At 73.4% G+C, this 57,210-nt stretch carries 46 protein-coding genes, 3 tRNA genes, 3 rRNA genes and 2 pseudogenes (1 of these 54 running past the window's edge); 29 read left to right on the top strand and 25 right to left on the bottom strand.

Going from position 1 to position 57,210, the window contains the following annotated elements:
* From KPL59_RS15385 to rrf, 3 genes are all read left to right on the top strand, one after another.
* A 16S ribosomal RNA gene (locus tag KPL59_RS15385) occupies positions 1–420 on the top strand; it begins 1,100 nt to the left of the window's first position.
* 316 nt (positions 421–736) lie between these two features.
* Positions 737–3,840 (top strand): 23S ribosomal RNA (locus KPL59_RS15380).
* Positions 3,841–3,945: 105 nt separating this feature from the next.
* Positions 3,946–4,062 (top strand): 5S ribosomal RNA (gene rrf / locus KPL59_RS15375).
* The 16S, 23S and 5S rRNA genes sit together here, the layout of an rRNA operon.
* A 629-nt stretch (positions 4,063–4,691) precedes the next feature.
* Here the strand turns inward: rrf and KPL59_RS15370 are convergent.
* The 3 genes from KPL59_RS15370 to KPL59_RS15360 form a co-directional block, all read right to left on the bottom strand.
* Positions 4,692–5,795 carry a quinone-dependent dihydroorotate dehydrogenase gene (locus KPL59_RS15370; RefSeq protein WP_226361201.1) on the bottom strand — a complete coding sequence of 368 codons (1,104 nt, stop codon included), beginning with the start codon at positions 5,793–5,795 and terminating at the stop codon, positions 4,692–4,694.
* A 20-nt stretch (positions 5,796–5,815) separates the two neighbouring features.
* Positions 5,816–6,190 carry an RNA-binding S4 domain-containing protein gene (locus tag KPL59_RS15365; protein ID WP_020625426.1) on the bottom strand — a complete coding sequence of 125 codons (375 nt, stop codon included), beginning with the start codon at positions 6,188–6,190 and terminating at the stop codon, positions 5,816–5,818.
* An 80-nt stretch (positions 6,191–6,270) separates the two neighbouring features.
* Positions 6,271–7,071 (bottom strand): SDR family NAD(P)-dependent oxidoreductase, encoded by an 801-nt coding sequence (locus KPL59_RS15360; protein WP_226359053.1) that lies wholly within the window; start codon positions 7,069–7,071, stop codon positions 6,271–6,273.
* Between the two features lie 53 nt (positions 7,072–7,124).
* Between KPL59_RS15360 and KPL59_RS15355 the strand changes: the two genes are divergently transcribed.
* Positions 7,125–8,003, top strand: coding sequence for a diacylglycerol kinase family protein (locus tag KPL59_RS15355; protein ID WP_226359052.1), 879 nt, complete (start codon positions 7,125–7,127; stop codon positions 8,001–8,003).
* A gap of 11 nt (positions 8,004–8,014) precedes the next feature.
* On the opposite strand, the gene KPL59_RS15350 is transcribed toward KPL59_RS15355, so the two are convergent.
* On the bottom strand, positions 8,015–8,830 hold the full coding sequence (locus KPL59_RS15350; RefSeq protein ID WP_226359051.1) for a 2-keto-4-pentenoate hydratase: 816 nt from the start codon (positions 8,828–8,830) through the stop codon (positions 8,015–8,017).
* A gap of 28 nt (positions 8,831–8,858) precedes the next feature.
* Positions 8,859–10,859 (bottom strand): 4-alpha-glucanotransferase, encoded by a 2,001-nt coding sequence (gene malQ / locus KPL59_RS15345; RefSeq protein ID WP_226361200.1) that lies wholly within the window; start codon positions 10,857–10,859, stop codon positions 8,859–8,861.
* Between the two features lie 253 nt (positions 10,860–11,112).
* On the opposite strand from malQ, the gene KPL59_RS15340 reads away from it, so the two are divergent.
* The 5 genes from KPL59_RS15340 (at position 11,113) to KPL59_RS15320 (ending at position 21,194) form a co-directional block, all read left to right on the top strand.
* The gene (locus KPL59_RS15340) at positions 11,113–13,422 is read left to right on the top strand and encodes a carboxypeptidase-like regulatory domain-containing protein (protein ID WP_226359049.1); all 2,310 of its coding nucleotides are present in this window, start codon (positions 11,113–11,115) and stop codon (positions 13,420–13,422) included.
* Positions 13,422–14,282, top strand: coding sequence for an alpha/beta hydrolase (locus tag KPL59_RS15335; RefSeq protein WP_075308716.1), 861 nt, complete (start codon positions 13,422–13,424; stop codon positions 14,280–14,282). Before KPL59_RS15340 ends, KPL59_RS15335 begins: the two co-directional genes overlap by 1 nt.
* Positions 14,283–14,369: 87 nt before the next feature.
* A complete protein-coding gene (locus tag KPL59_RS15330) occupies positions 14,370–19,949 on the top strand; it encodes a SpoIIE family protein phosphatase (protein WP_226361199.1) in 5,580 nt (1,859 codons plus the stop codon).
* 211 nt (positions 19,950–20,160) lie between these two features.
* Entirely contained in the window at positions 20,161–20,763 is a 603-nt protein-coding gene (locus KPL59_RS15325; protein ID WP_226361198.1) for a cysteine dioxygenase family protein, read from the top strand.
* Positions 20,760–21,194, top strand: a complete 435-nt coding sequence (locus KPL59_RS15320; RefSeq protein ID WP_226361197.1) for a rhodanese-like domain-containing protein — start codon at positions 20,760–20,762, stop codon at positions 21,192–21,194. Before KPL59_RS15325 ends, KPL59_RS15320 begins: the two co-directional genes overlap by 4 nt.
* Here KPL59_RS15320 and KPL59_RS15315 read toward each other — a convergent pair.
* Positions 21,140–21,742, bottom strand: a complete 603-nt coding sequence (locus KPL59_RS15315; protein ID WP_020626311.1) for a TetR/AcrR family transcriptional regulator — start codon at positions 21,740–21,742, stop codon at positions 21,140–21,142. The genes KPL59_RS15320 and KPL59_RS15315 overlap by 55 nt on opposite strands.
* Before the next feature lie 110 nt (positions 21,743–21,852).
* On the opposite strand from KPL59_RS15315, the gene KPL59_RS15310 reads away from it, so the two are divergent.
* Positions 21,853–23,073, top strand: a complete 1,221-nt coding sequence (locus KPL59_RS15310) for an oxygenase MpaB family protein (protein ID WP_226361196.1) — start codon at positions 21,853–21,855, stop codon at positions 23,071–23,073.
* Between the two features lie 16 nt (positions 23,074–23,089).
* Here the strand turns inward: KPL59_RS15310 and KPL59_RS15305 are convergent, their stop codons facing one another.
* Together KPL59_RS15305 and KPL59_RS15300 are read right to left on the bottom strand one after the other, a co-directional pair.
* The gene (locus tag KPL59_RS15305) at positions 23,090–24,292 is read right to left on the bottom strand and encodes an acyl-CoA dehydrogenase family protein (RefSeq protein ID WP_226361195.1); all 1,203 of its coding nucleotides are present in this window, start codon (positions 24,290–24,292) and stop codon (positions 23,090–23,092) included.
* A 117-nt stretch (positions 24,293–24,409) separates the two neighbouring features.
* On the bottom strand, positions 24,410–25,228 hold the full coding sequence (locus tag KPL59_RS15300) for an SDR family NAD(P)-dependent oxidoreductase (protein ID WP_226361194.1): 819 nt from the start codon (positions 25,226–25,228) through the stop codon (positions 24,410–24,412).
* Between the two features lie 83 nt (positions 25,229–25,311).
* Between KPL59_RS15300 and KPL59_RS15295 the strand changes: the two genes are divergently transcribed.
* Positions 25,312–26,229: a LysR family transcriptional regulator gene (locus KPL59_RS15295; protein ID WP_226361193.1), complete on the top strand. Its 918-nt coding sequence runs from the start codon at positions 25,312–25,314 to the stop codon at positions 26,227–26,229.
* On the opposite strand, the gene KPL59_RS15290 is transcribed toward KPL59_RS15295, so the two are convergent.
* The 3 genes from KPL59_RS15290 to KPL59_RS15280 form a co-directional block, all read right to left on the bottom strand.
* Positions 26,219–26,608: a VOC family protein gene (locus KPL59_RS15290; protein ID WP_226361192.1), complete on the bottom strand. Its 390-nt coding sequence runs from the start codon at positions 26,606–26,608 to the stop codon at positions 26,219–26,221. The genes KPL59_RS15295 and KPL59_RS15290 overlap by 11 nt on opposite strands.
* Before the next feature lie 29 nt (positions 26,609–26,637).
* Positions 26,638–31,047 carry an ATP-dependent RNA helicase HrpA gene (gene hrpA / locus KPL59_RS15285; protein ID WP_226361191.1) on the bottom strand — a complete coding sequence of 1,470 codons (4,410 nt, stop codon included), beginning with the start codon at positions 31,045–31,047 and terminating at the stop codon, positions 26,638–26,640.
* Between the two features lie 249 nt (positions 31,048–31,296).
* Complete coding sequence (locus KPL59_RS15280) at positions 31,297–31,770, bottom strand: MarR family winged helix-turn-helix transcriptional regulator (protein WP_226353181.1); 474 nt, start codon at positions 31,768–31,770, stop codon at positions 31,297–31,299.
* 59 nt (positions 31,771–31,829) lie between these two features.
* Between KPL59_RS15280 and KPL59_RS35750 the strand changes: the two are divergent.
* The 5 genes and pseudogenes from KPL59_RS35750 to KPL59_RS15260 all read left to right on the top strand — a co-directional run.
* Positions 31,830–32,153, top strand: a pseudogene (locus KPL59_RS35750) (UbiX family flavin prenyltransferase); the annotation flags it as partial.
* A 65-nt stretch (positions 32,154–32,218) separates the two neighbouring features.
* On the top strand, positions 32,219–32,404 hold the full coding sequence (locus tag KPL59_RS35745) for a hypothetical protein (RefSeq protein WP_255677769.1): 186 nt from the start codon (positions 32,219–32,221) through the stop codon (positions 32,402–32,404).
* Positions 32,404–33,837, top strand: a complete 1,434-nt coding sequence (locus KPL59_RS15270) for a non-oxidative hydroxyarylic acid decarboxylases subunit C (protein WP_226361190.1) — start codon at positions 32,404–32,406, stop codon at positions 33,835–33,837. Before KPL59_RS35745 ends, KPL59_RS15270 begins: the two co-directional genes overlap by 1 nt.
* Entirely contained in the window at positions 33,837–34,061 is a 225-nt protein-coding gene (locus tag KPL59_RS15265; protein ID WP_226353179.1) for a non-oxidative hydroxyarylic acid decarboxylases subunit D, read from the top strand. Before KPL59_RS15270 ends, KPL59_RS15265 begins: the two co-directional genes overlap by 1 nt.
* The gene (locus tag KPL59_RS15260) at positions 34,058–34,306 is read left to right on the top strand and encodes a hypothetical protein (protein WP_075308689.1); all 249 of its coding nucleotides are present in this window, start codon (positions 34,058–34,060) and stop codon (positions 34,304–34,306) included. The genes KPL59_RS15265 and KPL59_RS15260 overlap by 4 nt, the downstream gene beginning before the upstream one ends.
* Positions 34,307–34,313: 7 nt before the next feature.
* Here the strand turns inward: KPL59_RS15260 and KPL59_RS15255 are convergent, their stop codons facing one another.
* Positions 34,314–35,144, bottom strand: coding sequence for a serine hydrolase (locus KPL59_RS15255; RefSeq protein ID WP_226353178.1), 831 nt, complete (start codon positions 35,142–35,144; stop codon positions 34,314–34,316).
* A gap of 88 nt (positions 35,145–35,232) precedes the next feature.
* Between KPL59_RS15255 and KPL59_RS15250 the strand changes: the two genes are divergently transcribed.
* The 3 genes from KPL59_RS15250 to KPL59_RS15240 all read left to right on the top strand — a co-directional run bounded on the left by KPL59_RS15250 (position 35,233) and on the right by KPL59_RS15240 (position 37,949).
* Complete coding sequence (locus KPL59_RS15250; RefSeq protein ID WP_226361189.1) at positions 35,233–35,994, top strand: alpha/beta fold hydrolase; 762 nt, start codon at positions 35,233–35,235, stop codon at positions 35,992–35,994.
* Positions 35,991–36,821 (top strand): DUF72 domain-containing protein, encoded by an 831-nt coding sequence (locus KPL59_RS15245; RefSeq protein WP_020622627.1) that lies wholly within the window; start codon positions 35,991–35,993, stop codon positions 36,819–36,821. Before KPL59_RS15250 ends, KPL59_RS15245 begins: the two co-directional genes overlap by 4 nt.
* Before the next feature lie 105 nt (positions 36,822–36,926).
* Positions 36,927–37,949: an MmpS family transport accessory protein gene (locus tag KPL59_RS15240; RefSeq protein ID WP_226353175.1), complete on the top strand. Its 1,023-nt coding sequence runs from the start codon at positions 36,927–36,929 to the stop codon at positions 37,947–37,949.
* Between the two features lie 158 nt (positions 37,950–38,107).
* Here the strand turns inward: KPL59_RS15240 and KPL59_RS15235 are convergent, their stop codons facing one another.
* The 7 genes and pseudogenes from KPL59_RS15235 to KPL59_RS15205 all read right to left on the bottom strand — a co-directional run bounded on the left by KPL59_RS15235 (position 38,108) and on the right by KPL59_RS15205 (position 45,622).
* Complete coding sequence (locus tag KPL59_RS15235) at positions 38,108–38,926, bottom strand: ABC transporter permease (protein ID WP_369804802.1); 819 nt, start codon at positions 38,924–38,926, stop codon at positions 38,108–38,110.
* A complete protein-coding gene (locus KPL59_RS15230) occupies positions 38,923–39,894 on the bottom strand; it encodes a daunorubicin resistance protein DrrA family ABC transporter ATP-binding protein (protein WP_020622752.1) in 972 nt (323 codons plus the stop codon). The genes KPL59_RS15235 and KPL59_RS15230 overlap by 4 nt, the downstream gene beginning before the upstream one ends.
* Positions 39,895–39,970: 76 nt before the next feature.
* Positions 39,971–41,155: an MFS transporter gene (locus tag KPL59_RS15225; RefSeq protein ID WP_226361188.1), complete on the bottom strand. Its 1,185-nt coding sequence runs from the start codon at positions 41,153–41,155 to the stop codon at positions 39,971–39,973.
* A 25-nt stretch (positions 41,156–41,180) separates the two neighbouring features.
* A pseudogene (locus KPL59_RS15220) lies at positions 41,181–42,805 on the bottom strand (acyl--CoA ligase family protein).
* Positions 42,806–43,039: 234 nt separating this feature from the next.
* A complete protein-coding gene (locus tag KPL59_RS15215) occupies positions 43,040–43,231 on the bottom strand; it encodes a ferredoxin (protein WP_043276655.1) in 192 nt (63 codons plus the stop codon).
* 95 nt (positions 43,232–43,326) lie between these two features.
* Positions 43,327–43,584, bottom strand: coding sequence for a hypothetical protein (locus tag KPL59_RS15210; protein ID WP_172717491.1), 258 nt, complete (start codon positions 43,582–43,584; stop codon positions 43,327–43,329).
* 148 nt (positions 43,585–43,732) lie between these two features.
* Complete coding sequence (locus KPL59_RS15205) at positions 43,733–45,622, bottom strand: propionyl-CoA synthetase (RefSeq protein ID WP_226361187.1); 1,890 nt, start codon at positions 45,620–45,622, stop codon at positions 43,733–43,735.
* Positions 45,623–45,879: 257 nt separating this feature from the next.
* On the opposite strand from KPL59_RS15205, the gene KPL59_RS36935 reads away from it, so the two are divergent.
* From KPL59_RS36935 to KPL59_RS15180, 5 genes are all read left to right on the top strand, one after another.
* Complete coding sequence (locus KPL59_RS36935; RefSeq protein ID WP_226361186.1) at positions 45,880–47,175, top strand: GDSL-type esterase/lipase family protein; 1,296 nt, start codon at positions 45,880–45,882, stop codon at positions 47,173–47,175.
* Between the two features lie 186 nt (positions 47,176–47,361).
* Positions 47,362–47,580: a hypothetical protein gene (locus KPL59_RS15195; RefSeq protein WP_020622469.1), complete on the top strand. Its 219-nt coding sequence runs from the start codon at positions 47,362–47,364 to the stop codon at positions 47,578–47,580.
* Between the two features lie 120 nt (positions 47,581–47,700).
* A tRNA-Glu gene (locus KPL59_RS15190) sits at positions 47,701–47,773 on the top strand.
* Between the two features lie 40 nt (positions 47,774–47,813).
* Positions 47,814–47,887 (top strand) — tRNA-Asp (locus KPL59_RS15185).
* A 36-nt stretch (positions 47,888–47,923) separates the two neighbouring features.
* Positions 47,924–47,997: transfer RNA gene (locus KPL59_RS15180), tRNA-Phe, on the top strand.
* Positions 47,998–48,005: 8 nt separating this feature from the next.
* Here the strand turns inward: KPL59_RS15180 and KPL59_RS15175 are convergent.
* The gene (locus KPL59_RS15175; RefSeq protein WP_264198444.1) at positions 48,006–48,263 is read right to left on the bottom strand and encodes a helix-turn-helix domain-containing protein; all 258 of its coding nucleotides are present in this window, start codon (positions 48,261–48,263) and stop codon (positions 48,006–48,008) included.
* 168 nt (positions 48,264–48,431) lie between these two features.
* Here KPL59_RS15175 and KPL59_RS15170 point away from each other — a divergent pair, with 168 nt between their 5' ends.
* The 3 genes from KPL59_RS15170 to KPL59_RS36930 are packed head-to-tail and all read left to right on the top strand — an operon-like array spanning position 48,432 to position 51,224.
* Positions 48,432–49,193, top strand: coding sequence for an NAD(P)H-dependent oxidoreductase (locus KPL59_RS15170; RefSeq protein ID WP_226353171.1), 762 nt, complete (start codon positions 48,432–48,434; stop codon positions 49,191–49,193).
* A gap of 28 nt (positions 49,194–49,221) precedes the next feature.
* Positions 49,222–50,166, top strand: coding sequence for an MBL fold metallo-hydrolase (locus KPL59_RS15165; RefSeq protein ID WP_226353170.1), 945 nt, complete (start codon positions 49,222–49,224; stop codon positions 50,164–50,166).
* Positions 50,163–51,224 (top strand): endonuclease/exonuclease/phosphatase family protein, encoded by a 1,062-nt coding sequence (locus KPL59_RS36930; protein WP_226361185.1) that lies wholly within the window; start codon positions 50,163–50,165, stop codon positions 51,222–51,224. Before KPL59_RS15165 ends, KPL59_RS36930 begins: the two co-directional genes overlap by 4 nt.
* On the opposite strand, the gene KPL59_RS15155 is transcribed toward KPL59_RS36930, so the two are convergent.
* From KPL59_RS15155 to KPL59_RS15145, 3 genes are all read right to left on the bottom strand, one after another.
* Complete coding sequence (locus tag KPL59_RS15155; protein WP_020626629.1) at positions 51,206–51,832, bottom strand: MerR family transcriptional regulator; 627 nt, start codon at positions 51,830–51,832, stop codon at positions 51,206–51,208. The two genes, KPL59_RS36930 and KPL59_RS15155, sit on opposite strands and share 19 nt — an antisense overlap.
* 14 nt (positions 51,833–51,846) lie before the next feature.
* A complete protein-coding gene (locus KPL59_RS15150) occupies positions 51,847–52,398 on the bottom strand; it encodes an ATP-dependent Clp protease proteolytic subunit (protein WP_020626628.1) in 552 nt (183 codons plus the stop codon).
* 63 nt (positions 52,399–52,461) lie between these two features.
* Positions 52,462–52,944 carry a MarR family winged helix-turn-helix transcriptional regulator gene (locus KPL59_RS15145; protein WP_075312454.1) on the bottom strand — a complete coding sequence of 161 codons (483 nt, stop codon included), beginning with the start codon at positions 52,942–52,944 and terminating at the stop codon, positions 52,462–52,464.
* A gap of 13 nt (positions 52,945–52,957) precedes the next feature.
* On the opposite strand from KPL59_RS15145, the gene KPL59_RS15140 reads away from it, so the two are divergent.
* Entirely contained in the window at positions 52,958–53,683 is a 726-nt protein-coding gene (locus tag KPL59_RS15140; protein WP_226361184.1) for an FMN-dependent NADH-azoreductase, read from the top strand.
* Positions 53,684–53,744: 61 nt separating this feature from the next.
* Here KPL59_RS15140 and KPL59_RS15135 read toward each other — a convergent pair whose 3' ends face one another.
* Entirely contained in the window at positions 53,745–54,785 is a 1,041-nt protein-coding gene (locus KPL59_RS15135) for a sigma-70 family RNA polymerase sigma factor (RefSeq protein WP_226361183.1), read from the bottom strand.
* Positions 54,786–55,020: 235 nt separating this feature from the next.
* Here KPL59_RS15135 and mftR point away from each other — a divergent pair, with 235 nt between their 5' ends.
* Positions 55,021–55,659, top strand: coding sequence for a mycofactocin system transcriptional regulator (mftR, locus tag KPL59_RS15130; RefSeq protein ID WP_060713485.1), 639 nt, complete (start codon positions 55,021–55,023; stop codon positions 55,657–55,659).
* Positions 55,660–55,721: 62 nt separating this feature from the next.
* On the opposite strand, the gene KPL59_RS15125 is transcribed toward mftR, so the two are convergent.
* Positions 55,722–56,810, bottom strand: a complete 1,089-nt coding sequence (locus tag KPL59_RS15125) for a hypothetical protein (RefSeq protein WP_226361181.1) — start codon at positions 56,808–56,810, stop codon at positions 55,722–55,724.
* Positions 56,811–57,210 lie beyond the last annotated feature (400 nt).

Raw genomic sequence — 57,210 nt, 5'->3', positions numbered from 1 at the left:
TGCCAGCACGTTATGGTGGGGACTCATGGGAGACTGCCGGGGTCAACTCGGAGGAGGGTGGGGATGACGTCAAGTCATCATGCCCCTTATGTCCAGGGCTTCACACATGCTACAATGGCTCATACAGAGGGCTGCGAGACCGTGAGGTGGAGCGAATCCCTTAAAGTGAGTCTCAGTTCGGATCGGGGTCTGCAACTCGACCCCGTGAAGTTGGAGTCGCTAGTAATCGCAGATCAGCAACGCTGCGGTGAATACGTTCCCGGGCCTTGTACACACCGCCCGTCACGTCACGAAAGTTGGTAACACCCGAAGCCGGCGGCCCAACCCTTGTGGAGGGAGCTGTCGAAGGTGGGACTGGCGATTGGGACGAAGTCGTAACAAGGTAGCCGTACCGGAAGGTGCGGCTGGATCACCTCCTTTCTAAGGAGTCCCATCATGTGATGGGGCACCACATGGCTTCACAGGGTTTTGCTCTGTGGGTTTCTGTGGTTCCTTCATTGAATCGCGCCATCAACTCCGTCTGTGGGTTGGGTGCGTTGGGTGGAACGCAGTTCGTTGGACCGGTTTGGCTTGGCACACTGTTGGGTCCTGAGGAGACACCTGGTGAACGGGTTGTTTTCTTTGGCCGCTCTGGTCGGGGGCTTCCTAACGCCTGCTTGTGGTGGGTGGTGGTTGTTTCTTGGTTGGGTGTGGTTGTGGGTTGAGTGTTGCATAGTGGATGCGAGCATCTTGTTGTGGTCAAGTTGTTAAGAGCACATGGTGGATGCCTGGGCATCAGGAGCCGATGAAGGACGTGGGAGGCCGCGATAGGCCTCGGGGAGCTGTCAACCGAGCTGTGATCCGAGGGTGTCCGAATGGGGAAACCCAGCGCCCGTCATGGGGCGTTACCCGTACCTGAATTCATAGGGTGCGTGGAGGGAACGTGGGGAAGTGAAACATCTCAGTACCCACAGGAAGAGAAAACAATAGTGATTCCGTGAGTAGTGGCGAGCGAAAGCGGATGAGGCTAAACCGTGTCCGTGTCAAGCCGGCAGGCGTTGCGGGTGCGGGGTTGTGAGGCGTGTCGTTCATCTTCTGCCGAGGATGGGACAACGAGAACCAGTGTTAGCGGAACGATTCTGGGATGGTCGGCCGTAGTGGGTGATAGCCCCGTACGCGAAAATGTTTGGTTCTGTTGTGGGCATTGTTCTCGAGTAGCAGCGAGCCCGTGAAATTCGCTGTGAATCTGGCGGGACCACCCGTCAAGCCTAAATACTACCTGGTGACCGATAGCGGACAAGTACCGTGAGGGAAAGGTGAAAAGTACCCCGGGAGGGGAGTGAAATAGTACCTGAAACCGTGTGCTTACAAGCCGTCAGAGCCTTGAGTCCTTCGGGGCGGGGTGATGGCGTGCCTTTTGAAGAATGAGCCTGCGAGTTATGCTTCGTGGCGAGGTTAACCTGTGTGGGGTAGCCGTAGCGAAAGCGAGTCCGAATAGGGCGGTTGAGTCGCGGGGTGTAGACCCGAAGCGGAGTGATCTACCCATGGCCAGGGTGAAGCGTCGGTAAGACGTCGTGGAGGCCCGAACCCACCAGGGTTGAAAACCTGGGGGATGAGCTGTGGGTAGGGGTGAAAGGCCAATCAAACTTCGTGATAGCTGGTTCTCCCCGAAATGCATTTAGGTGCAGCGTCGTGTGTTTCTCACCGGAGGTAGAGCACTGGATGGCCTAGGGGGCCGACAAGCTTACCGAAGTCAGCCAAACTCCGAATGCCGGTGAGTGAGAGCGCGGCAGTGAGACTGCGGGGGATAAGCTTCGTGGTCGAGAGGGAAACAGCCCAGATCACCGGCTAAGGCCCCTAAGCGTGCGCTAAGTGGGAAAGGATGTGGGATCGCCCGGACAACCAGGAGGTTGGCTTAGAAGCAGCCACCCTTGAAAGAGTGCGTAATAGCTCACTGGTCAAGTGGTCCTGCGCCGACAATGTAGCGGGGCTCAAGCGCACCGCCGAAGCCGTGGCAATGACATCTTTGTGGTGTTGTTGGGTAGGGGAGCGTCCTGCGTCTGGTGAAGCCCGGGAGTGATTTACGGGTGGAGGGTGTGGGAGTGAGAATGCAGGCATGAGTAGCGAATGCAGAGTGAGAATCTCTGCCGCCGGATGACCAAGGGTTCCTGGGCCAGGTTGTTCCGCCCAGGGTGAGCCGGGACCTAAGGCGAGGCCGTCAGGCGTAGTCGATGGACAACGGGTTGATATTCCCGTGCTCGTGATAGTGCGTCCATGCCGAGGCTGGTGATGCTAACCATCCGAACCCACCTTCGCTCCTTCGGGAGTGTTGTTTGTGGGGGAGCGTGGGATCCGATCTGGTAGTAGGCAAGTGATGGGGTGACGCAGGAGGGTAGCTCCGCCACGCGGTGGTTGTCGTGGTGTAAGCCTGTAGCCTGATCTCCTAGGTAAATCCGGGGGGTCGTGAGGGGTGAGAGGTGATGCGTAGCCGATTGAGGCGAAGAGGGTGATCCCATGCTGTCGAGAAAAGCCTCTAGCGAGTGTTGTTGCGGCCCGTACCCCAAACCGACACAGGTGGTCAGGTAGAGAATACCGAGGCGATCGAGCGAACTGTGGTTAAGGAATTCGGCAAAATACCTCCGTAACTTCGGGAGAAGGAGGGCCGGTTGTCTTGATGCCCCGTGCGGGCTAGGGATGGCCGGTCGCAGAGACCAGGCCCAAGCGACTGTTTACTAAAAACACAGGTCCGTGCGAAGTCGCAAGACGATGTATACGGACTGACGCCTGCCCGGTGCTGGAACGTTAAGAGGACCTGTTAGTCCCTTTCGGGGGGCGAAGCGGAGAATTTAAGCGCCAGTAAACGGCGGTGGTAACTATAACCATCCTAAGGTAGCGAAATTCCTTGTCGGGTAAGTTCCGACCTGCACGAATGGCGTAACGACTTGGGCGCTGTCTCGACCACAGACTCGGCGAAATTGCACTACGAGTAAAGATGCTCGTTACGCGCGGCAGGACGGAAAGACCCCGGGACCTTTACTATAGCTTGGTATTGGTGCTCGGTTCGGCTTGTGTAGGATAGGTGGGAGACTGTGAAGCTATCACGCCAGTGGTGGTGGAGTCGTTGTTGAAATACCACTCTGGTCGAATTGGGTGTCTTAACCTCGGGCCATGATCTGGTTCAGGGACAGTGCCTGGTGGGTAGTTTAACTGGGGCGGTTGCCTCCCAAAGAGTAACGGAGGCGCCCAAAGGTTCCCTCAGCCTGGTTGGCAATCAGGTGTTGAGTGTAAGTGCACAAGGGAGCTTGACTGTGAGACTGACGGGTCGAGCAGGGACGAAAGTCGGGACTAGTGATCCGGCACCACCTTGTGGAAGGGGTGTCGCTCAACGGATAAAAGGTACCCCGGGGATAACAGGCTGATCTTGCCCAAGAGTCCATATCGACGGCATGGTTTGGCACCTCGATGTCGGCTCGTCGCATCCTGGGGCTGGAGTAGGTCCCAAGGGTTGGGCTGTTCGCCCATTAAAGCGGTACGCGAGCTGGGTTTAGAACGTCGTGAGACAGTTCGGTCCCTATCCGCCGCGCGCGTTGGAGACTTGAGGAAGGCTGTCCCTAGTACGAGAGGACCGGGACGGACGAACCTCTGGTGTGCCAGTTGTCCCGCCAGGGGCACGGCTGGTTGGCTATGTTCGGGAGGGATAACCGCTGAAGGCATCTAAGCGGGAAGCCTGTTCCAAGATGAGGTCTCCCACCACCTTTGAGTGGGTAAGGCTCCCAGGAGATGACTGGGTTGATAGGCCGGAGATGGAAGCCCTGTGAGGGGTGGAGTTGACCGGTACTAATAGGCCGAGGGCTTGCCACAACGAGTTGTTCGCATCCACTGTGTGACCCTGAGCCCACAACCCCTGTGCGGGTTGTGTGTTCGTAGGTCCCCCCATGTTTGTGTGGGGGTTTGTTGAATAGTGTTGTCGGTGGTCATTGCGGTAGGGAAACGCCCGGTCCCATTCCGAACCCGGTAGCTAAGCCTTCCAGCGCCGATGGTACTGCACTCGCCAGGGTGTGGGAGAGTAGGTCGCCGCCGACATTCAACATGAACTGGAAACGCCCCGGACTTCATTGTCCGGGGCGTTTCCTGTTTTCTGGGCTCTGTTCCGGTCGGCTCTTCGTAGGCTGCCAGGGCACGACAGCGCTGCCCACAGTGCGGCCGGCGGGGTGCGGGGCGTTGTGTGCCTGTGCTCTGGGCGCCTTCTGTCGTGGAGTCGCACCCGTCCCGTCCCGTTCTGTTCTGTTCTGCGCTGGCTGTGAGCCGGGCGGGGCACGTTGCACAGGTTTCTGTGACCTCGCATCTGCTGCAAGGGCTGCGAGGTCGCAGGACGGTGTGCGAGGTCGAACACGCACCCGCGGCGATAGATGAGGCGCGGTAAGGCAGGGCGGGTGAGAGTAGGCGGGGACTCGGCCCGGAGCCGGGGCCCCGGCGACCCCCGGCCCACCGACAACGCTGCACCACCGACGCTGCTCCACCCCGACTCTGGACCGTCGATAAGCCGTGACCCTGCACCACCGGTGAGCCGTGACCCGGCACTACCGGCGAGCCGCGACACTGCACCACCGGCGAGAGAGGACAAGAACGCCGAGAGGGGACACAACGGCGGAATCCAGGTTGGGGACCCAGTGGCCGAGAACAGCCGCCGGCGGCACACCAGCCACAAGGCCTCAGAGATCGGCACCCACGGCGTCGTCGACACACGAGAACCCGTCGGCGCGCAGCAGCGCCGCGAGCTCCCGGTGGACCCGCGCGGGCCAGAGCAGACCGCCGTAGATGAACCCGGTGTAGGCCTGCACCAGCGCCGCACCGGAGCGGATCCGCCGGTAGGCCTCCTCCGCGTCGGCGATCCCACCGACGGAGATGACGACCTGGCCGTCGTCGAGCCGGGTGCGCAGCTGGCGGACGACCGACCGGGCACGCTCGGTCAACGGGCGTCCGGACAAGCCGCCGGCACCGGCCGCGGCGACGACGTCGGGAGCGGTGCGGAGACCGTCGCGAGACACGGTCGTGTTCGTGGCGACGACCCCGTCGAGGCGCAGGCGCCGGGCCAGGTCGGCCACGGCGTCGAGGTCCTCCGGGGCCAGGTCCACGGTGATCTTCACGAGCAGCGGCACACGACGTCCGCCGGAGACCCGGTCCAGCTCCTCGCGCACCGCGACGAGCAGCGGCTCCAGTACGTCGACCTGCTGCAGGTCCCGCAGACCTGGGGTGTTCGGTGAGCTGACGTTGACCACGACGTAGTCGGCGTAGGCGCCCAGCGCTGCGGCGCTCGCGCGGTAGTCCGACGCCGCGTCCTCGGCGGGCACCGCCTTGCTCTTGCCGATGTTGACCCCCAGCACCGGCATCCCCGGTCCGGGGCGGGTGCGCAGCGCGGCGAGGCGCGGCCCGACGGTCCCGGCACCGGAGTTGTTGAAGCCCATCCGGTTGACCAGGGCGGCGTCGTCGACCAGCCGGAACAGGCGGGGCCGTGGGTTCCCGGGCTGCGCCCGCCCGGTCACCGTCCCGATCTCGACCGCGCCGAACCCGAGCCTGCCGAGTGCGAGAACACCCTCGGCGTCCTTGTCGAAACCGGCGGCCAGACCGAGCGGGCCGGCGAACTCCAGACCCAGCGCCCGGGTGCGCAGCACCGGGTCCGACGGGGCGAGCCGCTCCGCGACCCGCTCACCCACGACGGGCGCGGTCCCGAGTGCGCGGACCACACCGAACCCCATCCGGTGCGCGGGCTCGGACGGGAGGCGCCGGAGCACGTGGCGCATGAGGGCGTCGTACATGCCCCCATCCTCACACCGGCCTAGGAGGTGCGGCGGGACAGCCCCAGCTGATCGAGCATCCGGCGGTCGCGTTTCGTCGGACGCCCCGCCCCGCGGTCGCGGTGGGCGAACAGCGGCTGTCCCGCGGCGGTCGGCTCCGGCGGGGTGTGGTCGATGTAGCACTCCTGCGCGATCGGCGCGCCGACCCGCTTCTCGATCACCCGGGTGACCTCGACGATCCGGTTCCGGTCGTACACCCGCACTCGCACCCGGTCACCGACCTGCACCGTCGCGGCCGGCTTCGCAGGCCGGTCGTTGATCCGCACGTGCCCGCCGCGGCAGGCCGTCGCGGCGTCGGCGCGGGTCTTGGCCAGCCGCACCGACCACAGCCACCGGTCCACGCGGGTCCCCTCCATTCGACCATCGTGCCATCCGGGAGGGCCGTCCGGGCCGATCCGGCCTTGCGGTCGGGCGGCGGCGGTCCGCTCGCCGGGCCTCAGTAGTGCACGACCCCCGGTGTCCCTCCGCCCGCGGCGACGGCGTCCCCGGTGACGGCGACCGAACGGGGCGAGCACAGGAAGGTGATGACGTCGGCGACCTCTGCGGCGGTCGTGATGCGGCCGATCGTCGTCGTCGCTTCGAGCTCCGCGCGCGCCTGCGCCTCGGTGATCCCCGCCGACTCCGCCCGCGCGGCGAGGGCGGCGGGCGTCCGCTCGGTCTCGGTGGCACCGGGGTGCACGACCGTCACGTTGATGCCGTGCGGACCCAGCTCCTGGGCGAGCGCCGCCGTCATCGAGGCCACCGCGACGTTGCGCACCGACCCCACCAGCGACGACGACTTCCGCGCGTTCAGACCGCTGACGTTCACGATCCGGCCCCACCCCTGCGCGCGCATCAGCGGCGCGACGGCCCGCGCACACCGCAGGTAGCCGAGCACCTTCGTCTCCAGCTCGACCCGCACCGCGTCGTCGGTGATGGAGGCCAGGTCGGTCGGCGGGCCCGCGCTCGCCGGTCGCGCGGCGGCGTTCACCAGCACGTCGACCCCGCCGAGCCGGTCCGCGACCACGGCGACGCCGCGGCGGACCGCGTCGTCGTCGGTGGTGTCGACGGCGACGGCGAGCACCTCCGGTGCCCCCTCGGCGCGCAGCGCGGCCGCGGCGGACTCCAGGGCCCCGGCGTCACGCGCGAACAACGCGACCCGGGCGCCTTCGGCGGCGAGCGCCCTGGCCGTCGCCAACCCGATGCCGCGGCTCCCGCCCGTCACGATCGCCCGACGCCCGTTCAGTTGCAGATCCATGACTCCCACCGTGCCGCAACGGTGGCGGGGCCGCAGGCGTCTACGGTGTGCGCGTGGCTGAGCCGATCGACTCCGTGCTGGTGGTCTTCAACCCGGGCAGTACCGGGGATGCCGACGTGCTCGCCGAACAGCTGCGCGACGAGCTCCACGCCGCCCGGCCCGAGCTGAGCGTGCGGCTGGTACCCACCGAGTACGCCGGGCACGCCCGGGTCATCGCCCGGGACGCCGCGTCCGCCGGTGGGCGCCCGCTCATCGTCTCGGCGTCCGGCGACGGCGGCTACAACGAGGTCGTCAACGGGATCATGGACGTGCCGGGCACCTCCGCCGCGGCCGCCGTCCTGGCCGCCGGGAACGCGAACGACCACGACCGCGTCACCGCACGGCGTCCGCTGGCCGAGGCGATCCTCGACGGCCGCCCCGAGCCGATGGACCTGCTCGAGATGCACCGCGACGAGGACCCGCCGCGCTACGCGCACTCCTACATCGGGTTCGGGCTGACCCCGGTCGTCGCGCTGCAGATCGAGAAGGGCGGCAAGGGCAGCATCCGGGAGGTCATCACCACGGTGCGGGCGTTCTGGGCGTTCACCCCGTTCGAGGTGGAGTTCTCCCGCGGCGACCGGCGCCGGATCGACAACCTGGTCTTCGCCAACATCGGCGAGATGGCCAAGGTCGCCGAGCTGTCGGCCACCAGCCGTCCCGACGACGGCCGGTTCGAGGTCGTGCTGCTGGAGCACCGTCCGAAGTGGAAGCAGCTGTGGGTGGCCGCCCGGGCTGCGTTCTCCGGACTCGGTCGGCAGCCGTCCACATCGGACTTCCGGTTCACCGCGTGCGGGCCGATGCCGGTGCAGATCGACGGCGAGGTCGACGAGGTCGCGGCCGGGACCGCGATCCGCATCCGCTGCGCGGCGGGGGCGTTGAACGTCGTGCGCTGACGCCCGGCCGGTCACGGGGCGAGGCTGAACTCCACCGAGCCGAGGTCGTCGCCGAAGCTCGCCCGGACCCGGGCGCCGCGGTGCACGGGCACGGGGGTGGTCGTCGTCCCCGTGGTGACGACCGTGCCCGCCTCCAGCCGGAGCCCGTAGCCGGGCAGGACGTCGGCGAGCCAGGCCAGTGCCGCCCACGGGTCGCCGAGAACGGCCGCGCCGGAGCCGGTCGCCGTGGCGTCGTCGACCCGGAGGGTGGTCGGGGTCGACGCGAGGTCCAGGTCGAGGGCACCGGGCAGCTCCGGGCCCAGCACGAACCGTCCGGCGCACGCGGCGTCGGCCAGCATCGACGGTGCCCCGGCCGCGACGAAGTCGGTGAACCGCGACTCGGGCAGCTCCACCGCGCCGTGCACAGCGGCGACCGCGGCCCGGACCTCCTCGCGGGTCGCGTCGGCGCCGACCGCCGCGCCCATGACGAACGCGAACTCCGCCTCGGCGACGGCCATGTGCAGGTCGTCGGAGGGCACCACGTCGCCGGGGGAGTGCCGGAACCGCTCGAACAGCGCCCCCGGCAGCGGGGCGTCCACGCCGATGTGGGCCTGCCCGGCGGGCGCGGTCGCCGCGAGCTTCCAGCCGTAGGACGGCCCGGCCCGCTCCGACAGCCTGCGCTGCGCGCTGAAGCCCTCGGCGAGACTGCGCGGGCGCAGCAGCTCCGGCAGCGCGGCGATCCGTTCGCCGGTGGTCCAGGCCTGCCACAGCGCACCGGCGGTGCCGTCGGCCCGCACGAGGTCGACGGCGGTCGGGTCCATTCCCGCGGAGGTGTTCTCGACGCTCATCGGGGCGGCATCCTGCCAGGGCCGCGGGTCAGTCGTCGTCGCCGGTCCGGGCGCGCAGCACCTCGGCGACGCGGCGGACCCGGTCGTCGGCGAGCGCGTCCTCCAACGACACCGGCAGCGGGATCCGCCAGTTCGGGTACTCGTCGACGGTGCCCGGCAGGTTGGGCTGCCGGGTCTCGCCCAGCACGTCGTAGAGGGAGGCCAGGACCAGCCGCGACGGCGCCGACGCCAGCAGCGCGTGCAGCGCGACGACGATCGTGTCCTCGTCGGTCTCGTCCGGGGAGTCGAGCAGCCCCTCCGCGGTCAGCAGCGCCAGCAGCTCGTCCCGCTCGGCGCCCGCCTTCGCCTCCTCGGTCGTCGGGTCGTCGAGCAGCCCCAGCTCGGCGCGCACCCGCACCTGCTCGCCGGCCAGGAACCCGGGCGCGGTCGGCAGGTCGTGGGTGGAGATCGTCGCGACCGACCGCTCGGGCCAGCGGCGCGGCGGGCGCAGCGGACCGTCGTCGCCGCCGGTCACCGGGTCGGGGTCGCGGGAGAACCACAGCACCGTCGAGCCCAGCAGGTTCCGCTCGGCCATGTCCTCGCGGATCCGCGGGATCACCGTGCCCAGGTCCTCACCGACGACCAGCGCGCCCGCGCGGTGGGCCTCCAGCAGCAGGACGGCGAGCATCGCGTCGGCGTCGTAGTGGACGTAGGTGCCGCGGTCGGCGGTCTGCCCGGACGGCACCCACCACAGCCGCCACAGCCCCATGACGTGGTCGATCCGCAGGCCGTCGGCGTGCGCGAGCAGCGCGCGGGTCATGTCGCCGAACGCGGCGTAGCCGGTGTCGGCGAGCCGGTCCGGGCGCCACGGCGGCAGGCCCCACGTCTGACCGCGCTGGTTGAACGCGTCCGGCGGCGCACCGACCGTCGCGTCGAGCGCGAGCACGTCCTGCAGCATCCACGCGTCGGCACCCTCGGGATCGCAGCCGACGGCGAGGTCGTGGATGACCCCGACCGGCATGCCCGCGTCCTTCGCGGCGGTGCGGACCGCGGCCAGCTGGGCCTCGGCCTGGCGCTGCACCCACGCGTGGAACGCGACCCGCGGGGCCAGTTCCTCGCGGGCCGCGGCGACCCCGGGACCGTCCGGCCGGCGCAGCTCCGCAGGCCACAGCGACCAGCGGCCGCCGTAGCGCTCGGCGAGGGCGCAGTAGGTCGCGAAGTCGCGCAGGTCGTCGTCGGGATGGCCGTCGGGGTGGCCGGCGCTGCGCCACAGCGCCTCCAGCGCGGACCGCTTCGCCGCCCACACGCGGTCGTGGGCGATCCGGTCACCGGTCGTCTCCGGACGCAGCGCGTCGACCTCGGCGCGGGTGACGGCGGCGGCGGCCGCGTAGGCGGGCAGGTCGGTGATCCGCAGTGCCAACGGGGTGGCGTAGCGGCGCGACGACGGCGTGTACGGCGACGGCTGCACCGGCGGCACCGGGGTGATCGCGTGCAGCGGGTTGAGCAGCACCGCGCCCGCCCCGTGCCCGCCGCGGATCAGCGCGGTGAGGTCGCCCAGGTCGCCGATGCCCCACGACCCGCGCGAGTGCAGGGCGTAGAGCTGCAGCATCCAGCCCCAGGTCCGGGGCGGGTCGGGCAGCGTCGGCGGTGCGACGACGACGTGGGCCCGCCCGGCCGTCGTCTCCAGCGCGTAGCGGCCCGGCTCCAGCCCGGCGGGGAGCTCGCCGTCGACGTCACGGGCCCAGCCCTGCTCGCCCCGCGCGCCGTCGACGGCGGTCAGCCGCCCGCGGCCCGGCACGGCGCGGGAACGGTCGCTGCGCAGCCCGATCGTCGGCGGCAGTGCCCCGGCGCCGGCGCGCTCGCGGGCCCCGGCGAGTGCCACGCGTTCCGCGTCGGGGGAAGCGACGTCGACCTCCAGCAACCCGAGGACGGTGCGGACCACCTCCGCGTCGATCCGCTGCTCGGTCCTGCTGCCGTCGAGGTACGAGGTCGCGACGCCGTGGGCGTCGGCGATCTCGGCGAGCTCGGGGGTCACCGGGTCGCTGGTCATGGGTCGATCCTGGCGGATGAGCAGCGGTCCGGCCCGGCCGCACGGGGTGAGACGGGCAACGTCGGTGACCGACACGCGGGACGCCTCCGCTCACCCCCGGTCAGGGGGTCCGCGGTGCTACGGTGCGTCGCCGGATGCGCCGAGCGGGTCACCGTGACCGGCCGGGCGGCGGGGCCCGGCGACGGGCACCTCCTCCTGGGCCGCACCGTGTCGTGGACGACGGTTCGCGCAGCTCCGGCAGGAGGACTTCCAGATGTCGACGTGGGCCCTGCTCGGGCTGGTTGTGGTGGTGGTGCTGGTGGCCGTCGGGATCGCCGGGTTCCTGCGGTGGGGACGGGGCCGGGAGGACGACGTCGCGTCGTCCGAAGAGGACCGTCCGCGCACCGTCGCCGATCTCGTCGACCGCCGCGCCCGCGGCCTCGACGACGGGTCGCGCAGGCCCGCGCCCGACCCGTCGCCGGCACCTCCCGCGTCCCCTTCCCCGGCGTCCCCGGTGGACGAGGACCTGCCGGAGCCCGAGGCCGACGAGGAGCAGTCCACGGACCGTGCGGGCACCGGGACCGCCGCCGCGGTGGACGACGATCCCGCTGACGCGGCCTCCGCGACCACGCCCGTCGCCGTGGTCGGCCCGCGGGAGGAGCGTCCGCGGACCCCCGCCGTCGCGGACACCGTGGAGGAGTTCGGCCCCTCGTCGTCGGCGCCCGACATCACCGAGGCGGTCGGCGCGGCCGACCCCACCGATGAGCTGCCGGCGGTCCCGCGGGTCACCCCCGACGTGAGCGCCGGGCCGGTCGGCCCGCCCTGGTCGCGCGGGTTCAAGGACGGCAAGCCGCTCGAGCCCGTCGAGCCGGCACCGGTCCGGCGGACCCCGGCCCCGACTCCGTTCGTGCGGCGACGGGCCGTCGCGGACCCGGCCGCCCGCGCCGCCGACGAGGTGACCGTGGCCGGCGGCCCGGGCCCGGACAGCTCGGCGCCGGACATCAGCACGCCCACCTCCGGGACCGCGGTCGTCGGGGACACGTCGACGACCGCCACCGGGGAGCCCGCCGCCGCGTCCTCGGAGGACACCGAGGGTGCCGCGTCCGCCGGGACCCCCTCCGCTGGTGCCACCGCCGGGGCCACCGCCGCGGGGATTGCTGCGGCCGGCGCCGCCGCCGGGGCCGCCGCCGACGAGAAGGCCGGCGACGAGCAGGCCGCCGACGAGCAGGCCGGCGAGGAGGGCGACGCCGAGGTCGACGAGGCCCAGCCCGCCACCACGGCCCAGCCCCGCGCACCGTTCGACCCGGACCTGGTCCGGCGGGTCACGGCACTGCCGTCGGAGCGCACGTCGGTGCGCGCCCCGGCCGACCCGGACACCGAGCGGGAGTTCCGCGAGGCCCGGGACCGCATCTCGACCCCGCACGCCTGGGCGGGCCGCGTCCCCGAGCAGGCCGGCGCGCCCGAGACCGCCACCGACACCTCCCCGGTGAGCCGGATCCCGTCGATCGGGCTCGCGGCCGCCGGCGGCCGCGCCGCGCGCGAGACCGGCGACAACCCCGAGCCGCCGCCCCGGCCCGCCCCGCGGGTCCTGCGGTCCGCGCGTCCGGGGAGCGGACCGCGGCATCTCGCTCCGTCGCTGCGCGGGACGCCCGCGGCCGACAGCGGCCCCACAGAGGACACCGCAGACGACCCCACGGCTCCCGACGACACCGCGGCTCTCGACGACACCGCGGCCCCCGAGGTCGCCCCTGTTCGAGGACCGATGGGAGACGGCTCGACGGAGGACGGCCCGACGGAGGACGGCCCGACCGCCGACGACACCCCCGTCGCCGCCACCGCGCCCGACACGACCGCCCCGGCCCCGCTCCACCGGGAGCCGCACGAGCAGGGACCACAGGAGCAGGAGCCGCAGGAGCAGGGACTGCAGGAGCAGGACCCGCAGGCCGAGGCCCCGACCCCGGACCCCACCATCCCGGAGCGGTCCACGACCGCACCGGAGGCCGAGGAGGCCCCCGTGCACGCCGGCCCGACCACCGCCGTCCGCCCCGACCGCGCCGAGGACGTGGCCCTGTCCGTTCCCCGGACCGGCCCCGCGCCGTCGACGGTCGTACCGGGCACCGCGCCGCAGGACGTCGAGGTCCGCGTCGTCGACGCCACCGACGCCCCGCTGCGCGGCGCCGAGGTCGCGCTGCGCGACCGCTCCGGCGGGCCCCTCGGCTCCGCGACCACCGACGCCGACGGGACGGCGCAGGTCACGGCGCCGGGCGCCGGGGCCTTCGTCGTCGTCGCCCGTGCCGACGGGTACCTGCCCGGCGTCGCCACCTGCACCGTCGGCGACGACCAGGCCGGCACCACCCTGCGCCTGGTCGCTGCCGCCGCCGTTCACGGCTCGGCGCCCGCGGGCAGCGTCGTCGTGCTCTCCCAGGACGGCGACCCGGTCGCCTCGTCGTCTGCCGCGGCGGACGGGACCTACCGCCTCACCGACCTCGATCCCGGCCGCTACCTGCTCGCCGCGGGCGACGGCCCCGGCGTGGAGGTCGAGCTCGTCGCCGGCGACGACGTGCGGCACGACCTGGCGGGCTGATGACCGGCACCACGGAGGTCCACGGCCGGCTCCCAGGCGTCGGTGGCATCGAGCTGTTCTGGCAGGGCCGCCTCCCCGCCGAGGAGCCGACCGGCGTCCTGCTCGTCAGCCACGGCATCGGCGAGCACTCCGGCCGCTACGCCACCGTCGTCGACACCCTGGTCCCCGACGGCTGGGCCGTGTACGGCCTCGACCACCGCGGCCACGGCCGCTCCGGCGGCACCCGGGTGCACGTCCGCCGCTACGACGACCTGCTCACCGACTTCGAGACGTTCCGTCGCGAGACAATCGCCCGCCACCCCGGCATCCCGGTGTTCCTGCTCGGGCACAGCCTCGGCGGCCAGATCGCGCTCGCCTACGCGCTGCGCCACCAGAACCGCCTCGACGGACTCGTGCTGTCCGCTCCCGCGCTGGCCTCCGACGCCGTCCCGGCCGCGCTCGTCCCGCTGCTGTCGGTCGTCGCGAAGGTGCTGCCCACGGTCCGCCCGGTCGGGATCGACACGTCCGCGATCAGCTCGGACCCGGCCGTCGTCGCCGACTACGACGCCGACCCGCTCGTGCACCACGGCCGCCCCACACTGGCCCTCGGCGCGGAGATCTACCGGCAGATGGCCGAGCTGCCCGTCCGGGCCGCCGAGCTGCGGATCCCGCTGCTCGTGCAGCACGGCACCGCGGACCGGCTCACCGACCCGGCGGGCACCCGGCTGCTCGACGAGCGCTCCGGGTCCGCCGACACCACCGTGCTCTGGTACGACGACTTCTGGCACGAGATCTACCACGAACCGGGCCGGGCGGCCCCGCTCGCGGACCTGCGGGACTGGCTCGACCGGCACCGCGACGCGGCCCGTCGGGTGACCTGACCCGAGCGATCTCCCGCCTCACCGCGCCGGATCCGCACCGGTGGTGCGATCCTGGGGCCGGAACGGCAGAACGGGGTGGCGCGCACGGTGGATCGGTTCGACCGGCGGACGGAGGACGAGTACGTCCCCGTCCGCGACCTGCTGGCGACGATCGACTGGTCGGCGACCCCGCTCGGCGCGCGCGACACCTGGGACCGCGAGCTCGAGGACACCATCCGGTTCATCCTGGAGAGCCGCCAGCCGCTCGTCGCGTGGTGGGGACCCGAGCTCGTGGTGTTCTACAACGACGAGTTCGTCCCGCACGCGGGCCTGCGTCATCCCGGGGGCTTCGGCACACCGCTGCGCGACGCCTGGCCCGAGGCCTTCGCTCATCTCTCCGGAGTTCTGGAGGAGATGCTCGGCGGCCGGCGTGACGGCATCTACCGGCGCGACGACCGCCTGGTGCTGCGGCGGTGGGACGTGCCGGAGGCGACGTGGTGGACCTACTCCGCCACCCCCGTCCGTGGCCCCGACGGCGACGTCCGGGGTCTGATCGTCTTCACCGCCGAGTCCACGGCCCAGGTGGTCGGTGGCCGGCGGATGACGATCCTGGCCGCGCTCGGCGAGGTGTCCCGTGACGCCCCGACCCTCGACATCGCCGTCGAACGGCTCTGCACGGTCCTGACCGACCTGCCCGACGACGTCGGCTGCGCCGTCGTGACGGCGATCGGCGCCGACTCCGGCCCACTGGCGACCGTCCGCATCGACGCGCCGCCCGCGGACTGGCTCCCGGACGGCCTCGACTCCGACCGCGCCACCGACGTCGAGTTCCTCGCCGTCGACCCGGTGGAGGTCCACGGCAACGACGGCGTCCCGGTCACCGACGTCGTGCGGTCCACGGTGTACACCCCCGACGGGTCGACCGGCGTCGCCGTCGTCATCGGGGCGCCGCCACTGCTCCCGCTCGACGACGACCACCGCTCGTTCCTGCGGCTGATCGCGGGCACCATCGGCGGCCTGCTGACCGCCGCGCTCGCCCGCGACCGCGAGCGCGACCGGCGCGACGACGCCGGCCTGGTCGAGCAGGCCTGTGCCGAGTACTACGCCGGTCTCGGCGACGAGTTCCGTGACCCGCTGGCCCTCGTCCTCGGACCGCTGGAGCGGCTGCGCGACCACGACGACGCCGCCGTCCGCACCCAGGTGGAGCTCGCGCAGCGCAACGCGCAGCGGATGCTCAAGCTCGTCGACGGTCTGCTGGACGTCTCCGCCCTGCAGACCGGCAGGTACGACGGCATGTTCGCGCCGACCGAGATCGGGAAGACCACCGCGGCGCTCGTCGACGCGTTCGCGCCCGTCGTCGAACGGGCCGGGCTGGAGCTGTCGGTGTCCTGCCCGCCGCAGGCCCGGCCGGTCTGGGTGGACCGCGATGCCTGGGAGAAGATCGTCCTCAACCTGCTCAGCAACGCGGTCAAGTACACCCGCGAGGGCGGGATCACCGTCGACCTCGCCCAGGACGGCGAGCAGGTCGTGCTGCGGGTCTCCGACACCGGCGCCGGCATCGAGGACGGCGAGCTGGAGGCGGTGTTCGACCGTTTCCACCGGCCCACCCGGCGGCACGGCCGCAGCGGCGACGGCAGCGGCCTCGGCCTGCCGCTGATCCGCCAGCTGGTCCGCCTGCACGGCGGCACCATCGGCGCGACCAGCGACCCCGGCGCGGGCAGCACGTTCACCGTGCGGCTGCCGCTGGGCTTCGCCCATCTGCCCCCCGAACGCCTCGTCCGGGCCCGGGTCGGGTCCCGATCCGCTCCGCAGCTCGCCGCGCCCTACGTCGCGGAGGCGCTGCGCTGGCTCCCCGACGAGCCCGCCGACGTCCCGCCGGTCCTCGCCCGCGGCCGCTCGGTGGACGGGTCGGTCGTCGACGGGCTGGAGGTCGACCACCGAGACCGGGTGCTCGTCGTCGACGACGACCGCGAGATGCGTGGCTACCTGCGCGACCTGCTCACCGAACGCTGGACCGTGCGGGTCGTCGCCGACGGCTCGGCCGCGCTGGAGTCCGCCCGCACCGACCCGCCGGACCTGGTCGTCGCGGACGCGGCGCTGCCCGGCAACGGTGGCATCGAGCTCCTGCGGGCGTTGCGGTCGGACCCCCGCACGGTCGGGGTGCCGGTCGTGCTGCTGTCGTCGCGGGCCGGGGAGGAGGCCGCCGTCGAGGGCTTCGCCGCCGGCGCCGACGACTACCTGGTCCGCCCGTTCTCCGCCCGCGAGCTGCTCGCGCGGGTCGCGAACCACCTGCATCTCGGCCGGGTCCGGCGGGCCGCCGAGCTGCAGTTCCGCGCCATGGCCGACTCCACCCCGGCGCTGATCTGGGTCGACGACCCCGGCGGGCACCGGCTGTTCGTCAACCGCGGCTGGCTGGACTTCACCGGCGTCGAGGACGCCGTGCAGGAGCTGGGCCACGACTGGCGCCGCCGCATCCACCCCGACGACCGCGAGCGCTACCGCTCGGTGACCTCCGCCGCCGCCCGCGCGCACGCGCCGTTCGAGGTCGAGTACCGGCTCCTGGACCGGGCGGGCCGCTACCGCTGGGTGCTCGACCGGGGCGCTCCGGTCCGCGACGGCGAACGCTCCGCGGGCTACGTCGGCGGTTGTCTCGACATCGACGTCCAGCACCGTGAGCAGCGCCGGCACCGCATCTACTCCGAGGTCGCCGAGTCCCTGGAACGGGAGATCACCCGCACCGGACGCACGGACCAGCTCGTCCGGGCCGTCGTCGAGGACCGGCTCGCCGACATCGCGGTCGTCCACGACGGCGACGCGGTCACCGGAACCGGCACGCTCGCCGTGGCCGCGGAGCGCTCGGCGCTGGAACCCTCGCTGTGGCGGCTCGCCCCGCTGGTCCCCGCCGCCGACGACGGCCGCCCCGAGATCCTCGACGCCGCCCACCTCGACGAGGTCCTGAGCCGGCTCGCACCCACCCAGCGCCGGGCCTGGACCCGGCTGCGCATGACCTCGGTGATGGTCGTGCCGCTGCCCGCTCGCGGCCGCACCAGCGCCGTGCTGACCGTCGTCCGCACCGAGACCGGCGACCCCTACACCGACGACGACCTGGACCTGCTGTCCGAGATCGGCCGCCGGGCCGGGCTGGCCGTCGACAACGCCCGCCTGCTGGAGCAGGAACGTGCCTCGGCCCAGCGCCTGGGTCTGCTGCACCGGGCCACCGCCAAGATGTCGGCCGCCGCGACCCCCGGTGAGGTCGCCGCCATCGCCGCCGACCACATCGTCGACCTGCTCGCCGCCGACCACGCCGGGCTCTGGGAGGTCCGGGGCGAGTGGCTGCAGGCGCTCACCGGGCACGGCTGGGACCGCGACATGTGGCAGCGGGCCGCCCGGATCCGGACCGACGCGCCGCTGGCGTTCACCGAGGTCCTGTCCGGGCACGAGCCGTTGTGGTTCACCACCGCGCACGAGTGGGCGACGCGCTACCCCGCGGCCATCGGCATCGCACCGGACCACGCCCAGACCATCGGCTACCTGCCGCTCGTCGCCGGTGGGCGCTCGCTCGGGGTCCTCGCGGTCGCCATGCTGACCGAACGACGGCTGTCCGACGCGGACAAGGAGGCGGCCGTCGCCGTCGCCGAGCTCGCCGCGCAGGCGCTGGACCGGGCCTCGATGCTGGAGGCCGAGACCGAGGCCCGCCGGCTCGCCGAGCGCCTCGGCGCGGTCGCGACCGGGCTGGCCAGGGCCACCGACCTGGAGTCGGTCGCCGAGGTCGTCGTCGAGCACGGCCGGATCTCGATCGGGGCCGAGGCGGTCGCGGTGCTCGTGGTCGACGAGGGCGGCACGCTCTCGCTGCTGCGCGAGTCCGGCTGGCCGGCCGACGGCCCGCCGATGCGCACCCCCGGCCGCGCGCACCCGCTGAGCCGCGCCGTCAGCAGCGGCGAGCCGATCTGGAACGCCGGGGAGCCCGCCGAGGGCGAGGTACGGCGCTACCCGGTGCAGACCGCGGTGCCGCTGATGGTCGCGGCCCGCCCGATCGGCGTCATCGGGCTGCGGTTCCCGGTCGAGCCGGTGTTCACCCCCGAGCAGCGCAGCTTCGTGCTCACACTCGCCAACCAGTGCGCGCAGGCGATCGTCCGCGCCCAGCTGCACCAGGCGGAGCACGAGGTCGCGGTCACCCTGCAACGCAGCCTGCTGCCCCAGCGCCTGCCCGACATCGAACGGCTGTCGCTGGCCACCCGCTACCGCCCCGGCACCCAGGGCACCGAGGCCGGTGGCGACTGGTTCGACGTCCTGGACCTCGGCGACGACCTGGTGGCGCTCGTCGTCGGCGACGTCGTCGGCCGCGGCCCGGCGGCGGCCGCGGTGATGGGGCAGTTGCGGTCCGCGGTCGCGTCGAACCTGGTCAACGGCCAGCCCCCGGCGCGGGCCCTCGAGCAGCTCGACCAGTACGCGCTGCGGGTGCGCGGCGCGATGGCCAGCACCGTGGCCATCGCGACGATCGACACCGGGTCCGGCGAGATGCGCTACGCCAGCGCCGGGCACCCCCCGCCGCTGGTCGCCGGCCCGGACGGGGTGCGGACCCTGTCCGAGGGCCGCGGCGTGCCGCTGGGGATCTCGGGTCGGCCCCCGTTCCCCGAGGCCGTGGACCGGATGGAACCCGGCGAGACGATCCTGCTCTGCTCGGACGGTCTGTTCGAACGCCGTGACGAGGTCATCGACGACGGCCTGGCCCGGCTGTCCGCCGCGTTCGACGAGCTGTCCGCCGCGCAGCCCCGCGACATGGCGGACACGCTGCTGCACCGGATGTCCGAGGGGATGGTCATCCCGGACGACACGGTCGTCGTCGTCGCCCGGCTGATGCCGCCGCCGCTGCGGATCGCGATCGAGGCCGACCCGAAACGGCTCGCCCCGCTGCGTCGCGCGGTGGCGGCCTGGGCCGCGCGGTGCGGGATGGGCCCGGACGCGGTCAGCGACCTGCAGCTGACCGTCGGCGAGGCCGTCACCAACTCCATCGAGCACGCCTACCTGCCCGAGGACACCGACGGGCGCGCCGGCGGCGACGTCGACCTGGCGTTGACCGCGGACGGCTCGGTCGCGGTGCGCGTCACCGACGGCGGACGCTGGCGGCCCCCGCCGGCCGACCCCGGCTACCGCGGCCGCGGCATCGCGCTCATCCGCGAGCTCGCCGGGGACGTGCACATCGACGCGTCGGACTCCGGCACCACCGTGCGGTTCCTGCTGCCCGCGATCCCGGTCGAGGTGGGCACCCCGGGCGCGGGCCCGCCGGTGGAGTTCGTCGCCGGGGAGCCCGAACCGGACCGCGACCGGGACGACACCTCGTCCGGCGAGGGTGACGACGGCACCGTCCGGGCCCGGCTGCGGGCCGTCCCGGACGCGCACGGTGTGCGGATCGGGATCGTCGGTGACCTCGACCTCGGTGGGGTCTCGGCGATCCGGGCCCCGCTGATGGAGCACGTCGACCGCGGGCTGCCGATCACCCTGAACCTGCCAGGTGAGGCGTTCGTCAGCAGCGCCGGGATGGCCCTGTTGTCGGAGGTCGCGCGCCGGATGCGGGCAGGAGGGGCCGCGCTGACCCTCGTCGCGCCTGCCGGCAGCCAGGCCCGTCGTTCGCTGGTCCTGTCGGGTCTCGACACCGTCATCGGCATGTCCGACGACGACGGCGCCTGACCCGACCTGTCCGGACACCCGCGGGGTCCTCCCGCGGGTCGGACGGCGGGTTGAAACGGTGCCCGTCGCTGTGATGGCATGCGGGGCATGAGTCAGGCAGCGACCCTCGGACCCCTGTGGGGGACCCGTCGCGCCGACCACTTCGACCAGGGCTGTCGCCCGAGCTGAGTCCCTCGACCACGCTCGCCCGACCTCTTCCTGGAGTACTCCCGTGTCCGCGCCTGCCTCCGTGCCCACCGGTCTGCCCGTTCCCCGCTCGACCCGTCCCGGGCACGGTCCCGCCCGCCCCCGGCCGCGTGTCCCGCACGCGCGGCCCGTCACCGCGCCCACCCCGTACGGCCTCGAGGACCTGCAGGAGCTGACCCGCGAGATCGCCGCCGAGGTGCGCGCCGGGCAGCACGAGGTCGTCGTCGACCCGGACCGCCGCTGGTACCGGCTGCTGCGCAGCGACGGCTTCGTCGACGTCTGGCTGATCAGCTGGGCCACCGAGCAGATCGCGGAGCTGCACGACCACGCCGGCTCGCTCGGCGCGCTGACCGTGGTGTCGGGCTCGCTGACCGAGCGCCGCTGGAGCGGCCCGTCCGGGCTGCGCACCCGCACCCTGCGCCACGGCCGCGGCGCCGGGTTCCCGCTGGGCCACGTGCACGACGTCGCGAACACCGCCGAGGCCCCCGCGGTGAGCGTGCACGCCTACTCGCCGCCGCTGTCGGCGATGTCGTACTACGACGTCGAGGAGGTCGCGGGCACCACCGGGCACCACCGCCTGCGCCGCACCCGCACGGAGCTCGTCGAACCCGGGCAGGGTGTCGGATGAGCCGCACCGTCGCCGACCTGCTCGTCGCTGCCCGCGCCCGGCTCGACCGGCCCACCCCGCAGCGCGCCGCGGAGCTCGCCGCCGGCGGGGCGCACCTGGTCGACACCCGGCCGGGCTGGCAGCGCCGCGAGGAGGGGCAGATCCCGGGCGCGCTGGTGATCGAGCGCAACCACCTGGAGTGGCGGCTCGACCCGACCTCCGACGCCCGGGTCCCCGAGGCCGTCGACCACGACGTCACCTGGGTGCTGTTCTGCTCGGAGGGCTACAGCTCCAGTCTGGCCGCCGCGTCGCTGCAGGACATCGGATTGCACCGGGCGACCGACGTCGACGGCGGGTTCCGCGCCTGGGCTGCGGCCGGACTCCCGGTCGAGCCCGGTCAGGACGGCCCGTCGGACGCCACCCGCCCACCGGACAGGCGCGCGTCCAGGTAGCCCGCCACCAGCGCGGTCAGCTCGTCGACGACGACCTCCCGCGCGAACCCCGGCCGCTCCAGCACGTAGCCGGTGGTCAGGTGCTCGACGGTCCGCACGACCGTCCACGCCGCGGCCCGCGCCGCGTCGGTGTCCCCGGCCCCGCGGGTCAGCAGCACCGTCGTGACCAGGTCGTCGATCCGGCCGGCGAACGCGGCGCGGCGCCCGCCGGGGGAGCGCGGCAGCTGCTCGACGATCACCCGCAGCAGGTCCGGCTCCTCGCCGAACGTGTCGAGCAGCGCGTCCAGCGTCGCGCGCACCGCCGTGGCGGTCCCGGCGCCCGGCCCGGCCGTGGCGACCGAGTCGAGGAACGCGCGCGAGACGCGAGCCTCCATCGCGTCGAGGTAGCGGTCCAGCACCTCGGTGAGCACCGCGTCCTTGTCCGGGAAGTACTGGTAGAGCGACCCGGGCGACACCCCGGCGACGGCCGCGATCCGGTTCGTCGACGCGCCGTCGTACCCGCGGGTGACCAGCACCTCCCGGCCCGCAGCGACGATCCGCTCCACCATCGCCCGGGACCGCTCCTGTCGCGGCTCGCGTCGCCGGGCCCGGCGGGCGGTCACCGGGGGCCCCGGAACGCGCGTTGAAGGCGAGCATTTGCTCGTGTCAGCATTCGTCCATGCTGGCAGAGCCGCCCGTCGCCCCGCGACGCTTCCACAGTGCGCCCGAACGCGCGGCGCGCATCGCCCGTCCGCTCGGCCTGGTCGCCGGGGTCCGCGACCCCGACCCGGCACTGCTGGCCGAGATCGGCCGCCGGATGCTCACCCGCGACGAGACCGGCGCCGCCCTGGCCCGCGCGATGGGTCGCGACCGCGACGACCCGCAGCGGGTGACCATGCGCGCCCTGCACACCGCGCTCGCCGCGGGTGCCGCACCGGCCGACGCGCCGCCCGCGCTGCGGGACTTCCTCGCCGCCGTCACCCCGGACCCGGACTGGCTCGACCGGGACCTGCTCGAACGCGGCGCCCGCGCCTACCGCAGGCTCGGCCGCAGCCGCGACGACGTGCTGCTCGGCCTGTCGCTGATCGGCGGCTACCGCTACGGCGGCCCCACCGAGCTGCTCGTCCGCACCGGCGGGCTCACCGGCGCAGGCGCCATGCGACGCCTCGGCGAGACCCAGGCGTGGGCGTTCGCCGTCAGCCGCCCCGGCGGCATGGAACCCGGCGGGGAGGGCTGGGCGGCCACGCTGCACGTGCGTGCGATGCACGCGCTCGTCGCGGAGCGGTTCGAACGCGGCGACCGCTACGACGTCGACACCCACGGTCTGCCGATCAACCAGTCCGACGCCGCGGCCACGCTCGGGCTGTTCAACAGCACCGCGATCCTCGGCTGCCGCCTGCTCGGACGGCACGTCCCGCGTGCCGACGGCGCCGCGATCATGCACCTCTGGCGCTACGTCGGGTGGCTCATCGGCGTCGACGACGACTGGCTGTTCGACAGCGAGCGCGAGCAGAACGCGTTCAACCACCACATCGTGCTGGCCCAGGGCGAGGTCACCCCGGCAGGCCCGCAGCTCGCGGGCGCCCTGGTCGAGGGGCTGCGCAGCGAGCGGACCGGCGGCCGGCTCGACCGGCTCCGCGGCGCCTGGGAGCGGCGACGGCTGCTGTCGCTGCTGCGGGTGTTCCTGCGCGCCGAGGGCCTGCGCGACCTGGACCTGCCGGTGACCGCGCCGTGGATGTGGCCGTCGCAGGTGCTGCGCAACCTGGTCGAGTCGCTGCTCGTCGCGCGGACGGCCCGGGGGCGGCGGTGGCTGGAGCGGCGCTCGGACCGCCGTGTCGAGGCCGACCTGGCCCGCCGGTTCGGCCGCGAGAAGCCCGGCCCGCGCGACCTGCCCGCCTGACCTGCGCCGGCCGGGATCAGGTGAACGCGCTGATCCCGGTCACGTCGCGGCCCACGATGAGGGTCTGGATCGTCTCGGTGCCCTCGAAGGTGTGGATGGCCTCGATGTCGGCCCAGTGCCGCACGACATGGTGCTCCAGCAGGATGCCGTTGCCACCCAGCAGGTCCCGTGCCTCAGAGAGGATCTTGCGGGCGGTCCGGGTGTTGTGCATCTTTGCCAGCCCCGCGACGGTCGGGGACAGCTTCCCCGCCTCGGCCAGGCGCGCGGACTGCATGCAGTAGAGCTGCATGCCGGTCAGGTCGGCGAGCATCGCGACGAGCCGCTGCTGCACGATCTGGAAGCTCGCCAGCGGCTTGCCGAACTGCTCGCGTTCCAGGGCGTAGCGCAGGGCGGCGTCGTAGCCGGCGGTCGCGTGGCCCAGTGCCATCCAGGCGCAGGTGCCCCGGGTGGTCGCCAGCACCGCGGCGCAGTCGGCGAACGTCCGCGCCTCGGCCAGCCGGTTCTCCTCCGGCACCCGGACCCCGTCCAGCTCGATGTCGGCCTGCCAGAGCGCCCGCAGCGACACCTTCCCCGGGATGACGGTGGCCCGGTATCCCTCCGCCGGGGTCTCGACGACGAATCCGAGCACCTCCCCGGAGTCGGTGTCGCGCGCCCACACGACCACCAGGTCCGCGACGCTGCCGTTGCCGATCCAGCGCTTGGACCCGCGCAGCACCCAGTGGTCGCCGTCGCGGGTCGCGGTGGTCTCCAGCGCGACCGAGTCCGAGCCGTGCATCGGCTCGGTCAGCGCGAACGCGCCGAGGGAGTCCATGGTCGACATCGCCGGCAGCCAGCGCTGCTTCTGCTCCTCCGAGCCGCACATCGCGATCGCCTTCATCGCCAGGCCCGCGTGCACCCCGAGGAACGTGCCGAGCGAGCCGTCGCCACGGTGCAGCTCCATGTGCACGAGGCCCAGCGCGAGCGGGCTCATCCCGGCCGCCCCGTAGCCCTGGATGTCCTCGCCGACGACCCCGAGCTCCGGCAGCCGCCGGAACAGGTGCCAGGGCAGCTCGGCGCGCTCCCAGTAGTCGTTGATGTCGGGGAGGACCTCGGAGTCGACGAACGTGCGGGTGTCGGCGAAGCGCTGCCACTGCTCGTCGGTGAACTGGTCGCGCACCGAGAAGAAGTCGGTGCCCAGGGCCTCGCCCAGCTCGGTGTACGGGGTGGTCGGTGCGGTCATGATCGCGGGCCCCTCGCCGTCGACGGAGACCTGATCCTCACACCGATCCGCCGACCCCGCCGGATTCGTGCGGTGGCGAACGAATCCGGTTCCGGTGCGGGCGCCGGCCCGCACCGGTCATCCGGCCCGGACCGGCCCGAACGCTTCCAGGGCCACGTCCTGCCAGCGCTCCCATTCCGCGATCTGTGCCAGGTACTGCGCTCGGACGGCCTCGAACGACCGGCCGAAGAACACCCGCAGCGGCGGGTCCTCGGCGTCGACGACGGCGAGCAGCGCGGGGACCGTCGCCTCCGGGTCCCCGACGTCGAAGGTTCCCGCGGAGTCCCGGACGTGGTCGTAGTCCGGCCGCGGCGCGCTGTGCCGGGTGGCGTCGAGCCACCCCGTCGCGTACGGGCCGGGCTCGACGTTCGTGACGCGGATCCCGAGCTCGCGGACCTCGCCTGCGAGGGACTGCGTAAGCCCCTCCACCGCCCACTTCGACGCGTGGTACGCGCCGATCCCGGGGAACGCGCGGACGCCACCCTCGCTCGTCACGGTGACGAGATGTCCGCTGCGCTGGCGGCGGAGGACGGGCAGGGCGGCTTGCAGCACCCACAGTGCGCCGAAGAAGTTGGTCTCCATCTGCGCACGGATCTCGTCCTCGCTCAGCTCCTCGACGGCACCGAAGTGCCCGTACCCCGCGTTGTTCACGACGACGTCGAGCCGGCCGAAGTGCTCGACGGTCCGGCGGACGGCGTCGATCACCGCCGGGCGGTCGGTGACGTCGAGCGAGATCGGGAGCACGGCGTCGCCGTGGGCGGCGACGAGGCCGTCGAGCGTGCGCACGTCCCGCGCCGTCGCTGCGACCCGGTCACCGCGCCGCAGCGCGGCCTCGGCCCACAGGCGCCCGAAGCCCCGCGACGCGCCGGTCAGGAACCACACCTTGTCGTTCGTCATGGGTCCAGCGTGCGTCGCTCCAGCACATGCGACAAGCGAGACCTGTGCACAACAGACATGAGCAGACCGCATACCATCGACTCATGGCCGAGCTGACCGTCGCCGGGTTGCGGACCGTGTTCGAGGTGGCCCGGCAGGGCTCGTTCAGCGGCGCGGCGACCGTGCTCGGGTACACGCAGTCAGCGGTGTCCCGGCAGGTCGCGGCCACGGAGGCGGCCGCGGGCTCGGAGCTGTTCGAGCGGTTGCCGCGCGGGGTGCGGCCGACGGCCGCCGGTGAGGTCGTCGTCCGGCGGGCGGGCCGGGTGCTCGCCGAGCTCGACGGGGCGCTCGAAGAGGTCGCCGGGGTGCGCGACCGCTTCGCCGGGAGTCTCGTGGCATCGGGGTTCCCGACGGCGACGGCGGTGCTGCTGCCGAGGGCCGTCGCCAGGACGCGTGCCCGGCACCCGGGCCTGCGGGTCGCCCTGCAGGAGGCGGCGAGCCCGGTCCAGGTGCGACGGTTGCGTGCCGGACAGGTGGAGGTGGCGGTGGTCGCGGTGGGCGACGGGCTCCCCGCGCCGGACCTCGACGGCCTGCGTGCCGAGACGCTGCACGTCCCCCGTGGCTCGAGAGTCGCCGTCGGCCGGACGCACCGGCTCGCCGACCGGGACGTGCTCGACGTGGAGGACCTGGTCGGCGAGACCTGGGTGGCCGGAGCGGGCCCGGCCGGCGAGCCGCAGTTCGGCGCGTGGCCGGGCCTGTCCGAGCCGCACATCGGCTACGAGGCGCGCCACTGGGCGACCCGGTACGGGCTGGTCGCCGCCGGGCTGGCCGTCACCGTGGTGCCCGGCCTCGCCGCGGACTCGGTGCCGCGCGACGTGCGCTGGATCCCGGTGCGCAACCCGGTCGTACCGGACCGTGCGCTGCTCGCGGTCACCGCCGGCGCGCCGTCGGGCGCCGCCTCGGCTCTCGTGCGGGCGATCCGGGAGGAGGCGGCGGCATTGGGTGCGCCCGCTACTCCTTGACCAGGCAGAACGGGTGCCCGATCGGGTCGAGGAACACCCGGAAGCTCGCCGGCGTGGGCTGGACGTCGTGCTTGCGCGCCCCGATCGCCAGCACCGCGGCCTCCCCGGCGTCGAGGTCGGGCACGACGAAGTCGACGTGCCCGCGCTGCGGGCGCACCTGCCCGGGCCACTCGGGCGGGGTGAACTCACCCTCGGAGATCTGCTGGAACGCCAGCGTGGCGCCCGCCCCACCCGGGTCGAGCTCGACCCAGTCCGGGTCGGCGTCGGTGGGACCGATCACCGGCCAGCCGGTGATCGCCGAGTAGAACCGGGCGAGCTCCATCGGGTCCGGGCAGTCGAGTGCGAAGAGACGGAACATGGCGATCGGTGCATCGGTCATGGTCGCAGTGTGCCCGCGACCCCCGACAGTCACAGCTCGTCGATCGCCCGCTCGATCCGCCGCACCGACACCGGGTGCCGGGTCTTCATCGGGTGGGCGTAGAGCGAGATGCGCAGCTCCTCGACCATCCAGCCGATCTCCCGCAGCGCCGGCGACGGCTCGGTGCCCTCGGGCAGCGCGGCGAGCAGCCCGCGGTACTCGGCCTCGACCGGGGCGATCTCGGCGGTCCACCTGGCGTCGCGGGCGGGGTCGGCGCGCAGCTTCTCCAGCCGCAGCTCGCAGCCCTGCAGGTAGCGCTTCACGTCGCCGAGCCGGGTCGCCCCGGCGGCGGTGACGAAGCCCGGCGCGGTCAGCCGGCCCACGACCGCCGTCACGTCGGCGACGCCGTCGCGGGTGGCCGGGCCGCGCAGGTCCGCCAGCGCCGCACCCACCCGGTGCCACACCTCCAGTACGCCGCGGACGGCGTCGAGGACCTGCAGCGTCGTCGACGGCAGCCGCATCCGCAGCAGCTCCGCGAGCCGCGCGTACTGCGCCTCGTCGAACGGGTCGCCACCGCCACGGACCATCAGGTGGTCGGCGGCGGCGGTGGTGCAGTCGTCGAGCAGGGCGTCGAGCGAGCCGTGCGGGTTGCGCGACAGGGCCAGCCGTGCCCGGTTGTCCAGACCGCGCTGCACCTGCTTGCCCGGGTGGGTGGTGTTCAGCAGCAGGAGCCGCCGGGCGCCGCGGTGGTGGGCGGGGTCGCGTTCGGACGCCGTCGCGTACACCCGGACGTCGGCGCTCGTGCCGCGGTCGCGCAGGCCCGGGTAGCCGGTGACCGTGTGCGCGCCGCGCCGGATCGGCAGCTCGCGGGGGAGCTCACCGATCGTCCACGACGTCAGCCCGGTCGCCTCGACGTCGCTGCCCGCGGCGGCCAGCTCCTCCCGCACCTTCGGGGCGAGGGCGCGGCGCAGCCGGTCCAGGTCGGTGTCGCGGGCCAGCTCGGCACCGGACTCGTCGAGCACCCGGAACGTCACCGTGAGGTGTTCGGGCAGCCGCTCCAGCTCCCAGTCCTCACGCCGGATGTGCACGTCGCGCATCCGGCCGAGCTCGTCCTCCAGGACGTCCAGCAGCGGGCGTCGGCCGGTCTCGCCGCGCAGCCGGGCCAGCACCGCCTTCGCGTGGTCGGGGGCGGGGGAGAAGTTGCGGCGCAGGTTCCGCGGCAGCGTCCGGATCAACGCGGTGACGAGCTCCTCGCGCAGCCCCGGCACCTGCCAGGTGAACGGCGTCGGGTCGACCTGGTTCAGCGCCGCCACCGGCACGTCGACGGTCACGCCGTCAGAGTGGTGGCCCGGCTCGAACGCGTAGGACAGCGGCAGCGTCAGCCCGCCCGCCTCGACGTGGTCGGGGTAGTGGTCGCGGTCGACCTGCTTCGCGGCCTCGGTCGCGAGCATCTCCTCGGTGTAGGTCAGCCGGTCCGGGGACCGCTTCGACTCCCGCTTCCACCAGCGGTCGAAGTGCGCCCCGGAGACGACGTCGGCGGGGACCCGCTCGTCGTAGAAGGCGAACAAGGTGTCCTCGTCGACGACGAGGTCGCGCCGCCGGGCCCGGTGCTCGAGCTCCTCGACGCTGTCGAGCAGCTCCCGGTTGGCGTGGAAGAACGGGTGCCGGGTGTCCCAGTCGCCCTCGACGAGAGCGTGGCGCAGGAACAGGTCGCGGCTCACCTCGGCGTCGATCCGGCCGTAGGCGACGGTGCGGTCGGCGACCAGCGGCAGCCCGTGCAGGGTGACCCGCTCGGTCGCGACGGCGCTCCCGCGCTTGCGTGACCAGCGCGGTTCCGAATACGTCTTCTTGACGAGATGTTCGGCGAGCGGCTCGATCCAGTCCGGCTGCACCGGTGCGACGGTCCGCGCCCACACTCTCGTCGTCTCGACGAGTTCGGCGGCCATCACCCAGCGCGGAGGCTTGCGCGCCAGACCCGAGCCGGGCCAGATCGCGAACTTCGCGCCGCGGGCTCCGAGGTAGTCCTTCGGACCCTTCCGCTCCTTCTTCCCGTCTCTGCCGTTCCCCGTGCCCTTCCCTGTGCTCTTCTCGGAGAGCGGGTCCTGCATGCCGACCTGCGACAGCAGACCGGCGAGGACGGACTGGTGGATCCGGTCGGCGTGCCGCGGCCACTCGGGGTCGTGGTCGTTGACCTCCATGCCGGAGCTGCGGGCGGCCTGCCGGAGCTGGCCGTGCAGGTCCCACCATTCGCGCACGCGCAGGTAGTGCAGGAAGTCCTCGCGCAGCTCGCGCCGGAACCGGCTGCCCGACAGCTCGTCGCGGCGCTGCTGCAGGTGGTCCCACAGCCGCAGGAACGCGAGGAAGTCCGAGCCGTCCTCGGCGAAGCGGCGGTGCCGCTCGTCGGCGGCCTGGCGCTGCTCGGTCGGCCGCTCGCGCGGGTCCTGCACGCTCAGCGCGGCCGCGATGACCAGCACCTCGCGCAGGCAGCCGTTGCGGTGCGCCTCGACGAGCATCCGGCCCAGCCGGGGGTCCACCGGCAGCCGCGCCAGCGAGTGCCCGACGGCGGTCAGCGAGCGCCGGTCCGGCCGCAGCGCACCGAGCTCGTGCAGCAGGTCCAGACCGTCGGCGACGGCGCGCCGGTCCGGCGGCTCGACGAACGGGAACTCCGAGATCTCGCCCAGGTCCAGGGCGATCATCTGCAGCACGACCGACGCCAGGTTGGTCCGCAGGATCTCCGGGTCGGTGAACTCGGGTCGGGCGTCGAAGTCGTCCTCGGCGTACAGCCGGATCGCGATGCCGTCCGAGGTGCGGCCGCAGCGACCGGAGCGCTGGTTCGCCGAGGCCTGGGAGATCTTCTCGATCGGCAGCCGCTGCACCTTGAGACGGCGCGAGTAGCGCGAGATGCGCGCGGTCCCGGTGTCGACGACGTAGCGGACGCCGGGGACGGTCAGCGAGGTCTCGGCGACGTTGGTGGCCAGCACGACCCGGTTGCCTGCGTGCGGCGCCCACACGCGCTGCTGCTCGGCCGTCGACAGGCGGGCGTAGAGCGGCAGGATCTCGGTGTTCCGCAGGTTGCGCCGCTCCAGTGCCTCGGTGGCCTCCAGGATCTCGCGCTCACCGGGCAGGAACACCAGCACGTCGCCGGGGCCCTCGCGCTGCAACTCGACGACGGCGTCGCCGATCGCGTCGTCCAGCTGCCGGTCGGGGTCGGCGTCCGGGTCGTCAGGGTCGACGACGGGCCGGTACCGCACCTCCACCGGGAACGTGCGCCCGGAGACCTCGACGATCGGCGCGGGGCTCGGCTCGCCGCTCTCCGATGCCGTGCCGAAGTGCCGGGCGAAGCGCTCCGGGTCGATCGTCGCGGAGGTGATGACGACCTTCAGGTCGGGACGGCGGGGGAGCAGCCGGGTCAGGTACCCGAGGATGAAGTCGATGTTGAGGCTGCGCTCGTGCGCCTCGTCGATGATCAGCGTGTCGTAGGCCAGCAGGTCCTTGTCCCCGGCCAGCTCGGCCAGCAGGATGCCGTCGGTCATCAGCTTGACCATGGTCGAGTCGCCGACGGCGTCGGTGAACCGGACCTTCCAGCCGACCGCCCCGCCGAGCTCGACGCCCAGCTCCTCGGCGATCCGGGTGGCGACGGTGCGCGCGGCGAGCCGCCGCGGCTGGGTGTGTCCGATCATCCCGTGCACACCGCGGCCCAGCTCGAGGCAGATCTTCGGCAGCTGCGTCGTCTTCCCGGAGCCGGTCTCCCCGGCGACGATGACGACCTGGTTGTCGCGGATCGCGTCGGCGATCTCCTCGCGGCGCGCGGAGACCGGCAGCGTCGCGGGGTAGGAGATCCGCGGCAGCGCGGCGCGCCGGCGTGCGATGCGGTGCTCGGCCTTCGCGACGGCGTCGGCGACCCACTGCTGGGCGCGCCCGTCGCGGGCCCGGTCCAGCCGGCCGCGCAGGCGCTCGGCCTCGGCCGGGCCGAGGGAGTCGAGGCGCTCGCGCAGGGCGGTGAGCTCGGCGTCGTCGAGCGGGGGGAGCGGCGGCTCGGCGTCGCGGCTCCCGCCGGTGCCCCGGCGCGGCCGGCCGGCGTCGGTCTCTGCGGCCGGGATGGGGCCCGAGGGGTCCGGGCCGTCGCGGTCGGGGCCGCGACGGCCGGGCTGGTCGGGGCCGGGCGCCGTGACGGCAGCGCGCCGACCCCGAGGCCCGCGGCGGCGCTGCGTCGATGCACGGCGGCGCTGCTGATCGCGGGCCGGGACGCCGCGCGCGGCGCCCTCCGTCCCGGGGGCGGCCTGCGCTGCGGCGAGGTCCGATGAGGTGGTCTCGTGTGGAGGTGTGTCCTGCGGGGTGCCGGAGTTCCCGCCGCGCGGCTGGTGCTCGCCCCGGGCGCCGGGTCGGCGGCGGGGTCGGCGCGGTCGGTCGTGCGACGACGGCTGTGCGGAGGTCGGAGACGGGACGGGTTCGCTGGACATCGTTCGTTCAGTCTGCCTGCTCGCCCGGGACCGGGCGTGCGCCGACCATGGTGACCGGCCTCGCAGGCGTCGTCGAATGGATTTCGAGAAGGGGAGGTATGGGGTCCGAACCGGACGCCGGTCGCCTCGCGGCGAGTGGCGCATCGTGGCTCCAGCCGAACGGAACTCCACGGTGGCGGTTATCTATTGCGGCCCGGGGACTCGGTTCGCCCGGCTCGGACAGTCGTTCCAACGGGCGGGGGTCGCGGTTCATTCCCGCCCCGGGTGAGGAATCCCGGACGACTCCCCGTCCCCGTCGGGCTCCGCCACGGCGAGCCGGGCCAGCAGGTCGCGCAGCCGGGTCCGGTCGGCCCCGTCGAGCGGGGCGAGGAACTCGGCGGCCAGCGCGCGGGCCTCGGTCGCGGCCCCGGCGGCCAGGCGTTCGCCCTCGTCGGTGAGGTGGACCAGCCGACGTCGCTGGTCGGTCTCGGACCGGGTGCGGGTCAGCCAGCCGTTGCGCTCCATCCGGCGCAGCAGCTCGGTGGTGGTGCCCTTGTCGGTCGCCGCGAGCGACCCGAGCGTGACCTGGTCGATCCCGGGCCGGCGGCGCAGCGCGTCGAGCATCGCGTACTGCGGCTTGGTCAGCTGCGGGACGCGTTGCTGCCAGGCCGCGGTGTGGGACTGCAGGACCCGGCGGAGCAGGTGCACGACCGCCTCGTCGGCACCCGGGTTGCGCTCGATCATGCGCCGAGTATAGTTCGTATTCAAACAGTTAGTATACGAACTAGTTGGGAGGTGGCCCGGTGCGACTCGTCGTGGGGATCACCGGCGCGACCGGCGCGATCCTCGGGATCCGTCTGCTGGAGGCGCTGCGCGAGGCCGAGGTCGACACGCATCTCGTGCTCTCCCGGTGGGCACGGGCGACGATCGTCGAGGAGACCGGCTGGACGGTGCCCGAAGTCGAGGCGCTGGCCGGGACCGCACATCCGTTCGGGGACCAGGCCGCGTCGATCTCGTCCGGCTCGTTCCGGACCGACGGGATGGTCGTCGTCCCCTGCTCGATGAAGACGCTCGCGCAGATCCGGCACGGGATCGCCGACGGGCTCGTCGCCCGTGCCGCCGACGTCACGATCAAGGAGGACCGGAAGCTGGTCCTCGTGCCGCGGGAGACCCCGCTGTCCACCTCGAGAACATGCTGGCCCTGCGCCGCACCGGGGTGCGGATCGTCCCGCCGATGCCCGCCTTCTACAACCACCCGGCCGGACTGGACGACGTCGTCGACCACGTCGTCGCACGCATCTGCGACCAGTTCGACCTGCCCGCCCCGCGGGCCCGCCGCTGGACCGGCGGGTCCGCCCGTCAGAGGAGGAGCGCCTGATGGACACCTTCCGCGACTACCTGGCCGAGCTCGAGCGGCACGGCCAGCTCCTGCGCATCGACGACGAGGTGAAGGCCGAGCCCGACCTCGGTGCCGCCGGTGCCGCCGCACCGAAGCTCGGCGACCGAGCCCCCGCGCTGCTGTTCACCGACGTCGCCGGGTTCCGCGACCCGAACATCGTGCTCAACGCGCACGGCTCCTGGGTCAACCACGCCGTCGCGCTCGGGCTGCCGCCGGAGACCCCGGTGCGTGAGCAGGTCGAGGAGTTCGGCCGTCGCTGGGACGCCTTCCCGGTGCCGGTCGAGCGGCGCGCCGACCCGCCGTTCGCGGAGAACACCGTCGCCGGCGAGGCGGTCGACCTGTTCGCGCTGCTGCCGCTGTTCCGCATCAACGCCGGCGACGGCGGCTTCTACATCGACAAGGCCGCCGTCGTCAGCCGCGACCCCGACGACCCGGACTCCTTCGGCAAGCAGAACCTGGGCATCTACCGGATGGAGGTCCAGGGACCGCGCACGCTCGGGCTGCAGCCCGTCCCGCAGCACGACATCGCGCTGCAGCTGCGCCGCGCCGAGGAGCGCGGCGAGGACCTGCCGGTCGCGATCGCGCTCGGCAACGAGCCGACGATCCCGCTGGTCGCGGGCATGCCGATCGCCTACGCCGACAGCGAGTACGAGATGGCGGGCGCCCTGCGCGGCTCACCCTGCCCGATCGCCACCGGCCCGGAGACCGGGCTCGACGTCCCGTGGGGCTGCGAGATCCTGCTGGAGGGCGTCGTCCTCGGGCGCGAGCGGCACTTCGAGGGCCCGTTCGGCGAGTTCACCGGGCACTACTCCGGCGGCCGGCGCATGCCGCAGATCCGGATCGACCGGGTGTCCTACCGCACCACGCCCTACTTCGAGCACCTCTACATCGGCATGCCGTGGACCGAGTGCGACTACCTCATCGGGCCCAACACCTGCGTCCCGCTGCTCAAGCAGCTGCAGGCCGAGTTCCCCGAGGTGCGCGCGGTCAACGCCATGTACACCCACGGGCTGCTCGCGATCGTCTCGGTCCGCAACCGCTACGGGGGCTTCGCCAAGGCCGTCGGGATGCGGACCATGACCACCCCGCACGGCCTCGGCTACTGCAAGGTCGTGATCTGCGTCGACGACACCGTGGACCCGTTCGACCTGCCCCAGGTCATGTGGGCGCTGTCGACCAAGATGCACCCCGCGCACGACCTGGTGACCCTGCCCGACATGCCGGTGCTGCCGCTGGACCCGGGATCCGACCCGGCCGGCATCACCCACAAGCTGATCATCGACGCCACCACGCCGACCGCCCCGGACGACCGCGGGCACTACTCCCAGCGCGTCGTGCCGCCCGACGACACCGCGGCCTGGGTCGAGCGTCTGGGCCGGCTCGTCGCCGGCGACCGGAAGGAGAACCGCTGATGACCTGCCCCCGCTGTTCCACCGACGGCGCCGCCGTGCTCGCGACCTCCCCGGTCCCCGGGGTGTGGACCGTGCACCGCTGCGGGCTGTGCGGCTTCGTCTGGCGCGACACCGAGCCGCCTGCGGTCCGCGACGCCGCGCACTATCCGGACCGGTTCCGGGTCACCGCCGGCGACGTGGCCGCCGCGGTCGACGTGCCGACCGTGCCGGCGCGCCGGCCGTGACCCCGACGCTGATGTGGGAGGCCCGCGCCGCCGACGGCCGCCGTGACGAGCTCCTCGACCACGTGCGCGAGCGGGCCGCCGTCGCGCTGGCCGGTGCGCAGCGCCACGAGCTGTTCGTCGCCGACGGCGGGCGGGTCGTCGTGATCGCGGTCGGGGTGCCGGCCGGGACGACGCTGCCCGAGCCGCCCGGCGAGCTGCTGGCCCGGCCGCCACACTCCTGGGGCTTCGACCGGGTCGACCCCTGACCGGCCCTCAGCCGGCCGCGAGCGCGGCGAGCACCCCGTCCGTCCACGGCGTCCACGCCTCGACCGCCCACGGCCCGAAGTCGCGGTCGGTCAGGACGACGGCCGCGGCGCCCGCGTCCGGGTCGACCCACAGGAACGTGCCGGACTGCCCGAAGTGCCCGAACGTCCGCGGCGACGAGTGCACCCCGGTCCAGTGCGGGGACTTGCCGTCGCGGATCTCCAGGCCCAAGCCCCAGTCGTTCGGTCGCTGTCGGCCGTAGCCCGGCAGCAGCCCGTCGAGACCGGGGTAGGCGACCGTGGTCGCCTCGGCGACGGTCCGCGGGTCCAGCAGCCGCGGGGCCTGCAGCTCGGCGGCGAAGCGGGTCAGGTCCTCGACGGTCGAGACGGCGCCGGAGCCGGCGGCCCCCTCCAGCCGGGTGTGCCCCATCCCGAGCGGGGTGCAGACGGCCTCGTGCAGGTACTCGGCGAACCCGATGCCGGTCGCGGCCGCGATGGCGTCGGCGAGCACGGCGAAACCGGTGTTGGAGTAGATCCGCTTCTCCCCGGGCGCGGCCTTGACCTCGTCGGTGTCGAACGCCAGGCCCGAGGTGTGCGCGATCAGGTGCCGCACCGTCGCACCCTCCGGACCGGCCGCGTCGTCCCAGTCGACGGCGCCCTCCTCGACCGCGACGAGCGCCGCGTAGGCCGAGAGCAGCTTGGTCACCGACGCCAGCGCGAACTCGCGGTCGACGTCGCCCGCGGTGGCGAGCACCGTGCCGTCCGCGGCGACGACGGCGGCGCCCACGTGGTCGACCGGCCAGTCCAGGACCCGGCGCACCGCCGGGGCGAGCTCGGTCACGACTCGAGGTGCGGTCGGGTACGCATGACGTCCATCCTGGCAAACGGGCGGCCGTCCGGCCGCCCCGAGACCGGCCCGGGAGGACGTCGTGCCCCTGCACCACGAGGTGACCGGGTCGGGGCCACCGTTGCTGCTGATCCAGGCCGGCGCGTCCGAGGCGGGCGCGGCGCGGATGCTCGTCGACGAGCTGGCCGTGACCCACCGGGTGCTCACCTACGACCGTCGCGGGATCGGGCGCAGCCCGGCCGACGACGGCCCGGTCCCGCTGACCGCGCACGCCGACGACGCGGCCGGGCTGCTGGCGGGCACCGGGCCCGCTGCCGTCGTGGGGGTGAGCATCGGTGCGGTGATCGGGCTGCTGCTCGCCGTCCGGCACCCGGGCCTGGTCACGACGCTCGTCGCGCACGAGCCACCGCTGCCCGGCCTGGTCCGCGACGCGGCCTTCGAGGCCGCCATGGACCGGGTCGAGGACCTCGTCGCGCGCGACGACATCGGCGCCGCGATCCGGACGATGGCGGAGCTGACCTCCGGCGACGACCCGGTCGAGCCCGGGTACCGGCCCGAGCCGCCGTCGGGGGACCCGCAGCCCGCACTGCGCCGCTTCCTGCGCCACGACGTCCCGGCCGTGCGGGCCGCCCGGATCGACCCGGCCGACGTGACCGCCAGCGGGGTACGGGTGATCCCCACCGGCGGCTACGAGTCGCGCGGGCGCTGGGAGCACCGGTGCGCCGAGGCCCTGGCCGCCGGGATCGGGCGGGGCCTGGTCGAGCTGCCCTGGGGCCACAACGGCCCGGTGACCCACCCGGTCGCGGCCGCCGCCGCGCTGCGCGGACTGGTCGGTGGCACGTGAGCGGGACGCCCCGGGCCGGCACCGTGCTGGTCGGGACGTCGGGGTGGCGCTACCCGCCGTGGCGCGGCACGTTCTACCCACCGGGGCTGGTGCAGCGCCGGGAGCTGGAGTACCTGTCCCGGCAGGTCACCTCGATCGAGATCAACGGGTCGTTCTACTCGCTGCAACGCCCGGAGAACTACCGGGCCTGGGCCGAGCAGGTCCCGGCCGGGTTCGTGTTCGCGGTGAAGGGCCCGCGCTTCGTGACGCACCTGAAGCAGCTGCGCGACGTCGCGGTGCCGGTCGCGAACTTCCTCGCCTCCGGGGTGCTCGGACTGGGGCCCGCACTGGGCCCGGTGCTGTGGCAGCTGCCGCCCCGGATGCGCTTCGACGCCGACCGGGTGGCCCGCTTCCTGGAGCTGCTGCCGTCGACCACCACGGCCGCCGCCCGGGCCGCGACCGGACACGACGAGCGGCTCGACGGCCGGGCGCTCGTCGAGACCGACGCCGACCGCCCGCTGCGGCACGCGGTCGAGCCGCGGCACCCGTCGTTCCGGGACCCGGCGTTCACCGCGCTGCTGCGCGAGCACGGCGTCGCCCTGGTGCAGTCGGACTCGGCGGGCACCTGGCCGGTGTTCGACGAGGTCACCGCCGATCTCGTCTACCTGCGGCTGCACGGCCAGGGCGAGCTCTACGCCGGTGGCTACACCGCCGCGGCGCTCGACGGCTGGGCCGCCCGCATCCGGGCGTGGCGCGACGCCGGGCACGACGTCGTCTGCTACTTCGACAACGACGCGAAGGTCCACGCACCGACCGACGCCCGGGCCCTGCTCGACCGGCTCGGCTGACCTGTTCGGTCCTGTACCCGCACGGCCGAACGGCCCTGTCCTCAGATTTGTTGATAAGTGCGGACCAGCTGATACGCGGGCCGCCGTCGCCGCGACAGCCGTGACGTGACCACTCCGCAGAACCGCCACGGCGCCCCGGACCTCTCCGGCCCGCCGCAGCAGCAGTCCGGCCCGCACCGCGTCCCGCAGCAGTACCCGGGTCCCCAGGGCCCCGGACACCACCGGCAGCAGTACGCGCAGGACCCGCGCGGCGCCGCGCCGCAGGGCCGGGCGCCGCACCACCAGCCTCGGCCGCAGCACTCCGGCGGGCACCCGAACCCGTACTACGACGGCAACCCCGACGTCCCCTTCGGCGGGCCGCCCTTCGGCCGCACCAACTCGGGCGGGATGCCGCAGCAGCAGGCGCCCGCCGGCGCCCAGCCCTGGCCGAGCGCGGCCCAGCGCGCCGCCGTCCCGCAGCAGCGCACCGCGGCCCCTGCCGTCGCCGCCCCGGCCGTCGCGCCGCGCAACGGCTTCGGCGTCACTGCGCTGGTGCTCGGGATCCTCGGCCTGCTGTTCTCCTTCATCCCGTTCATCGGGGTGATCGCCTGGCCGCTGGTGCTGCTGGGTCTGCTGTTCGGCGTGCTCGGTGTCGTCCGGGCGAGCCGGGGCCGTGCGGACAACCGTGGGGTCGCGATCGCGGGCACGGTGCTCTCGGCGATCGGGCTGGTCATCTGTGTCCTCTACGCCTCGGTGTTCGCCGCCGCGGTGTCCGGCCTGCCGCCGGCCGTGCCGACCGCGGCCCCGGCCGTGTCCGCACCGGAGTCCGACGTCGCCGCGTCGGCGCCCGCGACCACCGGTGGTGACGTGATCACCTACGAGGTCAGCGGTTCCGGCACCGCCGGGAACATCACCTACGTCAAGGACGACACGATGGGCATGGAGCAGGTCAACGGGACCTCGCTGCCCTGGACCAAGGACGTCACCTTCGACGCGGGTGTCCTCACCTTCCAGCCGCTGTCGTTGATGGCCCAGTCCGGGTCCGGCGGGAGCGGCGAGATCTCCTGCCGCATCCTGCGCAATGGCGAGGAGATCACCTCCTCGACCAGCTCAGGTCCCTACGCGGTCGTGAGCTGCAACGGCAGCTGACCCCCACACGTACGCCGGGACGCTCCCCAGCGACGTGCTCCCGCAGTCGCTGGAGTGGTCACACACGACGAGCGTCCCGACGGACGACGAGGCCCTCCCCGGGGACGCCCGGGGAGGGCCTCCCCCCATCCGGGCTCGGGCCGCCGGCGGCGGTGTTGTCAGCGGCTCGCGGCCCGCCGGTACTGCCAGCTCGCCAGCGGCGCGAAGACCGCGACGATCGCGACCGACCAGATCAGCACGTAGAGCACCGGGTGCTGCAGCGGCCAGGCGTCCGAGACGGACGCGGACGCCGGGATCGCGCCGTCGTTGCCGAACAGGGACCGTGCGGCCGCGGTCACCGCCGAGACCGGGTTCCACTCGGCGAACACCCGCAGCGGGCCGGGCAGCGAGTTCAGCGGCACGAAGGTGTTCGCGAGGAACGTCAGCGGGAAGATCACGACGAACGACGCGTTGTTCACCACCTCCGGGCTCGGCACGAGCAGCCCGACGAACGCCATCACCCAGGAGAAGGCGTAGGCGAACACGATCAGCACGGCGAACCCGGCGAGCGCCTCCCCGACCGAGGTGTGGATCCGCCACCCGACCAGCAGCCCGGTCAGCGACATCACCACCAGCACGATCAGGTTGTTCACCACGTCGGAGAGGGTCCGGCCGGTCAGCACCGCCGACGACGACATCGGCAGCGACCGGAACCGCTCGATGATGCCCTTCTTGACGTCCTCGGCGAGCCCGGCGCCGGTGTTCGTGGCCCCGAAGATGACGGTCTGGGCGAAGATCCCGGCCATCAGGAACTCCCGGTACCCGGCCCCGCCGCCGGTCGGGTCGATCGCGCCGCCGAAGACGTAGGCGAACAGCAGCACGAACATGATCGGGGACAGGGTCGTGAAGACCAGCAGGTCCGGGACCCGCTTGATCTTGATCAGGTTGCGCTTCGCGACGACGGAGGCGTCGGCGAGCATGGTGGCGGCGGCGTTCACGGGGTCGGCTCCTCGGCCTGGTCCGCCTCGTCGGCGGGGCGCCCGGTCAGGGTGAGGAAGACGTCGTCGAGCGTCGGGCGGCGCAGCCCCGCGTCGTCGACCTTGGTGCCGGAGTCGGCGAGCCGGTCCAGCGCGGCGCGCAGCACGTCGACCCCGCCGCTGACCGGCATGGTCAGCGAACGGCGGTGCCGGTCGAGCACCGCCTCGCCGACGCCGAGCGGAGCCAGGTGCGCGGCGGTCGCGTCGAGGTCCGCGGCCGCGCTGACGGTCACCTCGAGCCGCTCCCCGCCGACCTGGGACTTCAGCTGGTCCGCGGTGCCGCGGGCGATGACCCGGCCGTGGTCGATGACCACGATCTCGTCGGCCAGCGCATCGGCCTCCTCCAGGTACTGGGTGGTGAGCAGCAGCGTCGTCCCGCGTGCGACGAGCCCGCGGATCACGTCCCACAGGTCGTTGCGGCTGCGCGGATCCAGCCCGGTGGTCGGCTCGTCGAGCAGCAGCACCGGCGGGTCGGCAACGAGTGCCCCGGCCAGGTCCAGCCGGCGGCGCATCCCGCCGGAGTAGGTGCGGGCAGGCCGGTCCGCGGCGTCGGTCAGGCCGAAGTCCGCCAGCAGCTCGCGGGCACGGTCCCGGGCCCGGCGGCGCCCCAGGTGGTAGAGCCGCCCGACCATCTCCAGGTTCTCGAAACCGGTCAGGTACTCGTCGACCGCGGCGTACTGCCCGGACAGGCCGATCCGGCTGCGCACCGCGGCGGGATCGGCCAGCACGTCGACGCCGGCGACGGTGGCGGTGCCCGCGTCCGGTGTCAGCAGTGTGGTCAGCACCCGGACGACCGTGGTCTTCCCGGCGCCGTTCGGGCCCAGCAGGCCGAGCACGGTCCCCTCCGGCACCGACAGGTCCACCCCGTCGAGTGCCCGCAACGACCCGTAGGTCTTGACCAGTCCCGTGGCGCGGATCGCGTCCGGCATCGTGAAGTCCCCCTCGAACGACGTGAGCGGACGCCACTGTGCACCACGACCCTGACAGATTCGGCCCTGTTTCCGCTCAGCGCCGCGCGTGCGCGACCAGCATCCGGCGCCCGACCAGCATCAACGCCGCCGACACCAGCATCACGACGGCGTTGACCGTCCACGCGGTCGGGAAGCCGGCGTGGGTGGCGAGCGAGCCGAAGACGATCGGCCCGGCGAAGACGCCGGCGTAGACGCCGACCTGCACGATCGACGTCGCCGCGGCCGGGGCGGACGGGTTGAGCCGCACGACGGCGAACTGCAGCAGGCCCGGCCACGCCCACCCGAGCCCGAACGCCAGCACCACGCCGAAGACCAGTGCGGGCGTCCCCGGGACGGCGAGCAGCACGAACCCGATCGCGCCGGACGCGAGGCTCGCCGCCACCACGGCCACGTGGCCCCCGGTGCGACGGTCCGCCAGCCACCCGTGCAGCAACCGCGCCGACAGGCCCACGACGCTGCCGAGGGTCAGCACCAGCCCGGCGAGACCGGGGTCGATCCCACGGTCCACCGCCGACGCGACCAGGAAGATGCCGAGCGCCGTCGCGGTCCCGGCGGCCAGCCCGGAGGCCGCGCCGATCACCGCGAGCGCGCCCGTCGCCCGGTCACCCTTCCCGGCGCGGGCCGACGGCCGGGCGTCGGCCCGCGGGCAGGCGAACAGGGCGGCGAGGGCCAGCAGGGCGCCGATCCCGTAGGCCCAGCGCCAGCCCACGGTCAGCGCCACCGCGGGCACGGCCAGCCCGGCCAGCAGCGTCGCCGCCGGGATCGCGGCCTGCTTCACCCCGAACGACAGCCCCATCCGGTGCGCGGGCACCGAGCGCGCGAGCGTCAGGTTCGACGACAGCTGGCCCATCACGTTGCACCAGGCGCCGCAGAGCAGCAGCACGACGAGCGCGACGTAGGACCGCGCGCCCAGCCCCAGGGCCGCCATCAGCACCGCCGCCCCGACGACGGCGATCCGGCTGGTCACCCGCGACCCGAACCGCTCGACGACCATCCCGACCGGCAGCGAACACAGCGCACTGACCCCGAAGTACAGCGCCACGACCAGCCCCAGCCCGGAGGGGTCGAAGGCCAGGTCGCGCGACAGCTGCACCGCCAGGGCACCGGTGAGGAACACCGGCAGCACCGACGCCGTCGTCACGATCACCGCGCCGGTGGCGACGCGGAAGGCGGACGGTGCCGCGGTGTCCGTCGTGCCCGTTTCGGTTGCGATGCTCACGTTCAGCAACGCTAACCGATATGCGTCATCCCTGGATGCGGGAGCTCCCGCGACCTGCCCACTCCTTCTCGCGCAGCTCGAACTTCTGGACCTTGCCGGTGGAGGTCTTGGGCAGCTCGTCGACGATCTCGACGTACTTCGGCGCCTTGTAGCGGGCGATCTTCGTCTTGACGTGGTCGATGAGCTCCTGCGGCTCGGCCGAACGGCCTGCCCTGAGCACGGCGAAGCCCTTGCAGACCTCGCCCCACTTCTCGTCCGGCACCCCGACGACGGCGGCCTCCAACACCGCGTCGTGCGACACGATCGCCTGCTCGACCTCGACGGTGGAGATGTTCTCCCCACCGGAGATCACGACATCCTTGGCCCGGTCGCGCAGCTCGACGTACCCGTCGGGGTGCACGACCCCCAGGTCCCCGGAGTGGAACCAGCCGCCCCGGAACGCCTCCGCGGTCTTCTCCTCGTCGCGGTGGTAGCCCTTCATCACGTTGTTGCCGCGCATCACGATCTCGCCCATCGTGGCGCCGTCGCGGGGGACGTCGGCCATCTGCTCGTCGACCACCCGCACCCGGTCCGCGCACACCATGCCGACGCCCTGGCGGGCCTGCAGCCGGGCCCGCTCCTCGCCGTCGAGGTCGTCCCAGGCGTGCGGTACTGGTTCACCGCGTACGGCCCGTAGGTCTCGGTGAGCCCGTACACGTGCACGATCCGGAACCCCATCCGCTCCATCTGCAGGATCGTCGTCGGCGACGGCGGCGCCCCGGCCGTGGTGATCACCAGCTGGTAGTCCAGGGTGACGGCCTCGGGCGCGTTCATGATCGTCGTGACGACGGTCGGGGCGCCGTTGAGGTGGGTGACGCCGTGCTCGCCGATCAGCCGCCAGATGGTGTCGCCGCGGACCTCGCGCAGGCAGACGTGGGTGCCACCGACCGCCGTCACCGCCCACGGGGTGCACCAGCCGTTGCAGTGGAACATCGGCAGCGTCCACAGGTAGACGCTGTCCGCGCTGTGCCCGGAGTGGACGATCTCGCCGAAGGAGTTCAGGTACGCACCGCGGTGGTGGTACTCGACGCCCTTCGGGTTGCCGGTCGTCCCCGAGGTGTAGTTGATCGTGATGGTGGCGCGCTCGTCGTCGACGGCCCACGGCCGCGGGGCGTCCGAACCGCGGGCGAGCAGGTCGGCGTAGCCCAGACCGGAGCCGACGCCGTCGCCGGGCGCCGCCGGGTCGACGACGGTGACGATCTCGCGGACCGTCGCCAGCTCGTCGGCGACCGGGCGGACCGTCTCGTACAGGACGGCGTCGACGACCAGCACCGTGGCCGCCGAGTGGTCCAGGATGTAGCGGACGTCCTCGGTCGACAGGCGCGTGTTGATCGCGACCAGGACCGCGCCCGCGAGCGGCACCGCGAAGTGCGCGACGAGCATCTCCGGGACGTTCGGCAGCAGGTAGGCGACCCGGTCACCGGGTTCGACGCCCGATGCGGCCAGTGCGTTCGCCACCCGGGTCGCCTCCGCCGCGAACTCGGCGTAGGTGTACCTGCGGTCGCCGTAGACGATCGCCGTGGACTCCGCGAACACCTCCGCCGAGCGACCCAGGAAGGCCAGCGGGGTGAGCGGGGTGGTCCAGACGTCGGTCGTCGCGCCCTGTGTCACGGTCGGCTCCTTCGCAGGCGGTGCACTCGTCGCCGCGATCCTGCTCGCCGCGGGGAGTACCCGGCAACCTGCTGCTCCGACCGCCGACCGCCGGGGGGCGTGCTGTTGCTTCGCCCCTGGACCGCCGGGGCTCGTGCTGCTGCTTCGCCCCTCGACCGCCGGGGCTCGTGCTGCTGCTTCGCCCCTCGACCGCCGGGGCTCAGTGCCGCTGCTTCGCCCCTCGACCGCCGGGGCTCAGTCCTCGATCGTGATGGCGGCCTTCGGGCAGCTCCGTGCCGCCTCCTCGACCTTCGGCCGCAGCGCCTCGGCCGGGTTCTCGTCGAGGATGTAGAGGTAGTCGTCGTCACGCACCTCGAAGACCTCCGGCGCGACACCCATGCAGACCGCGTTGCTCTCGCAGCGGTCGAAATCCACGATGACCTTCATGGCACCCATGGTGCCCCCGTCGGGTCGACGCCGCAGGACTGAGGGCCCCCTGACCTGCGGTTATGCTTCCCTTCCTCGGTTGGGAAGGCTGCAGGTCAGCGGCTGTCGCCGGTCCGGGCGGCGGTCGGCAACGGCTGCGGAGCGAGGTTCGCGCGGGCCTGCACGGGCGTCGGCGGCGGGGTGGTGTGCGGTATCCCGGTGAGGAGCGCGGTCGTCGCCCGGGTCGTCACCGGGATGCTGCCGACCGAGGGCATGCGCACGTCGTCGGGTTCGAGCATCGCGGCCACACCGAGCACGACGCCGAGCGCCACCGGGGCGGCCAGTGCCGCGAGTCGCAGTCGCGCCGAGTCCACGCACACCTCCACGTCGACGACCGCGCGGAAGGATGCCGGGGAGCGGCAGCGGCCGTCGACCAACCATCGGGACGCGGCCGCCCGCCGTTACCGCCATCGGGTGATCCGGGTCAAGCGGAACGCGTCCGGACCACCCGATGGAGAGCGCTCACTCCCTGCGCAACACCGGACGCAGCGTGTCCAGCACCGACGCGTCGTCGATGGTGGAGGGCACCGGTTCCTCGACGCCGTCGGCGATCCCGCGCATCGTCTTGCGGAGGATCTTGCCGGAACGGGTCTTGGGCAGGGCGGGGACGATCGCGACGTCCTTGAGCGAGGCGACCGCGCCGATCTGGTCGCGCACCATCTGCACGAGCTCGGCGCGCAGCCCGTCCTCGTAGCCCTCCGCGTCGCTGTCGACGCCGGACTTCAGCACCACGAACCCGCGCGGGATCTGCCCCTTCATGGTGTCCGCGACGCCGATCACCGCGCACTCCGCGACGTCCGGGTGCGAGGCCAGGACCTCCTCCATCCCGCCGGTGGACAGGCGGTGGCCCGCGACGTTGATGACGTCGTCGGTGCGGCCCATGACGAAGACGTAGCCGTCGGCGTCGAGGTGGCCGCCGTCGCCGGTGAGGTAGTAGCCCTCGAACGCCGACATGTAGGAGCTGACGTAGCGCTCGTCGTCGTTCCACAGGGTCGGGAAGGCGCCGGGCGGCAGCGGCAGCTTCGCCACGATCGCGCCGTCGACGCCGGGCTCGACCGGGTTGCCCCGCTCGTCGAGGACCTGGACGTCCCAGCCGGGCATGGCCCGGGTCGGCGAGCCGGGCTTGATCTCCAGCAGCTCGATACCCGCCGGGTTGGCCGCGATCGGCCAGCCGGTCTCGGTCTGCCACCAGTGGTCGATGACGGGGATGCCGAGCAGGTCCGAGGCCCAGCGGTGCGTCTCGGGGTCAAGGCGCTCACCGGCGAGGAAGAGGTACGTCAGCGACGAGACGTCGTACTGCGCGAGGAACTCGCCCTTCGGGTCCTCCTTCTTGATCGCCCGGAACGCCGTGGGCGCGGTGAAGACCGACTTCACCCCGTTCTCCTGGACGACCCGCCAGAACTGGCCGGCGTCCGGCGTGCCGACCGGCTTGCCCTCGTAGAGCACGGTCGTCGCCCCGGCCAGCAGCGGCGCGTAGACGATGTAGGAGTGGCCGTCGACCCAGCCGACGTCGGACGCGGTGAAGATCGTCTCGCCGGGGCCGACGTCGTAGATGTTGGGCATCGACCAGGCCAGGGCTACGGCGTAGCCGCCGGAGTCGCGCACCACGCCCTTCGGCTTGCCGGTGGTGCCGGAGGTGTAGAGCACGTAGAGCGGGTCGGTGGCCTTCACCGGGACCGGGTCGGCCGGCGTGGCGCGGGCGACGGCCTCGGCCCAGTCGACGTCGGTCGGGCCCAGCCGCGCGGTGGCCTGCTCGCGCTGCAGGATCACCGTGGACGCGGGCTTGCGCTCGGACAGCTCGATCGCCCGGTCGAGCAGCGGCTTGTACTCGATGACCCGCTTGCCCTCGATGCCGCAGGATGCCGAGACGACGACCTTGGGCCCGGCGTCGTCGATCCGGACCGCGAGCTCCTTGGCGGCGAACCCGCCGAACACCACCGAGTGGACGGCGCCGAGGCGGGCGCAGGCGAGCATCGCGATCGCGGCCTCGGGGACCATCGGCATGTAGACGACGACCCGGTCGCCGTGGCCGACGCCCTGGTCGCGCAGCACGCCCGCGAACAGCGCGACCTCGTCGTGCAGCTCCGCGTAGGTGTAGGTGCGCCGCGACCCGGTGACCGGTGAGTCGTACACCAGTGCGGTGCGGTCGCCGTTCCCGGCGTCGACGTGCCGGTCGAGCGCGTTGTACGCGACGTTCAGCTCGCCGTCGGGGAACCAGCGGTAGAACGGCGGGTTCGACGCGTCGAGCGCGCGGGTGGGGGCGACGTCCCAGTCGATCCCGTCGGCCGCGCGGAGCCAGAAGCCCTCACGGTCGTCCACGCTGGAACGGAAGATCTCCTCGTAGGCGGTCACCGTCGTCCTCTTCCCCTGGCGATCCCGGCGGCCCACGGTGGCCGCCCCTCGTGTCGCCGACGACCCTAGGACGGGGCACCGACAGTGCGCAGCCCTCGCCCGGCAGGACCGATCCCGAGGGGGAGGCCGCTCGCCGACCACGGGGCGCCGATCGTCGCAGTGTGACCGGACGGATCCGTAACGTGATCGGGTGACGGCTCGACACAGCGCGTGGGGCACCCGTCCGATCCGCGGGCGGGGCGAGTGGAGGAGAGGCGGTGCCGGTGCGGCCCGACGACGGTGCGGTCCGGTGGCGTGCGCGGCGCGGGCCCGCCGGCGCGGCGGTGCTCGGAACGCTGCTCGTCGGACTCGTCGCCGTGGGCTGCGGCCCGGCCCGGTCGGTCGTCCCGGCCGCCGCCGCGGCGACGACGTGCACGCCCGGCTGGACCGCCGCCTGGCACGCCGCGCAGCAGGCCGTCCCCGGCGACAGCCTCGCCGGTCGGACGCTGCGGATGGTGGTGCGGCCCGGCGCCGCGGGGGAGCAGCTGCGGCTGCGGCTGTCCAACCGGCACGGCGACGGGCCACTGCGGATCGCGGCGATGACCGTCGGCACCACCGGTCCGGGTGCCGCGGTGACCCGGCCGGTCCCGCTGACCGTCGGCGGCGCGCCCGTGGCCGACATCCCGGCGGGCGCCGAGGTGCTGACCGACCCCGCTCCGGTGGCCGCCGCGGCGGGCGTGCCGCTGACGGTGAGCCTGTTCCTCGCCGAGGTGCCGCGCACGATCGGCTCGCACCCGGTCGCGATGCGCACCGCCTGGCTGTCCGGGCCGGGGGACCGCACCGGGGCCCCGGACGCGGCGGGCTTCGACACGACCCTGCAGTCCTGGCCGGTGCTGACCGGGCTGGAGGTACTGGCGCCCCGTCCGGACGGCGCGGTCCTCGTGATCGGGGACTCCCTCGTCGACGGCGTGGGTTCCACCCCCGGTGGCGACGACCGCTTCCCCGACCAGCTCGCCGCCCGGCTTTCCGCGGCGGGCGGCGACCGGCCGATGACCGTGCTGAACGCGGGGCTGTCGCGCAACCAGCTGCTGCAGGACGACCCGCCGGCCGGCGGCGACGCGCCGTCGACCCGCTGGGACGACGACGTGGCCGCCGTCCCCGGCGTACGCGACGTGGTGCTGCTCGTCGGGACCAACGACCTCGCCGCGGGCGCGGCCGGCGGCGACCTCGTCGCCGGGATGCAGGAGTTCGCCCAGCGGGCCCGGGCCGCGGGTCTGCGCGTGTTCCTCACCACCATCCCGCCGTCGGCCAGCGGTGGTCGCGCCGCACCGTCGGCCGTCGCGGCCCGGGACGAGGTCAACGACTGGCTCCGTTCGGAGGGCCGTCGCTGGGCCGACGGAGTGATCGACGCGGCCGCCGCACTGGGCGACCCGGGTGACCCGCTCCGGCTCCGTCCCGACCTGGACTCCGGCGACGGGCTCCACCCGTCGCCCGCCGGGTACCGGGCGCTGACGGCATCCGTGCCGGTCGGGGAGCTGTCCGGGAGCCCCTGCCGGACCTCCCCGGATCGCTGAGACGCACCCGCCCTACGCAGCTCCGCGTGACCGGCCGTCACCCGGGAAGGGGCGTGCAGGGTCCACACACGATGGGTAACGTCTTGGTCACAGCCACAGCACGTGGCGGTACCGACGGACACCGGCTCGCGGCGCGCCCCACCGGACGTGCCCGGAGCAGGTCCTGGCGGCCTACGGGGAGGCCTCGTGACCATCGGCGCGAAGCGCGGCATCGACGACGACACCAGTTCCATTCCGGCGCCGCGGAACGCGGCCGACGCCTTCAAGGTGTCCGACGAGCAGGTGCAGCGCGCCCGGCTCGTCGTCGCACGGAACTCCGACGACTCCGAGGACCTGCGCGAGCTGCTCGACATGCTGGGGCTGATCTCCGGCAACCCGGAACAGCCGCCACCCGTGGCTCGCTGACCTGCGGCGATGCCGGAACTGGGGGGTGGTTGCAGGGTCCCCCGGACCGGTGTCGTAAGGTTTCCTCACTCCCAACGGACAGCCGTTGAGGGAAGGTCGAGGCCCACGGGTCTGGTCCCAGCCCCCATCGTCTAGCGGCCTAGGACTCCGCCCTTTCAAGGCGGCAGCGCGGGTTCGAATCCCGTTGGGGGTACCGGGAGAGGTGTCGGATACGATGCTTCTCGTAAGAGCAAGGCCCAGTGGCGCAGTTGGTTAGCGCGTCGCCCTGTCACGGCGAAGGTCGCGGGTTCGAGTCCCGTCTGGGTCGCTCCACTCTCTGGATCTCCGGTTTCCCGGAGGCCGGGGCCAGGTAGCTCAGTTGGTACGAGCGTCCGCCTGAAAAGCGGAAGGTCGGCGGTTCGACCCCGCCCCTGGCCACACTTCCCTCAGCGGCCGATCTCCTCCGCATCCCGGATGTAGGCCTCGGCGAACCCCGCCCCCCACCGGTCCATCACCTCGACCACCGGCTCCAGGGTCCGCCCCAGCCGGGTCAGCCGGTACTCCACCCGCGGCGGGACCTCCGCGAACACGGCCCGGTGCACGACGCCGTCGCTCTCCAGCTCCCGCAGCTGCCGGGTTAGCGTCTTCGTGTTCGCCGACGGGACGAGCCGGCCGAGCTCGTTGAACCGGCGGGGCCCGTCCAGCAGGTGCTTGACCAGTGTCAGCTTCCACGTGCCCCCCGAGGACCGACACGGCGACCTCGACCGGGCACACCTCCAGCGCGCGGATCACGGGCAGGCGCACAGCAACCCCCCCAAGCGACAGAAATGTCCGTACTGGTCAGGTCGACCCTGCGCGTCGACCATCGCAGTATGCCGTCCGTCCTGTGGTTGAGCGCCCACCCCGAAACCTCCTCGCTGAACGGTGAGCTGCGACGAGCCGGTGTCGACCGGCTGCGTTCCCGCGGCCACGACGTCGTCGAGTCCGACCTCTACGCGATGCACTGGGACCCGGTCCTGCGGCCGTGCGACGGGGGCGTCGACAGCGGCACGTTCCGCGTCGGAGCCGACACCCGGGCCGCGTACCTCGAGGGCCGGCAGGCGCCCGAGGTGGCCCGTGAGCAGGAGAAGCTGCGCCGGGCCGACGCGCTCGTCGTCCAGTTCCCGCTGTGGTGGTACGGGATGCCCGCGATCCTCAAGGGCTGGTTCGACCGCGTCCTGGTCCACGGGTTCGCGTTCGGGACCGACGCCGCCACCGGCCGGCGCCTGCGGTTCGAGCAGGGGCGCCTCACCGGCAGGCGTGCGCTCGTCCTGACCACCCTCGGCGATCGTCCGGCCGCGATCGGGCCGCGCGGCATGTCCGGCGAGCTGCATCAGCTGCTGTTCGGTCTGCTGCACGGCACCTTCGCCTACACCGGGATGGACGTCCTCCCGCCCTGGGCGCTCCCGAGCGCCGACCACGTCGAGGACCTCACCGCGGTCCGGACCGACCTGTTCCGGCGGCTCGACGGTCTCTTCGACGACGACCCGATCCGCTACCGGCCGCAGTTCACCGGGGAGTACACCGGCGGCTGGGAGCTCGCCCCGCACATCCGGCCGGGGGAGACGGGGCTGGACGTGCACATCGCGGGCTGAACCGGGTCGAGGGGGCCATGATCGGAGTATGAGCGCCCACCCCCACGACATCACCGTTCCCGGTCCGCCCCGGCTGGAGGAGGTCTCCGAGGGGCTCTACGCCTACGTCCAGCCCGACGGCACCTGGTGGATCAACAACACGGGGCTGCTGGTTGGGCCGCAGGGCGCCGTCGTCGTCGACTCCTGCTCCACCGAACGCCGGACCCGGGCGTTCGCCGCCGCGATCGGCGAGGTCACCGACCGGCCCGTGCGCACGCTGGTCAACACCCACCACCACGGGGACCACACCTGGGGCAACGCCCTGTTCTCCGGTGCGACGGTCGTCGCGCACGAGCGGGCGCGCGCGGAGATGATCGCGTTCGGGCCGCCCCGGGACCTGCCGTTCTGGGACCACGGCGACTGGGGCTCGCTGCCGCTGGACCCGCCGTTCCTCACCTTCACCGACCGCGTCGCGCTGCACCTGGGGGACCTGCGGGTCGACGTCGTCCACACCGGGACGCCCGCGCACACGACCAACGACGTCCTCGTCCACGTGCCCGACCGGTCGGTCCTCTACTGCGGCGACCTCGTCTTCCACGGCGGCACGCCGTTCCTGCTGATGGGGTCGGTGACCGGGGCGATCGACGTCCTGGAGCAGGTGGTGCTGCCACTCGGAGCCGCGACGACGGTGCCCGGCCACGGCCCGGTGTTCCAGGGCGACGGGCCGGTCCGGGACATGCTCGACTACCTGCGCTTCGTCGTCGACCTGGCCGAGCGCGCCCGCGACGCCGGCATTCGCCCGCTGGAGGCCGCCCGCGACACCGACCTCGGCCGGTTCACCGACTGGCCGGACGCCGAGCGCATCGTCGGGAACCTGCACCGCGCCTACGCCGAGCTCGACGGCGCCGAGCGCGGCGCCCCGATCGACGTCATGACCGCCCTCGCCGAGATGGTCGAGTACAACGGCGGCCGCCCACTCACCTGCCTGGCGTGAGCACCGGCCGCGGCGACGACGACCGCGCCCGGACCCGACGGCCGCCGGCGGTCGGGACCGTCCCCGCGGACCAGGTGGAACCGAGCGCGCCCGGCATCCGTTGTCCACCCGTGTCCGTGATCGTCGACCGAGCCCTGCGTACCGCCGTCACCGTGCTGCCACGGCGGTGGCGGACCGACCGGCACTCCGCCCTGGTCGGGCTGACCGCGCTGCGCCCGCACCTCGGCGTCGCGGGGCTGGGGGTCGCCGGCCTCCTGCGACTCGCCGGGCTGCGCCGCACCGCGACGGCGGTGGGCCTGGCCGGTGCCGCGGCCGCCGCCCCCGCGCTGCGACGGGTGCTGCCCCGGCCCGCCGGTCCGCTGCCGGACGGGCCCGAGCTGACGGTGCTCGTCGCCAACGTGCTGCTGGGGCGTGCGGACCCCGGTGCGCTCGCCGCGACGGTGACCCGGGAGCGGCCGGACGTCGTTGTGCTGCCCGAGGCGGGCGTCGCCTACCTCGACCGGCTCCTGCCCCTGCTCGCCGGCTACCGCGGGTGGTCGTCGGTCCCGAGCGGCGTCCCGGACCAGCACGGCACCGTGGTGCTGGCCGCGCCGAGGGCCGGGGACGTGGACGTCCGGCCCGGGGAGGGCATGCGGCTGCCGCACCTGGAGGTCACCGGCGGCCTGCTCGGCACCCGGACGCTGTACGCGGTGCACACCTCCGCCCCGACGAACCCGCGGTGGACCGAGCTGTGGGCCGGTGAGCTCGCGCTGATCGGGGAGTGGACCCGCGCCCGGCCGACACCGGTCGTCGCCGGGGACCTCAACGCCGTCGTCGACCACCGGCGGCTGCGCGACGCCGCCGGTGGCTGCGTCGACGCCACCGACGGCACCGGGCGGGGGCTCGTCGCGACCTTCCCCTCGTCGCTGCCGCGCTGGGCCGGTATCCGCATCGACCACGTCCTGGTGCCCCGCGGATCGGTGACCCGCCGTCACGTCGTCCTCGACACCCCGGGCAGCGACCACCGCGCGGTGCTGGTGACCGTGCGGCTGCCCGACGCTCAGGAACCGTCGCGGTAGAGCTGCGCGGAGCGGCTCTCCTGGGCGATGCGGCGCAGGGCCGCGAGCAGGGCGTCGCCGAGGACGGTGCCGATCAGCGCGGTCTCCGCGGCATGCTCCCGGCCGGTGGTCCGCCCGATCGCGGCCATGTCGCCCTCCGCGGCGCGGTCGGCGGCCTCGGCCCACGCCCGCAGCGTGGTCTCGCCGGGAGCCAGGCCCAGCTCCCGCATCCGGGCCAGTACCGACCGGGCCCCGGCCAGGGCGGGTGCTCCGTGCTCGACCTGCCAGCCCACGTGGGTCATCGCCTGCTCCAGGTCCGCCTCCGCCTCGTCGAGCGAGCCGGACGCCCCGACGTCGCCGGTGATCGCATAGACCGTCCGGCCGAGCATGGCGTGCAGGCTGACCGCGGGGTCGTCGACGGCCGACAGCACCTCGCGGACGGTGGCGATCGGTAGCCCACCGACCTCGACGAGTGCCCGGATCAGACGGAGCCGGCGCAGGTGGGTGTCGTCGTAGCGGGCCTGGTTCGGTGACGTCGTCTCGCCGCGGGGGAGGAGGCCCTCGCGCAGGTAGTACTTGATCGTCGCGACGGGGACGCCGGACGACCGGGACAGATCCGAGACTCGCACCTGCGAGACTCTAGCTATCCGTTTCGAACCCGGGGCTCCGACAGCCCGTCGACGAGGCCGAGGGTCACCGCCTCCGACGCCGACAGCCAGCGGTCCCGGGCGTCGTCTGGCAGCGGGGCGCCGCAGTAGGTCGCGGTCAGCGACTCGATCTCGCGACGACGCCCGGCGAGGTGGTCGGCCCGGACCCGCACGTCGCCGGGGTGGGAGCCGCGGACCGGGCCGTCGGCGGTCGGGAGGAACGCGGCGTGCGCGCGGGCGAGCCGCTTGCCCGGCGTCCCGGACGCGACGAGGAACGGCACCGGGCCCGCGAGCGACCCCGCGGCGACGGTCGCGACGTCGACACCGAGCGTGCGGATCGTGTCGTGCACGGCCATCGCCGCGACCGGGGAGCCGCCGGGGGCCAGCACGTGCAGGGTGACGTCGCGTCGCGGGTCCTCCGCGGCGAGCAGCAGCAGGCGTGCGCAGGTCTCGGCGGCGACCTCGTCGTCGAGCTCGCGGGCGAGCAGCACGATCCGCTCGCCGAGCAGGCGGTCGGCGGGGTCGGATGGGGTGGACAGGACGGGCATCGGATCTCCGCTCCTCGGGTGTCCGCCCGACGCTAGATCCGGAACCGGCCTCTGGACCTGCGGTTACGCCGACGGCGGACGGGGTTCGCCGTCGGCGGAGGTCGGGTCGGTGCCCGCGGTCGCCACTCGGCGCAGCAGCGTCCGGAGCGCGGTCTGCTCGTCCGCGGTGAGCGGCGCCAGGATGTGGGCCTCGGCGCTGCGCATCCGCTTCTCGGTGTCGCAGAGCAGCGCCCGGCCGGCCTCGGTGAGCACGATCCGGCGGGCACGGCGGTCGGTCGGGTCGGGGCGGCGCTCGATCAGGCCCGCCTCCTGGATCTTGTCCAGCAGATAGGTCATGACGGTGCGGTCCACCCCGAGCTTGCGGGCCAGCGCGAGCTGGGTGGGCGGGTCGTCCGCGGCCGCGGCGGCGAGCACCTGGAAGCCGCGCTGTCCGCCGGGCAGGGCGGCGACGACGCACTGCACCGCGGTGGCGTGGTCGCGTGCCACCCGGGTCAGTGCCCACGCCAGGTCGCACTCGACGCTCTGCGGGGCGGACGGACCGGACATCGTCACAGGATACGTGCTTGCCAAGGTCTTCTCCTACGAAGATACTCTGTCGAACAGAACATCTTCTTCTCAGATTGACCGGGAGGTCACCGTCCTGTTCCGACTCGACGCGAGCATCCGCACCGAGGGCTCCGTCAGCCGCGAGATCGCCGACGAGGTCGAGCGCGCCTACCTCGAGGCGCAGCCGGGCGCCGAGGTCGTCCGTCTCGACCTGGGTACCGCGCCGCTGCCGGCCGACCTGTGGACGACCGCGGTCGCGGCCGGGTACGTGGCCGAGGCCGACCGCACCCCGGAGCAGCGCGGGGCCCTCGCGCGCATCGCGGAGCTGGCGGACGACGTGCTGGCCGCCGACGCCGTCGTCATCGGTTCTCCGCTCTACAACTTCGGCATCGCCGCGCACCTCAAGACCTGGGTCGACGCCCTGATCACCGACCCCCGGTTCGCGCCGGGCACCACCCCGCTCGCCGGCCGCCCGGTCGTGCTCGTCGTCTCCCGGGGTGGCGGCTACGGGCCGGGCACTCCGCGCGAGGGGTGGGACCACGGCTCCGGCTGGATCACCCGGATCCTGCGCGACGTCTGGGGCGCCGACGTGACCGTCGTGGAGACGGAGCTGACCCTCGCCGACGTGGTGCCCGCGATGAGCGAGCTGCGCCCGCTGGCCGCGGAGAAGCGCGAGCGCGCCCGCGTCGACGCCCGCGCCGCGGGGGAGCGGATCGCCGCGGTGACGCCGGCGGCCTGAGCGCCGGGCCCGAGCACCGGGCCGGGGCGGTCGGACGCCGCCCGGCCCGGCCGGGGCCGGGTCAGGCCACCTTCGGCTCCCACAGCTCCGGCCGGTCGGCCAGCTGCAGCGGCAGCCCGAAGTAGCCGAACAGCTCGGTGTTGAGGAAGATGCTCAGCCCGGTGACGACCCCGTCCTCGATCCGCAGGGCCGTGATGCCCCAGGCCTCGAACTCGCCGTTCGGCCCGGACGGCTTCCACTGGGCGAAGCCGACCGTCCCGTTGATCTCCACCGGAGCCACCCGCGACCCGCGGCAGCCCTGCCCGGGACCGGTCGCCATCCAGGCGATGACGTCGTCCCGGCCGCGGAACCACAGCTCCAGCGGAGGCATGTTCTGCTCGACGTCCTCGTGCAGCAGCGCGGTCAGCGCCTCCATGTCGAACGCCTCGAAGGCGGCCATGTAGCGCATCAGCAGCTCGGTCTGCGCCGGGTCCATCGCCGGGGAGGTCTGCGGCGCGGTCTCGGAGATGCCCTGCTCGGACAGGGTGGCACGGGCGCGCTGCAGGGCGCTGTTGACCGAGGCGACCGTGGTGTCCAGCAGCTCTGCGACCTCGGCGGCCTTCCAGCACAGGACCTCGCGCAGGATCAGTACGGCACGCTGGCGGGCCGGCAGGTGCTGGAGCGCCGCGATGAACGCCAGCCGGATCGTCTCCTTCGCGACGGCCTTGTCCGCCGGGTCCCCGGCCGGCGTCGACACCCGGGCGTCGGGCATCGGTTCGAGCCACTCGGCGTCGGGCAGCGGCTCGCGCAGGGACTCGGCGACCGGTGCGCCGGGGCCGCCGATGTCCATCGGGACGGCGCGACGCTTGCGTCCGTTCAGCGCGTCGATGCAGACGTTGGTGGCGATGCGGTACAGCCAGGACCGCAGGGAGGACCGGCCGTCGAACTTCGCGACGCTCTTCCAGGCCCGGACCATCGTGTCCTGCACCGCGTCCTCGGCCTCGAACGCCGAGCCGAGCATCCGGTAGCAGTAGCCGGTCAGCTCGCGCCGGTGGTCCTCGAGACGTTCCTCGGGTGGCCGCTCGTCCACGGTGGCGTCGGCAGCCCGTGCGGGTGCGCTCATGGTTCCCCCTCGACGTAGCCGTCCGGGTGGGTCCCGGTCCGTCTGGTCGCGAGTGTGCCGCGACACACCGACAAAGTGGAGGGCTCGCGCGACGAACGGCCGCCGAACAGGGACGACGCACGCCGACGGGCCGACCGCGACGTGGGATGATCGGGGCCGACGGCGCTCCGCTCGACCCTCCCGGTCCGCCGGTCGCACGCACGACGGAGGAGTCGGGGAGCACGGCGGGGCGACGATGTCAGCGGTGACCGAGAACGACGGGACCGGGAGCACCGGCGGGAGCGGCACACGCCGCGCCGGCCGGCGTCCGGTCACCTCCCGCTCGGAGATCGAGCACATCGCCCTGGAGATGTTCAGCGACCAAGGGTTCGAGAACACGACCGTCGACGACGTCGCGCACGCCGCGGGCATCGGGCGTCGCACGTTCTTCCGGTACTTCGCCTCCAAGAACGACATCGCCTGGGGTGCCTTCGACGAGCAGCTGGTGGGGATGCGCGCGGTGCTCGCGGCCCAGCCGCCGGACCTGCCGACGCTGGAGGGGGTCCGGCGCGCGGTGCTGGAGTTCAACCACGTCGAGCCGGCCGAGCAGCCCTGGCACCGGCGCCGGCTGCGGCTGATCCTGCAGACCCCGGCGCTGCAGGCGCACTCGACGCTGCGCTACGCCTCGTGGCGGGAGGTCGTGGCCGACCACGTCGCCGAGCGCCGTGGGGAGGCCTCCTCGGGGCTCGTCCCGCAGAGCGTCGGGCACGCCTGCCTGGGCGTGTGCATCGCCGCCTACGAGCGCTGGCTGGCCGACGACACCGCCGAGCTCGCCGACCTGCTCGACGAGGTGCTGCGGTCGTTGCAGCGGGGCTGGGCGACCGAGCTGCCCTGAACGCGCCGCGACGGCGCCCCGGTGCGGGGACGCCGTCGCGTGGCGATGCGTGCGGTGCCAGGTCAGCGGGTGGTGCCGAAGAGCCGCTCCCAGAGGCTCGGGCGAGTGGGGGCGGTGTCCTGGGTCGTGGCGTCGGCCGGAGCCTGCGGCGCGACGGTGCAGCCCGAGGCGGTCGCGTCGGCCGGGGCGGTGGCGACGGCCGGTGCACCCGGGGCCGCCGGCACGGCGGGAGCACCCGGGAGGGCAGAGGTGCCCGGGGTCGTCAGAGCGCCCGGAACGGCCGGGGCCTGCGGAGCGGTCGGCGCACCGGGCACCGCCGGGGTCGCGGGCGCGCCCGGGACGGTGGGCGCTGCCGGGGCGGCGGGGGTACCTGGGACGGCCGGGGTCACCGGCGCCTGGGGGAGGGCCGGGGCCCCGGGGGCGGCGGGAGCCTGCGGGACGGCCGGAGCGCCCGGGACGGCCGGCGGCTCCGGGATCTGCTGGCCCGTGGCGTCCGTGGTGACGGCCACGGCCGGGGTTGCGGAGGTGGCCGGGACCGCGGGGGCCGCCGGGGCGACCGGAGCCGCGGGCGCGACCGGAGCTGCCGGAGCCACCGGAGCTGCCGGAGCCGCGGGCAGGGCGGCGGCGCCGGGAACCGCCGGCGCGACGACCGCGGGCACGGTCGGCGCGGCCGGGACGGCGGGGACCTGCGGCGCAGCCGGGGCAGCCGGGGCGGCCGGTACGGCCGGAGCGCCCGGGACAGCGGGAACCTGCGGTGCGGCCGGAGTACCCGGGACAGCGGGAACCTGCGGCGCTGTCGGAGTGCTCGGGACGGCGGGGGCCTGTGGGGCGACCGGCACGCCCGGAGCGGCCGGGACTCCCGGTGCCGCGGGAACTCCCGGTGCCGCGGGGGTCGGCACGTCCTGGACGGGGACGGCGGCGTCGGCGGGCGTCGCCGGCGCGGTCGCCGCGCCGTCGCCGAAGAGCGTGTCGAACAGCCGGTCCAGCGGGCCGTCGGACGGCGTTGCGGGTGCGTCGGCGGCGGTCGCGGCCGGCACGACCGGGGTGGAGGCATGAACGGGCTCGGCCGCGCCGGCCACGCCGGCGCCGTACACACCCAGGGTGCCGATCATGAGGGTCAGGGCGACGGAAGTGGTGACTCGGGATCGCACGGTCTCTCCAGTTCGCTGTGCTGCTGCACGGGGTGACGGACAGCGCTGAGCTTGCGGTCACGGGGCGTCGTCCACCAGTGACCTGATCGTGGCCACACGCGTCACAGGGGTCCCATCGGTCACGCTGTGGCCGGATCGCACCGCGCTGCACCCGGAACGGGCGACCCCGTCCGGGTTCACGGGCGGCCGCCGAGCGGGTCGGAACCGCCGCCGCCACCCGAAACGGGGAGTGTGGACGCCTGGTGCTCACTCGACGGCGTGGAACGTGTGTCGTGCTCACTCGTTCGGGGTGGTGATGACCGCCCGTCGTCGATCGGCGGCCCGAATCTCACGCGGCGTGGTCACCCGTGGCGTCGTGCGGCGGGTGGTCGGTGCCGCGGAGTCGGCCGTGCGGGGGGGC

Source organism: Pseudonocardia sp. ICBG1142 (assembly GCF_020496255.1).
In the GTDB taxonomy this organism is placed as follows: domain Bacteria; phylum Actinomycetota; class Actinomycetes; order Mycobacteriales; family Pseudonocardiaceae; genus Pseudonocardia.
Note: the sequence above shows the minus strand (reverse complement) of the source record. Positions and strands in the feature narration are given on the sequence as shown.

Bases quoted from the DNA above. Each gene is read 5' to 3' on its own strand.
- KPL59_RS15370 (WP_226361201.1), bottom strand. From the start codon at position 5,795: ATGTACGACGCCCTCATGCGCCACGTGCTCCGGCGCCTCCCGTCCGAG.
- KPL59_RS15365 (WP_020625426.1), bottom strand. From the start codon at position 6,190: ATGGAGGGGACCCGCGTGGACCGGTGGCTGTGGTCGGTGCGGCTGGCC.
- KPL59_RS15360 (WP_226359053.1), bottom strand. From the start codon at position 7,071: ATGGATCTGCAACTGAACGGGCGTCGGGCGATCGTGACGGGCGGGAGC.
- KPL59_RS15350 (WP_226359051.1), bottom strand. From the start codon at position 8,830: ATGAGCGTCGAGAACACCTCCGCGGGAATGGACCCGACCGCCGTCGAC.
- malQ (WP_226361200.1), bottom strand. From the start codon at position 10,859: ATGACCAGCGACCCGGTGACCCCCGAGCTCGCCGAGATCGCCGACGCC.
- KPL59_RS15340 (WP_226359049.1), top strand. From the start codon at position 11,113: ATGTCGACGTGGGCCCTGCTCGGGCTGGTTGTGGTGGTGGTGCTGGTG.
- KPL59_RS15335 (WP_075308716.1), top strand. From the start codon at position 13,422: ATGACCGGCACCACGGAGGTCCACGGCCGGCTCCCAGGCGTCGGTGGC.
- KPL59_RS15320 (WP_226361197.1), top strand. From the start codon at position 20,760: ATGAGCCGCACCGTCGCCGACCTGCTCGTCGCTGCCCGCGCCCGGCTC.
- KPL59_RS15315 (WP_020626311.1), bottom strand. From the start codon at position 21,742: ATGGTGGAGCGGATCGTCGCTGCGGGCCGGGAGGTGCTGGTCACCCGC.
- KPL59_RS15310 (WP_226361196.1), top strand. From the start codon at position 21,853: ATGCTGGCAGAGCCGCCCGTCGCCCCGCGACGCTTCCACAGTGCGCCC.
- KPL59_RS15305 (WP_226361195.1), bottom strand. From the start codon at position 24,292: ATGACCGCACCGACCACCCCGTACACCGAGCTGGGCGAGGCCCTGGGC.
- KPL59_RS15300 (WP_226361194.1), bottom strand. From the start codon at position 25,228: ATGACGAACGACAAGGTGTGGTTCCTGACCGGCGCGTCGCGGGGCTTC.
- KPL59_RS15295 (WP_226361193.1), top strand. From the start codon at position 25,312: ATGGCCGAGCTGACCGTCGCCGGGTTGCGGACCGTGTTCGAGGTGGCC.
- KPL59_RS15290 (WP_226361192.1), bottom strand. From the start codon at position 26,608: ATGACCGATGCACCGATCGCCATGTTCCGTCTCTTCGCACTCGACTGC.
- hrpA (WP_226361191.1), bottom strand. From the start codon at position 31,047: ATGTCCAGCGAACCCGTCCCGTCTCCGACCTCCGCACAGCCGTCGTCG.
- KPL59_RS15280 (WP_226353181.1), bottom strand. From the start codon at position 31,770: ATGATCGAGCGCAACCCGGGTGCCGACGAGGCGGTCGTGCACCTGCTC.
- KPL59_RS35745 (WP_255677769.1), top strand. From the start codon at position 32,219: ATGCTGGCCCTGCGCCGCACCGGGGTGCGGATCGTCCCGCCGATGCCC.
- KPL59_RS15270 (WP_226361190.1), top strand. From the start codon at position 32,404: ATGGACACCTTCCGCGACTACCTGGCCGAGCTCGAGCGGCACGGCCAG.
- KPL59_RS15265 (WP_226353179.1), top strand. From the start codon at position 33,837: ATGACCTGCCCCCGCTGTTCCACCGACGGCGCCGCCGTGCTCGCGACC.
- KPL59_RS15230 (WP_020622752.1), bottom strand. From the start codon at position 39,894: ATGCCGGACGCGATCCGCGCCACGGGACTGGTCAAGACCTACGGGTCG.
- KPL59_RS15215 (WP_043276655.1), bottom strand. From the start codon at position 43,231: ATGAAGGTCATCGTGGATTTCGACCGCTGCGAGAGCAACGCGGTCTGC.
- KPL59_RS15170 (WP_226353171.1), top strand. From the start codon at position 48,432: ATGCCGTCCGTCCTGTGGTTGAGCGCCCACCCCGAAACCTCCTCGCTG.
- KPL59_RS15165 (WP_226353170.1), top strand. From the start codon at position 49,222: ATGAGCGCCCACCCCCACGACATCACCGTTCCCGGTCCGCCCCGGCTG.
- KPL59_RS15150 (WP_020626628.1), bottom strand. From the start codon at position 52,398: ATGCCCGTCCTGTCCACCCCATCCGACCCCGCCGACCGCCTGCTCGGC.
- KPL59_RS15145 (WP_075312454.1), bottom strand. From the start codon at position 52,944: ATGTCCGGTCCGTCCGCCCCGCAGAGCGTCGAGTGCGACCTGGCGTGG.
- KPL59_RS15135 (WP_226361183.1), bottom strand. From the start codon at position 54,785: ATGAGCGCACCCGCACGGGCTGCCGACGCCACCGTGGACGAGCGGCCA.
- mftR (WP_060713485.1), top strand. From the start codon at position 55,021: ATGTCAGCGGTGACCGAGAACGACGGGACCGGGAGCACCGGCGGGAGC.